This window comes from Cellulosimicrobium cellulans (assembly GCF_006539945.1).
Classification (GTDB): domain Bacteria; phylum Actinomycetota; class Actinomycetes; order Actinomycetales; family Cellulomonadaceae; genus Cellulosimicrobium; species Cellulosimicrobium cellulans.
Genome location: NZ_BJNZ01000008.1, coordinates 115,343 through 157,802, shown reverse-complemented (window position 1 = coordinate 157,802; position 42,460 = coordinate 115,343). Strand labels below are relative to the sequence as shown.

The following is a 42,460-nucleotide window of genomic DNA, read 5'->3' as shown; positions in this document are numbered from 1 at the left end:
GGCGGGCCGTGCGATGCCGACCTGGACCGTCCCGACCGCGGTGGCGCCGCGGGCGTCGAGCACGGAGTAGGTGAACGTGTCGTACCCGGTCGCGTTCTTGGACGCCGCGTACTCGATCTGGCCGTCCACGACGCGGGCGGTGCCCTTGCCCGCGGGGGTCGCGATGCCGGTGACCTGGACGGAGTCACCGTCGGGGTCGATCCCGTCGAGGGGGACAGCGATGCGCACGCTGGACCCGGACAGCACGCGGGCGTCGATCTCGCGCGGCTGCGGGGGCGCGTTGTCCTCCCCGTCGCGGATGCGGATCGTGACCTGGGCGGAGTCCTCCTGCCCGTTGACGTCGCGCACCCGGTAGATCGCGTACGCGGTCCCGGCCTCGGGACCGGCCTTGAACCGCAGCGTGTCCTCCGAGACGAACGCCTCACCCAGCGCCGGGTCCACGTCCTGCTCGAGCTCGGGCTGCAAGAACAGCTCCAGCCCGTCGGGGTGGGTGTCGTTCTTCAGCACCGGGACCGTCACCACGTCCCCGGCGTGCACCGTGACCTCGTCCGCCGCCGCCTGCGGCGGCTGCAACCGCGTCGGCGCGGGGACGGGGATCACGCGCACCTGACCGGTCGCCGTCTCGGTCCCGTTGGAGGCCGTGTACTCCACCGTCACCGGCGCGTCCAGGCGCCGGATCTCGGTCACCCGGAGCATCTGGTGGGCCAGGATCGCCACCGACACACCGGCGTCGGCCGGGACGCGCACGGACTGGACGACGAGGACGCCGCCGGCGGGGTCGGTGTCGTTGGCCAGGACGTCGACCAGCGTCGACCCGCCCGCCGGGAGCAGGGCGGTATCGGTCACCACGATCGGGGCGCCCTCGGCCTCCGACGGCGGCAGCACGTCCACCCGCACCAGACCCGTGGTCGCGTTCGGGCCGTCGGTGACCTGGTAGGTCAGGTCGTAGGAGCGTGGCTCCATCGACAGGAACGTGAACGTGCCCGCGTCGTAGTTCGGCGTGATCTCGGCCGGGGCGGACTCCGACACCGACGCCAGGCGCAGCTCGTCGTCGTTCGGGTCGGTGTCGTTGCGCAGCGGCTCGACGGTCACCGGCTGACCCGCGGGCACCACCACGTGGTCGTTCACCGCGACGGGCGGCTGCGGACCGGGCACCACGTCGACCAGCAGCTTGCCCTCGAAGGACATCTCGCCGTCGGAGACCAGCAGGGTCACGATCTTGCGGCCGGTGGAGCCGCCGCCGTCGCGGAACTCGACCGTCCCGTCCGGGCGCGAGCGCACGTCGTCACCGGCCACGGTCGCCGCGGCCGAGGCGAGGTAGAGGTCGTCGCCGTCGGGGTCCTTGAAGTACGGCAGCACCTTGATCGTGGCCCGACCGCCCTGCCCGACCCGCAGCACCGGGTCGCCCGTCTGCTCCGGCGCCGCGTTCTCCCCCCACGGCGACACCTTCAGCGTGACGCCGGCCTCGGCCACGCCCCCACGCCCGTCCGCCACCGAGTACCGGAACGTGCCGGTCCCCTCGGCGTCCTCGGGCACCACGGCCTGCAACGCGGCACCGCCCATGATCGCCTGCACCGTCGCGTTGCTCGGGGAGTCCCCCGCGAGCGACGCGGTCATCACGTCCCCGTCGGGGTCGATGTCGTTGCCCAGCACCGGCAGGATCGTCGTGCGCCCGGGGCGCACCCCGAACGAGTCGTCCTTGGGCTGCGGGGGCTTGTTCGGCTGGGTCCGGTCGGCGATGAACTGGTCCACCTGCTCGGGGTTCGTCAGCTCGGCGTCGGACTCCTCGCCCTCGGCCTCCTCCGGCATCTGGACGTCCCAGTCGTCGACCTTCTGGTACTCGTCCGCCGCCATCCACAACGTCCCCGCCGACAGGTCGTTCAGCACGATGACGTGCCGGTTCACCCGGTACTCCAGGCGGGTCTGGGGGTCCAGGCCCTCGAGGCGCTCGTCGACGTCCCGGTCCGTGCCCTCGCAGTCGCGGATCACCTGCCCCGTCGAGGCCCACGCCCCGTAGGTGCAGGTACCGAGCTGGACCGGCGCCGCCGGCACGCCCTGCGCGGCGCGGCGCTGCGCATCCCCACCCTTCAGCGGCTGCGCGACGAGGGCGTCCGTCGTGGCGACCGCGACGACGTCGGAGGACTGCGACGGCTGCTGCAGGCGGGCGTCACCACCGCCCTCGATCGCCACGCTCTTCCCGCCCGGCAGGATCAGGTGCGACGCGGACCGGTCGAGCACCACGGGCTCGTCGCCCACCGCGGTCACCTCGACCTCGGCGCCCTTGCTCACCGGCAGGGTGGTGGACGACGCCTCGCCGTCCGCCGTGCCCTTCGACGTGGTCGCCACCGTCCACAACGTCCCCGTCGAGGGGATCGCCGCGAACACCGTCCCGTCCTGCGACACGGTCAGCGCGCCCTCGCCACCGACCTCGACCACCGGGTCCAGCTTCTCCGCGTCGAACGAGGTCGCGCCGTCGAACGGGAGCACCCACAGCAGGCCCTCCTCGCCGTCGAGGATCGCCGTCGTCGCACCACCCGAGACCACCTGAGCCCCGGCCGGGAGACGGATCTGCCCGTCCAGCTTGAGGTGCGCGACGCTCACCGGGGACGCGGTGCTCGTCCCGGCGTCGTCCAGCAGCACCCGGCCGGCGTCCTGCTGCACGTCGAACGACGCGCTGCCGGCGTTCAGCGTCCCGTCCAGGGCCTGCGACTCGTAGTTGAACCGACCCAGCAGCCCGGCCGACGTCTTCGTCACCCACACGCCCGAGTCGTTCAGGTCCACGTCCGCCGTGGCCTCGCCCTCGTAGAACAGCGCCATCCCCACCAACGCCGTCGAGAACACCGACACGGTGCTCACCGACGCGACGGTACGACGATGCTCGCGGATGCTCGAGAGAAGGCCCACCGATGCTCCCTAAGTTCCTGGTCGGGGCACACGGGACCGCGTCATCCTGTCGAACCGGGATGGCGAGAGAGGAAGGAGACGCGCGTCAGTGCCCACAGAACGCCCCGTCGAGGGTAACCGAGCGGGCCCGGCCCTCGATATGGGGAGGAGTCCCCACGCGGGTGGAATCTCCGGGTGTTCAGGGCAGAAGGGACGCTCGCGACATCGCGGCGCGGTCGAGGGTGAGCTCGGTGGCCGCGTGGAGCCGGTCGGACGACGGCGCCGACGCCGTCCCGAGCGCGACGACGACCCGCTCGCCTCGTGCGTCCGCGCGCGCCGCGGCGCGACGGCGGCCCAGGTCGGTCAGCGCCGAGCCGACGACGACGAGCAGCCGGTCGGCGCCGCGCGGCTCGGCCGTGCGGGGGAGGGTGGGGGAGTACGCGCTCATGAGGGGTTCTCCTTGCCGTCGATGGTGGGGAAGACGTTGAAGTGGATCTGCACGGGCCGCGCACCCGGCGTCCGTTCCTGGCCCTGGAACCGCTGGAGCGTCGCGTCGAGCGCGTCCCAGGCGTCCGCGACCTCGTCCATCTGCTCGGCGGTGAGCCACATGCTGGCCGTCGTGAGGCGTGCCCCGTCGAGCCATCGCGACGGGAGCTCGGAGGAGCGCTCCAGGAAGGCCTGGATCTTGCGGGCGCGGGCGTTCTCGAACTCGCGGCTCACCATCGCACCGGCGAGCTTGGCCGCGGAGTCCTCGGTCTCGTCGTCGGGCATGCTCACGGCGAACCCGCCCGGCGGGCGTTCCCACCACCGCTCCCGGGCCGTGCCGCGGCCGGCGACCTCGCGGACGAGGCCGTGCCGGGCGAGCTGGCGCAGGTGGTAGCTCGTCGACCCGCTGGACTCGCCGACGAGGTCGGCGAGGCGGCTCGCCGTGAGCGCGCCGTGCGTGGAGAGCAGGTCGAGGATCTGGACCCGCAGCGGGTGCGCGAGCGCCTTGAGCTGGGCCGGGCCGAGCGCGGGGTGGCGCTCGGCGCTCAGGGGAGGGTTCTTGCCGTCGGTGCTCATGCGACGAGGCTATCGATCCAAAGACATGTTTGCAAGAGGTTCTTTGCAATTAAGTCTTTGTACCTCGAGCGCCTCCGCGGCGGGCGCGCGAGGTGGGGGACGGGGTGCGAGCATCGACGCCATGACGCACGTCGTGGAGCGGGCCCGGGGTGCGGCCGAGCGCGCGATCTTCCTCCGGGTCGCCGGCCCGGACGCGACCGCCACGAGGGCGCGCATCCATGAGACGCCGGGGCCGCGCTGGTTCGAGCGCGGATCTCCGGTCCAGCGCGTGCACGGCGACGCGTCGATGTTCGTCGGGGGCCTGCGTGCCCTGCTGCTCCAGAGCCTGCACCCCCTGGCCATGGCCGGTGTCGCCGCGCACTCGGGCTACCGGGGAGACCCGTGGGGCCGGCTCCAGCGGACGTCGACCTTCATCGCCGTGACGACCTTCGGCACGGCCGACGACGCGGAGCTTGCGGTCGCGTCGGTCCGCGCGGTCCACGAGCGTGTCCGCGGGCGCGCGCCCGACGGCCGCCCCTACCGCGCGAGCGACCCGGAGCTGCTGCGCTGGGTCCACGTCGCCGAGACCCAGAGCTTCCTCGTCGCGCACCAGTCGTTCGGCCGGGACCCGCTGGACGCGCAGGGGTGCGACGAGTACGTCGCCCAGGCCGCCGTCGTCGGGCGCGCGCTGGGGGTCGAGGACGCGCCCCGGACCCTCCGGGAGCTGGACGCCGCGGTCGACGACTCTCGGCCGGCGCTCTCGCTCACGCCGGCAGCGCTCGACGCCGCGCGGTTCCTGCTGGTCGAGCCGCCGCTCCCATGGCCCGTGCGCCCGGCGTACGCCGGGTTGGCGTCGGCGGCACGCGAGTCCCTGCCGTCGTGGGCTCGCGCCGGGATGCCGCGGGTGCGCGGCCTGCCGGCGCGGTGGGCGCACCCCGCGGGCGCCGCGGTCACGCGGCTGATCCGCTGGGCGCTGCCGTCTCCCTGAGCCGATGCCCCGGGGGCCGCGGCGTCCAGGGGCGCTAGCCGACGTCGCGACGTCGGCGGTAGGCGTCGAGGTCGTCGTTGAGTCGTCCGAGGAGCTCGGCGAGCAGCGCGCGGTCGAGGCGCGACCAGTCGCCCAGCACGTCGGCGTACAGCGCCGTCCGGGCGTCCCGGTGGGCGGCGAGCTCGTCGAGGCCCGTGCTCGTCGGCTCGACCACGACGGCACGTCCGTCGTGCGGGTCGCGCGCACGGCGCGCGTGCCCCGCGCGCTCGAGGGCGACGACCTGCCGGGTGACCGTGGAGGCGTCGAGGCCGAGATGCTCCGCGAGGGCGTTGACGTGGAGCGGGCCGTGCGTCCCGAGCGTGTGGAGCAGGAGGTAGCCGGAACGGTCGAGCGTCCCGCTGCGGCGCGACGTGCCCGCTGCCCCGGAGGCGCGCGTGCGCTCGGCGCGGCGCAGCAGCTGCGCGACCTCCAGCTCGATCGTGCCGAGCACGTCGTGAGCGGCCGCGTCAACTCGAGCGTTCGCACCGTCGGGCGTCGGTCCTGACGCCCGATCGTTTCCCTCGGCAACCTTCATGGGTGTAGTCTACAGATATATACCTGTCACATACAGGTAAATCCTGCCGCCACGGCCATGCGGCCCGGCGACCTCTCCGTCCCCCGATCAGGAAGCTCGACCCAGTGGCCTCCCCGCGCAACGAACCGCACCGCACCGCCATCTACGCGACCGCCCTCACGGCGTTCTTCGCGATCGCCGGCATCGCCGTCGTCGACCCGATCCTGCCGGTCATCGGCGAGGAGATCGGCGCCTCGACGTGGCAGATCGAGCTCCTCTTCACGGCGTACATCGCCGTCATGGCGCTCGGCATGATCCCCGCCGTCATGGCCACGGGGCGCTTCGGCTACAAGAAGATCCTCGCGACCGGCGTGAGCCTCGTCGCCGTCGCCGCGGTGCTCGCGGCGCTGAGCACGAGCATCGGCCAGCTCGCGCGCTGCGCGGCCTGTGGGGCCTCGGCAACGCGATGTTCTTCGCGACCGCGATGGTCCTGCTCGTCTCGCTCGCGAACGACCGCGAGTGGGTCGTCGAGCTCTTCGAGACGTGCGTCGGTCTCGGCTTCGCCGTCGGCCCGCTGCTCGGCGGACTGCTCGGCGGCATCTCGTGGCGCGTGCCGTTCTTCGTGTGCGGCGTGTTCATGCTCGTCGCGCTGCTCGTCTCCGTGACGCGTCTCGAGGACCCGGCCGAGAAGCCCGCGCCCCTGCGGCTCGGCCAGGTCTTCCACCTGTTCCGCAAGCCCGGCTTCCTCGCGCTCGCCGCGGTGACGGCCGCGTACAACTTCTGCTTCTTCGTCGTGCTCGGGTACACGCCCGTCTTCCTCGGGCTCGACGTCGTGCCGCTGGGCCTCGTCTTCACCGCGTGGGGCGTCGGGCTCGCGGTGGGGATCCTCGTCGTCGGGCACCGCCTCGCCCGCCGCGTGGGCGCCGTGCAGACGCTCGGCGTCGCGATCGTCGGCGTGCTGGCCGCGCTGGTCCTGCTGGCGCTCGACCTCGGGACGGCGTGGTCCGTCGTCGTGCTCGTGGGTGCCGGCGTCTTCATGGGCATCGCGAACGCGAACCTCACCGACCTGTCGCTCGCGCTCGGCGACCCGGACCGGCGTGTGACGACCGGCGCGTTCAACCTCGTGCGCTGGGGCTTCGCCGCTCCCGCTCCGGTCATCGCGGGCCTGCTGCACCCGGTCTCCGCCACGGCCCCGTTCTGGCTCGGGGCGAGCGTGCTCGTCCTCGGGGTGGCCGTCTTCCTGGCGTTCGGCCACCGCATGGCGGGCGAGCTCGGCGAGCGCGTGCTGTGGTCGCGCTGGAACCGCCGCGCGCGCACCGTCGAGGGGACGCCCGAGGAGGCGCTGGGCGAGGTCTGAGGGCGCCGGCCCCGAGACGTGAGGATCCGCCCCCGGATCTCGCGACCCGGGGGCGGATCCTCACGTCTCGGCGGAGTCGGCGCGCAGGTCGCGCGCGGCCTCGGTGAGCGCTTCGAGGCCCGTGGTCAGGGCGCGCAGGTCGTCGACGTCGAGCCGGTCGAGCAGGTCCGTGAGCGGCTCGTCCTCCTGGGCCGCGATCCGGCGCACGGCCGCCGCACCGCGCGGCGTCGCGGCGACGAGGCGCACGCGGCCGTCCTGCGGGTCCGGCCGTCGCGTCGCCATCCCCGCGGCCTCGAGCCGGTCCACGATCCCCGAGAGAGTCGCCGGCGAGATGCCGAGCACGTCGGCGAGCCGGTGCGAGCTCGTCTCGCCGTCGAGCTGGAGCACGGCGAGCGCGCGGAGCTGGGGGACCGTGAGCGTCGTGCGGAGCAGCGGCTCGAGCCGCTGGGCGAGGAGCAGGTCGGCGAGGCGGCGCTGCGCCTGCTCGAGGCGCCGCGCGAGCGCCGCGCGCTCGTCGTCGTCGGCGGGGTGGGTCACGGCGCAGACTCTATCGGTGGGAGCGGGAACCATCTCGAGATGCTTCGCGTTACGCTAACGAAATCCGCGACGCCGACGTCGTCTCCCACCCGACCTGGAACCCTTGGAGGCTCCGTGTCCCGCCTCGCCCGGCTGTCGCTGGCCAACCGCGCGCTCGTCGCCCTCGCCACGGTCGCGATCGCGATCTTCGGCGTCATCAGCATGGGGTCGCTCAAGCAGGAGCTCATCCCGAGCCTGCAGATCCCCACCGCCGCCGTCGTCGGCGTCTACCCGGGCTCTGCCCCGGCGATCGTCGAGCAGCAGGTGACCGTCCCCGTCGAGACGGCCGCGCGCGCCGTCAAGGGCGTCGAGGACGTCACGTCGACGTCGTCGACGGGCATGTCCGTGACGACCGTGCAGTTCGCGTACGGCACCGACATGGACGCCGCGGCGTCCCAGCTCCAGACGGCGATCACGCGGCTCCAGTCCCAGCTCCCCGAGGACGTCGAGCCGCAGGTCGTGACGGGCTCCGTCGACGACCTGCCCGTGATCCAGCTCGCGGTGTCCGGCGGCTCGGACGACGCGGCGCTCGCCGACACCGTCACGTCGAGCGTCGTCCCGGCGCTCGAGGACGTCGAGGGCGTGCGCAGCGTCGCGGTGAGCGGCATCGCCGACCAGCAGGTCACGGTCGACCTCGACCCGGCCGCGCTCGCCGCCGCCGGGCTCAGCCCGGCGCAGGTCTCCACGATCCTCCAGGACAACGGCGTCGTGATCCCGGCGGGGACGGTCGCCGACGGCGACCGGACCCTCAGCGTCCAGGTCGGCACGGCCGTCACGACCGTCGACGAGCTCGCCGCGCTGCCGCTCGTGTCCCCGACCGCCGCGCCCGGCACCGCGCCCGTCGCGCTCGGTGACGTCGCGACCGTGACCGCGGGACCCGAGCCCGCGACGTCGTACTCGCGCCTCGACGGCGAGAACGCGCTCGCGGTGGCGATCACCAAGACACCCGCGGGCAACACGGTCGAGGTGTCGCACGCCGTCCAGGACGCGGTCGACGACCTCTCCGGCGTGCTCGAGGCGCAGGACGTGCGCGTCGAGGTCGTGTTCGACCAGGCGCCGTTCATCGAGGAGTCGATCGAAGGCCTCGCGACCGAGGGTCTGCTCGGCCTCCTCTTCGCGGTCGTCGTGATCCTGCTGTTCCTCGCGTCGCTGCGCTCGACGCTCGTCTCGGCCGTGTCGATCCCGCTGTCGCTGTTCGTGACGTTCATCGTCATGAACGCCACGGGCTACACGCTGAACATCCTCACGCTCGGCGCCATGACGGTCGCGATCGGCCGCGTGGTCGACGACTCGATCGTCGTCATCGAGAACATCAAGCGACACCTGTCGTACGGCGAGGAGAAGGTGGGCGCCATCATCGGCGCCGTCAAGGAGGTCGCGGGCGCGATCACCGCCTCGACCGTGGCGACCGTGGCCGTCTTCCTGCCGATCGCCCTCGTGGGCGGCATGGTCGGCGAGCTGTTCCGGCCCTTCGCGCTCACCGTGGCCATCGCGATGCTCGCATCGCTGTTCGTCGCGCTGACGATCGTCCCGGTGCTCGCGTACTGGTTCATCAAGTCCCCGCCCGTCCCGGCCGACCCCGAGGCCGCGCGCCTCGCGGGGGAGCGCGCCCGTGCCACGGCGGAGGCCAAGGAGCGCCGCGGGCTGTGGCAGCGCGGGTACGTCCCGACGCTGCGGGCTGCGCTGCGCCACCCGGCCATCACGCTCGGCGTCTCCGTCGCGATCCTCGCCGGGACGCTCGCGCTCGTGCCACGGCTCGAGACCAACTTCCTCGGCGACACCGGCCAGGACACGCTCACCGTCACCGAGTCGTTCGCGCCCGGCACCTCGCTCGAGGCGCAGGACGCCGCCGCGCGCGACGTCGAGCAGGCGCTCCTCGACGTCGACGGCGTCGCGACCGTGCAGACGACGGTCGGCACCGCGGGCGGCCCGGAGGCCGCGTTCTTCGGCGGCGGGGGCTCCCCGACGGCGACGTTCGCCGTCACGCTCGACGCGGACGCCGACGCCGTCGCGGCCCAGGAGGACGTGCGCGACGCCGTCTCCGGGCTGGGCGGGGAGTCGAGCGAGGGCATCGAGGTCGCCGGGGCGGACGCCGCGTTCGGCAGCTCGACGGTCGACCTCGTCGTGCGCGCCCCCGACACCGACACCCTCGCGGCCGCGGCCGCGGACGTGCAGGAGCTCGCGGAGGACGCCGACGGCGCCGCGCAGGTCACCAACAACCTCGCCGCGGCGCAGTCCACGGTCCAGGTGACCGTCGACCGCGACGCCGCGGCCGCCGTCGGGCTCACCGAGACGCAGGTGGCCGGGACGGTCGCGGGGGCCATGTCGCCCGCGCCGATCGGGACGGTGAACCTCGGCGACGGTCCGGTCCAGGTCCGTGTCCTCGCGGGCGAGGCCCCGGCGACGGTCGCGGAGCTCGAGCAGGTCGTGCTGCCCACCGCGGCCGGGCCGGTCCCGCTCACGCAGGTCGCCGAGGTCGCCGAGGTCGAGGTCCCCACCTCGATCACGCGCGTCGACGGCGAGCGCAGCGCGACGATCTCCGTCACGCCCGCGGGGCAGGACCTCGGCGCCCTCACCACCGAGCTCACGACCGCGATCGACGGCCTCGAGCTCGAGGGCGGGGCGACGGTCGAGATCGGCGGTGTCGCGTCCGACCAGGCCGACGCGTTCGCCGACCTCGGGCTCGCGCTGCTCGTCGCGATCCTCATCGTCTACCTCGTCATGGTCGCGACGTTCCGCAGCCTCCTGCAGCCGTTCATCCTGCTCGTGTCGATCCCGTTCGCCGCGACGGGTGCGCTGCTCCTGCTGCTCGCCACCGCGACGCCCCTCGGCGTGCCGGCCCTCATCGGCCTGCTCATGCTCGTCGGCATCGTCGTGTCGAACGCGATCGTGCTCATCGACCTCATCAACCAGTACCGCGCGCGCGGCCGGTCGCTCGACGACGCCGTCATGGAAGGGTCGCGCAAGCGCCTGCGCCCCATCGTCATGACGGCCGCGGCGACGATCTTCGCGCTCACCCCGATGGCGATCGGCATCACCGGCGGCGGTGCGTTCATCTCCCAGCCGCTCGCGCTCGTCGTCATCGGCGGCCTGCTCAGCTCGACGCTGCTCACGCTCGTCGTCGTGCCGGTGCTGTACACGCTCGCCGAGCGCCGCGGCGAGAAGCGCGCGGCGAAGCGGGCGGCCAAGCAGGAGGCCGCCGCCCAGGCCGAGGCCGAGAAGGCCGAGAAGGCCGCCGCCCAGCCCGTCGCGGAGGGGTAGCCCGCCGAGGTACAGCCCTGAGTGACCGAGGTAGAGCCTTGGTCGACCGAGGAAGAGCCCTGGTCGGCCGAGGTAGAGGTGTGGTCGGTTTTCAGACCCGCGGGGTCGGGTCCGCGGTGGGGGTGGGCTAGGAGCTGCGGCGCCGTCACCCTGGACTTTCGGGCGTGGGTCTTTGGAGCGCCGCTCTGACGCCCTTGCGCATCCGAGCCCACCCCCACCGCTCGGCCATCGCCGCACCTGGCTCGGGCTCGCCCGAGCCAACGCGCCGAGGTAGAGGCGTGGTCCGCCGAGGTAGAGGCCTGGTCCGACGACGTCCGCTCGCCCAGGAGGCGCCGGTCGGCAGCCCTCGGCTGCGCCGACACCGCGGGCGGTCGCCCGAGGTGGGTCAAGACCAGGGTGAGACGACGCCGGGCGGGGTGGGTGGTGGTGCCGCGTCGTGGTCGGGCCTGGCGGGAGCCGCGAGGAACGAGCGGCGGATGGTAGACGCGGCACCACCACCCACCCCGCCACCCAGGGCGACCAGACCGCCGTCGGACACGCCGACCAGGCCTCTACTTGGGCGGACCACGCCTCTACTTGGGCGGGCGGACGACCTCAGGAAGGGCGGGCTACGCCCGTCTCGTAGGCCAGGACGACGGCCTGGACGCGGTCGCGGAGGCCGAGCTTGCCGAGCACGCGGCCGACGTGGGTCTTGACCGTCGCCTCGGACAGGACGAACCGCTCGGCGATCTCGGCGTTCGTCAGCCCTTCGCCCAGGGCCTCGAAGACCTCGAGCTCGCGCGCGGTGAGCTCGGCGAGCCGGGGGTCGTGCAGACCGGTCTGGGCGGGGGCGGGGGCGTTCGTGCCCTCCTGGGGGAGCTGGCCCGAGAACATCTCGAGCATGCGGCGCGTGATGCGCGGGGAGACGGCGGCGTCGCCGCTCGCGACGGCGCGGATGGCCCCGACGAGCTCGCCCGGCTTGGCGTCCTTGAGCAGGAACCCGCTCGCGCCGGCGCGCAGCGCGGCGAACGCGTACTCGTCGAGGTCGAACGTGGTGAGGATGATGACGCGCGACTCGGGCTGCGCGGCGACGATGCGCTCGGTCGCCTCGATCCCGTTCGTCCCGGGCATGCGGACGTCCATGAGCACGACGTCGGGCCGCAGGGCGGCGGCCTGCGCGATGCCGGTCTCGCCGTCGCCGGCCTCGCCGACGACCTCGATGTCGTCCTCGGCGGCGAGGATCATGCGGAAGCCCATGCGCAGCAGGGCCTGGTCGTCGACGAGCAGCACCCGGGTCGGTGCGCCGCTGTCCGTCATGTGCGTTCCCGTCCGTCGTCGCGTCCGCCGGTCTCCCGGCCGGGGTCGAGGTCGAGGCGCAGGCTCGCCCGCACCTCCCAGCCGGTGCCGCTCGGCCCCGCCGACACCGTACCGCCGTAGACGGCAGCCCTCTCCCGCATCCCGATGATGCCGCGGCCCGTCCCGACCGGGACGCCGGGCGGGTGCTGCTCCGCGACCGACGGCGGCAGGCCGCGCTCGTCGGCGCTCGCGCCCTCGCCGGGGCGGCGCCCGGCCTGGTTGACGACCCGTAGCTCGAGCCAGTCCGCGCCGGGCTCGGCGCGGCGCGAGACCTCGACGAGGACCATCGGGGACAGGGGTGCGTAGCGCAGCACGTTCGTCAGCGACTCCTGGACGATGCGGTGCGCGGTCTGGCGCAGCGCCGGCCCGGGCGTCGGCTGCGGGCCCGAGCGCACGAGCCGGACCGGCAGGCCGGCGGTGCGGAAGCGTTCGACGATCTCCTCGAGCTCGGGCGTCTCGTGCGCCGGGGCGAGCGGGACGGTCTGCTCGCCGCCGGGCTCGCGCAGGACACCGAGCACGCGCCGCATGTCGGCGAGCGCCGCGCGCCCGGTCGCGGTGAGCTCGTCGAGCGCGTGGCCGGCGAGCTCGGGGTTCTTGGCGCCCGACGCCTTGGCGCCGTCAGCGAGGGCGACCATGACCGTGAGGGAGTGCGCGACGACGTCGTGCATCTCGCGCGCGATGCGCGTGCGCTCGGCGGCGGCGGCGAGCTGTGCCTGCTGGTCGCGGTCGCGCGCGATGGAGTTGGCCCGCTCGACGAGGTCGGACACGTGCTGCCGGCGGGCGCGCACGTTGGTGCCGATCGCGAGGGCGATCAGGCACAGGACGGTCGTGACGAGGATGCCGACGATGCGGTCGACGGTCGCGCGACCAGGCTCGACGCTCTGGCGCAGGACCTCGCCGTCGGCGGTGGTGATGACGTCGTACCAGAGGAGGGTCGCGGCGGACAGGGCCAGGACGACGATGGCGAGGACCGGCCACGCGATGCGCGACGGGCGCGAGGCCGCGACGGCGTACACCGCGAACATGGCTGCGACCTCGAACCCGGCGGTGTCGCCGGTGACCGCGATCGCGAGGACGCCGAGTGCGGTGAGCCCGAGCGCGACGGTGACGGGTCGTCGGCGGCGCCAGTACAGGAGCGCCCCGCCGAGGACGAAGAACAGGAGCGACAGCGGCGACGAGCCGCGGGGCTGCTCGGCGAAGAGCGCGTAGAGGACCCCCGGGACGCCGAAGATCGCGACGATGACCCAGTCCATGACGACGGGGTGCCGGGCGAAGTACCGACGCACCGGGCCGAGGCGCCGGGCGTCGAGCTCGGTGAACGGCTCGGGCGCGGGCCGCATCGGCAGCGGTGCGAGCGCGCCCGGAGCGGCTTCCGGGCGCGCCACGGCCGACGCCGGACGAGCGGGCTGCTCGTCCGGCGTCGGCGGAGTGATGGGCCGGGAGGTCACGCGTCCCGGCGCTTGAGCACGACGGCCGCGGCGACGGTGAGCGCCGCGGTCCAGCCGGCGAGCACCGCGAAGCCGGGCCACGGGCCGATCGCGTCCGGGGACGACATGCCGCCGCCGAGCACGACCTGCTCGCCGGCGGACGCGGGCAGCGAGTTCATCAGGGTCTGGACCCAGTCGGCTCCCGTGACGCCCATGACGATGTTGAGCACCATCGAGAGCACGAAGAACACGGCGACGAGCGTGAAGATCGCGCCGGCCGAGCTGCGGAGCAGGACGCCGACCGCGACGGAGAACAGCGCGACCGCGGTGAGGTAGAGCACGACGCCGATCAGGGCGCGCTGGTCGTCGGCGGACGAGAAGTCGGCCGTCATGTCCTTGCCGGACAGGATCGGGTAGGTCACGAGGTAGGACAGCCCGACGGCGACGACGGTCGAGACGGCCGTGACGACGCCGACGACGATCATCTTCGCCGCGAGCGCGGGGGTGCGGCGCGGGACGGCGGAGAGCGTGGAGCGGATCATGCCGGTCGAGTACTCGCCCGTGACGGTGAGCGCGCCGAGCACGGCGACCGCGAGCTGCGCGAACGAGTAGCCCACGGTGATGACCATGACGCCGATGCCGTCGGTCGTCCCCATCCCCATGTCCTCGGGCGAGCCGCCTGCCGAGCTCACGGAGGAGACGACGGCCGCGAACATGAGGGAGAAGCCGACCATCACGGCGACGGTGATGCCGAGCGTCCACCACGTGGAGCGCAGCGAGCGGAACTTGATCCACTCCGAGCGGAGCACGTGGCCGAAGGTGAGGCGGTAGGGGGAGGTGCGGGACGCCGTCGGGCTGGTGGCGCCCGGGGCGAGGGTCGTGGCGCTCATCGCTGCGCTCCTTCGAGGGAGTCGGTGGGGACCGGCGCACCCGCGGGCGCACCCGCCGCGCCGTGGCCGATGTGGATCTGCGCGGACTCGGTCTGGTACTCGACCGAGTCGGCCGTGAGGGCCATGTAGGCGTCCTCGAGCGTCGACGTGACGGGCGTGAGCTCGTGCAGGACGAAGCCCTTCGCGGCGGCGAGCTCGCCGATCCCGGGCGCGTCGGCGCCGGTGACCACGAGCAGGCTCGGCTCGTCGCTCGTGACGGTCGCGCCGTCGCTCGTGAGGATCTCGGCGAGCTGCGTCGCGTGCGGCGTGCGGACGCGGACCGTGCGCTGCTGGGCGCCGTTGACGATGTCGCTCACCGGGGCGTCCGCGATGATGCGGCCCTTGCCGATGACGATGATGTGGTCGGCCGTGAGGGCGACCTCGCTCATGAGGTGGCTCGAGAGGAAGACCGTGCGGCCCTCGGACGCGAGGTAGCGGGCGAGGTTGCGCACCCACAGGACGCCCTCGGGGTCGAGGCCGTTGACGGGCTCGTCGAGGATGAGCGTCCTGGGGTCGCCGAGCAGCGCGGACGCGATGCCCAGGCGCTGGCCCATGCCGAGCGAGAAGCCGCCGACGCGCTTCTTCGCGACCGACTGGAGGCCGGTCATGTCGATGACCTCGTCGACGCGCTTGGTCGGGATGCCGTGCGTCGCGGCCATCGCGAGGAGGTGGTTGTAGGCGGTGCGCCCGGTGTGGACCGCCTTCGCGTCGAGCAGCGCTCCCACCTCGGTGAGGGGGGAGCGGTGCTCTGCGTACGGGCGCCCGTTGACGGTGACGGTCCCCGCGGTCGGGCGGTCCAGACCCATGATCATGCGCATGGTCGTGGACTTGCCGGCGCCGTTGGGGCCGAGGAAGCCGGTGACGGTCCCGGGACGCACGGTGAACGAGATGCCGTCCACCGCGGTCTTGGGCCCGTACCGCTTGGTCAGGCCGCGTGCTTCGATCATGACTTCGCCCCTCCGAGGGTCGTTCGTCCGGGATGGTTCTGGTGCTCGCGGGCGGGGTCGTGCCGGTCGGACCGGGGTCCTCTCCGCGAGGTACGTCTCGAGCCTAGGGACGTGCACGACGTCGGACAGCCCCCGTGCGACGTATCTTGCCCGGGGCATGGGCCGGGCGGCGTACACCGCGCGGCGTACGCGGCACGCCGTCGGGTGGTCCGCTGGTCGGGACTTCGCCCCCGCGGGCCGAAAACTCAGCGGGAACAGTGACCACGGCTCGCACGTTCCCTAGGATGAACACAGGCCAGCGACACCCGACTCGAGGCGAGACGCCGATGACGAGGCCCGCTGAGAGGTAGTGGACGCCGCGACCAGGAGGAGCTCATGAGCAACCCCGTCTTCAACAACAGCGCGGTCTTCGGTGATCCGAAGAACCAGCGCGGTGGGGCGGCCACGCAGGCCGGACCCGCCTACGGGAGCCCGCCGCCGCAGGGCCAGGGCCCCGCGTACGGCACGCCGCCCCAGCAGGGTGCGCAGTGGGGTGCCTACGGCGCCCAGACCGCCGACGCCGCGTCGCTCGACGCGATGTACAACGCGCCGTCGGCGACCACGGCGGACACCAAGCGCCTCACCTACGACGACGTCATCATGAAGACGGGCGGCCTGCTGGCCCTCCTCGTCGTCGTCGGTGCGGGCTCGTGGATGGTCGCGCCGCAGATGCCGGCGGTCTGGATCATCGGCGCGGTCGTCGGCCTCGTGCTCGGCCTGGTGAACTCGTTCAAGCGCAACCCCAGCCCGGCGCTCATCGTGCTGTACACCGTCGCGCAGGGCCTGTTCCTCGGCGGCATCAGCCGCGTCTACGAGACGGCGTGGAACGGTGTCGTGCCGTCGGCCGTCGTGGCGACGGTCGCGACGTTCGCCGCCGCGCTGTTCCTGTTCAAGTCCGGCCGCGTGCGCGTCACGCCGAAGTTCATGCGCTGGCTGCTCATCGCGATGGTCGGCTACCTGGTCTTCTCGCTGGTGAACGTCGTCCTCATCATGACCGGTGTCCTCGGCGGCTGGGGCCTCTACAGCGGCTGGGGCATCATCGCCAGCCTCCTCGGGGTCGGACTGGCCGCCGCGTCGCTCATCGTCGACTTCGACTCGATCAAGCGCGGCGTCGAGGGCGGCGTGCCCGCCAAGTTCGCGTGGTCGGCCGCGTTCGGCCTGCTCGTCACGCTGATCTGGCTCTACCTCGAGTTCCTGCGTCTCTTCGCGATCCTGCAGAGCAGCGACTGACGGTGGCGCGCAGCACCCGTGAACCGGCACCCGCGGCGGACCTTCCGCCGCGGGTGCCGGTCTTTCTTGCCGGTCTGGTCGTCGCCGCGGCCGCGATGCTCGGCGTCCAGGTCCTCTACATGGTCGTCTCCGGCGCGCCGCCCGCGTGGCTCGCGTTCGCGGCGCTCCTCATCCTGCTCAGCGTGCCGACCGCGGGCGCCGCGGTGGCGTGGCTCGGCACCCGGCTCACGCGTGGCGCGTCCGAGCGCCGGGCCGCGCTGGTGTTCGCCGCGCTGGGCCTCGTCGCGGGCGCGCTGTGGGGGTCGCTGCTCGCCGGCGGCCTGGCGCGGCAGCTCGCCGACGCCGGTGCGAGCGGTGGGGGAGCGCTGATCGCGGGCGCGGCCGCCGTCGTCGGGGTCACCGCGGCGGTCGGTGCCGGGCTCGGTCGCCTCGCCGCGCGCGAGGCCTCCGACCGCCCGCTCCTCGTCGTCGTGCTCGGCGTCGTCGTGGTCCTCGTCGCGCTCCTGGGCTTCTTCGGCTGAGCGCCCATCGTTGTGGGCATGGAATGGGCCCGGTTCTCGACCAAGAACCGGGCCCATTCCATGCCCACACGCCCAGGCTGCGTCAAGCGGGGAGGCGGCCCGTGGTCGAGGCGAAGCCGAGCCACGTGTGGCGGTTGCCCGCCCAGCACCAGCCGACCTTCGGGGCGCCGCGGCGCTCGCGACCGTCGCGGCCCGTGCCGTTGGAGATCCACAGCGCCGGGGTGCGGGCGTCGAGACGGCCGTCGGGCTTGCGCAGGCGCGACCCGATCGTCATGTAGCAGAGGTTGCGCGTGAGGACGCTCGGCGCCTGGAGCGCCCAGTGGATGCCCTCGTGCAGCAGCAGCGGCGTCCGGCCCCGGGCGGTGAGCTCGGGCAGCGCCTCGTCCGGCGACCAGCTCGCCAGGTCGTCTCCGCGGTCCGGAGCGGCGACGAGGGAGAGCGGGCCGTCGGGGACCTCGATGCCCTCGATCGGCGCGAAGCTGTCGACGTCCGTCATGTCGACGACGACGAAGCCCTCCTTCTCACCGTCCCGCGCAGGGAGCCGCAGCAGGGGAGCGAGCGTGGACGGCGGCGCGAGCCGGGGATCGACGACGAGCAGCGACCCGGCGGGTGCGGTGGCTGCGAGCACGGCCGCGGCCGCGCGGAGCGCGTCGGGCGTCAGGCCCGCGAGCTCGTGGACGCCGAGGGCGACGAGGCGCTCGGCCTGGGCGGCGACGCCGGGCAGGTCGGGGAGGGTCGTCTCGGGAGCGGTCGGATGCGGGGCGGCGGTGGTCGTCTCGGGCACGGGTCACCTCTCGGTCGGGACGGTCGGAGGGCTCAACGCTGTACACCGTACGGAAATTCCCGCCGTGGTGCCGCCGGGGGATCGCACGACGCACGCACGTCGCGCGGATCGGGGATGATCGGGGCATGAGATACGCAGAGCACGTCTCGGAGCTCGTCGGCGGTACCCCGCTCGTCCGGCTGTCCCGTGTCACCGAAGGCCTCAGTGCGACGATCCTCGCCAAGGTCGAGTACGTGAACCCCGGCGGCTCGGTGAAGGACCGCATCGCGCTGAAGATGGTCGAGGCCGCGGAGGCGTCAGGAGAGCTGGCGCCGGGCGGCACGATCGTCGAGCCCACGTCCGGCAACACCGGCGTCGGCCTCGCGCTCGTCGCGCAGCGCAAGGGGTACGACTGCGTGTTCGTGTGCCCCGACAAGGTGAGCCAGGACAAGCGGGACGTGCTGCGCGCGTACGGCGCGCGCGTCGTCGTGACCCCGACCGCCGTCGCGCCGGACCATCCGGACTCCTACTACTCCGTGTCCGACCGCCTCGTGCGCGAGATCCCCGGGGCGTGGAAGCCGAACCAGTACGCCAACCCGAACGGTCCGGCGTCGCACTACGAGTCCACGGGCCCGGAGGTCTGGGCGGACACCGACGGCCGCGTGACGCACTTCGTCGCGGGCGTCGGGACCGGCGGCACGATCACGGGCACCGGGCGCTACCTCAAGGAGGTCTCCGCGGACCGCGCCGAGCCCGACGGCGGGCGCGTGCGCGTCGTCGGCGCCGACCCGGCAGGCTCGGTGTACTCCGGGGGCGACGGGCGCCCGTACCTCGTCGAGGGCGTGGGCGAGGACTTCTGGCCGGCCGCGTACGACCCGTCGGTCCCCGACGAGGTCATCCCCGTGACGGACGCGGACTCGTTCGCGATGACGCGGCGCCTCGCGCGCGAGGAGGGCCTCCTCGTCGGCGGGTCGTGCGGCATGGCGGTCGAGGCGACGCTGCGCCTCGCGCGGCGGCTCGAGGAGGAGGACCCGGAGGCTGCGGCACGGGCCGTGATCGTCGTCCTGCTGCCCGACAGCGGGCGGGGCTACCTGTCGAAGATCTTCAACGACGCCTGGATGCGGTCGTACGGGTTCCTGCCCGACGAGGAGGGCGTGACCGCGGGGGACGTGCTGCGCGCCAAGGACGGGCGCCTGCCCGACCTCGTGCACACGCACCCGAGCGAGACCGTGCGCGACGCCATCGAGATCCTGCGCGAGTACGGCGTCTCCCAGATGCCCGTCGTCGGCGCGGAGCCGCCGGTGAAGAGCGGCGAGGTCGCGGGATCGGTCAGCGAGCGCGAGCTCCTCGACGCCGTGTTCTCCGGCCGCGCGTCCCTCGCCGACCGCGTGGACCAGCACATGGAGCCGCGCTTCCCGCTCATCGGCGCGGGCGAGGGCGTCGAGGCGGTGCGTGCCGCGCTGCACGACGCCGACGCGCTGCTCGTCGTCGAGGACGGCGACCCCGTCGGCGTCCTCACCCGCCACGACCTCCTGGGCTTCGTCGCCGCCCGCTGACGCTCTCGTGCACCCCGCCGAGCACGACATGGGGGTCGTCATCCGACGGATGACGACCCCCATGTCGTGCTCGACAGCGATCGGGGTCGTTCTCGGGAAAGGTCAAGGTCGTGGTCGGCGGAGAGCCACGACGGCGAGCAGCACGCACCCGGCACCGAGCAGGACGCCGTGCGCGACCCTCAGCCCGGGAGCGCCCCAGAACTGCGGCAGCAGCAGGACGAGGCCAAGGGCGAACGGCAGGGTGGACCACCAGCGCACGACGCGGCGGAGCGCGACGACGGTGAGCAGGCCGCCCGCAGCGAGGAGGATCAGCCCCGCGCCGAAGAGCGTGACGGCGAGAGGTCCCGTGCGCAGGTCCGTCACGACGTCGAGGAACCCGGTGGCGGCGGGGTCGCTCGTGGAGGTCGCGGCGCGCGCGACCGCCTGGATGCCGAACATCTCCGCCCCGAAGAAGAGCGCGGCGAGGAATCCGCCCGCCCAGACGAGGCCCGTCGCGGACGCGAGCAGGTCGGCGGCGCGCCGCGGGGCGACCGGGGCGAGGGCCGAGCGCAGTCCCAGGAGGGCGGGCGCGAGCAGCCCGATCGCGAGGATCCCGCACAGGTGCGCGACGACCCAGCGGTCGGACGCGAACGCGGCGGCGAGCCCGGCGGTCGGGTGCGCCTCGTCCGGCCAGGGCCGCATCACGGGGAACAGGACGAAGCCCGCACCCGCTGCGACGAGCGCGGCGGCGGTCAGGCGTCGGGCCGAGGTCGACGACGTGGTCGTGTCAGGCGCTGCGGTGGTGGTCGGGCTCATGGCGGCCTCCGAGGGTTCGCGGGGACGGGCAGGTGTCCGTCGGGTCGTTCTGCGCGGTGCAGGACCGGCGCGTGGTCAGGTGCCGTCGGTGAGCGCCGCGAGACCGGCGAGCATCGCGCGGACGTGAACCTCGAAGCTCTGGTCCAGGTCGTCCGGGAGCCGGAAGCCCCCGCCGAGCTCGAGCGCGACGAAGCCGTGGAGGCTCGCGCGCACGGACCGGATCGCGTCGATCGTGCGGTCCTCGGGGAGGTCGAAGCCGCGCAGCACCGCAGCGACGACCTGGACGCTGCGGCTCGCTGCCGCGGAGAGCGCGGCGTCGGCGGGGTCGTCGGGGTCGGGTGCCACCTGGACGGCCGCGTACCGCCCGGGGTGCGCGCGAGCGTAGCGCCGGGTCGCGTGCGCGAGGGCTGCGACGGCGTCGGGTCCGGCGAGCCCGACCGTCGCGTCGGTGAGCGCTCGCGTGTACTCCTCGACGGACACGATCGCGACCTCGCGTCGCAGGGCCGCGAGCGAGCCGACGTGCTTGTAGAGGCTCGGTGTCGCGACGCCCGCCTGCGCGGCGACCTTCGCGAGCGTGAGGTCGACGAACCCGGTCGGGCCGCCCGCGTCGACGAGGTCGACGGCGATCCGCACGACCGCCGCGTGCGAGAGCCCCGCCCTAGCCACGGGTGCCCTCCGACCCCTCGGCGCGCGCGTCTGCCGGGTGCGGGGCGTCGGGCAGGTCCGCGAGGAACGCGAGCGTCGCGGTCACGACCTCCGCGGGTGCCTGGAGCTGGGGGTAGTGGCCCACCTCGGCGAGGACGAGGGTGGTCGCGCCGAGCGACTCCTGCGCCCACGCGGCCTCGGCGGCGGGGTCGGCGTAGTCGGGGTCGAGCGCGCCGAAGACCGCGAGCGCGGGCGCCTCGACGTGCGCGACGCGCGGCTCGACGACGCGGTGGTCGAGCTGGAGGGCCAGGTCCCGGAAGGAGCGCAGGCGCCCCGGCTCGGAGAGGTTGGCGCGGATCGCGGCCTGGTGCGCGGCGAGGCGCGCGGGCGTGCGGCCCTTGTTCAGCGAACCGTAGAACGACGCCCAGAACGCGGCACCCCACGGCCGCGCGAGCGCGAGGCGGTAGAGCACGCGCATCGCACGGAGCTTCGCGGGCGACGACGGCTCGCGGAGGAACCCGTCGAGGAGGACGAGCGCGCGCACGAGGTCGGGGCGCTCGGCCGCGGCGATCACGGCGGCCGACGCCGCCATGGAGCTCCCCAGCAGGACGGCGGGGCCCGCGTCCAGGTGCTCGACGAGCGCGACGTAGTCGGACGCCGTCGCCTCGTCGCCGTGGGTCGAGAACGTGGTGTCGCTGTCGCCGTGGCCTCGCAGGTCCATGACGACCACGCGGTAGCCCGCGGCCACGAGGTGCGGGGCGACGTCGTCGTAGGTGGCGCGCAGGTCGCCCATGCCGGGCGAGGCGACGACGAGAGGGCCGGTGCCCTCGTCCGTGTAGGCGAGACGGCCCTCGGCCCGGGCGAGGTGATGCACGGTGGATCGTTGGCTCGTGTTCATAGCCAATAGGCTAACGCTATTAGCCACGGTGCGCAAGGGGCGAGCGCAGGGCACCCCGGACGCCCCGGAGCGACCCGCGTAGGGTAGGGAGACCCGCGTCCGCGCGGGCTTCCTGCACCCGACGAGAGGCAACCTCGTGACCGACCAGCCCACCCTTCCGACCGCATCCGGATCCTTCGGCGACAAGCCGACGCTCACCTTCCCGGAGACGGGCGCGCCCAGCGGCCTCCAGGTCGTCGTGCTCAGCGAGGGCGACGGCCCGGCCGTCACGTCGGGGCGCAACATCGTCGTGCACTACCTCGGCCAGGCGTGGGGCGGCCACGTGTTCGACAACTCCTACGACCGCGGCGACACCATCGCGTTCCCGATCGGCGTCGGCGCCGTGATCGGCGGCTGGGACAAGGGCCTCGTCGGCCAGAACGTCGGCTCGCGCGTGCTGCTCTCGATCCCGCCGGAGCACGGCTACGGCCAGCGCGGCGTGCCGCAGGCCGGCATCGCGGGCACGGACACGCTCGTCTTCGTGGTGGACATCGTCGACGTCCAGTGACACCTCCCCGCTGGGTGCGGGGTGTTCGTCGGCGCGGAGCCGTCCTGACGACGAACACCCCGCACTCAGCGGCGCGTGGAGCGGGTGACGGTGAAGCGCGGGCCGCGCGCGACCTGGGTCGTCGGCCCGACCGCACGCTCCAGCGCCGGCCGGTAGCGCAGGTGCGAGTTCCACACGCACCACAGCTCTCCGCCCGGCCGCAGGACGCGCCCCGCCGTCGCGAACATGCGGTGCGCCGCATCGGTGCGCAGGGCCGCGCCGTCGTGGAACGGCGGGTTGAGCAGCACGACGTCGGCGCTCGCGTCGGCCAGCGTCGCGCCCGCGTCGTCGCGCACGGTGCGCACGCGGCCGCCCACCCCGTTCTCCCGCGCCGTGAGCGCCGCGGACCGCACCGCGGCGTCGGAGCGGTCCGCCGCCACGACCCGCGCGTCCGGCCAGCGCCGGGCCGCCCACGTGGCGAGCAGCCCCGTCCCGCACCCGAGGTCGACGACGTCGCGCGGGCCCCGGTCCGCCCCGTCGGGCGCCGGCCCGCCCGGGCCTGAAGCGCTGAGCTGCTCGAGCAGGAACCGCGTGCCGAGGTCGAGGCCCGCCCCCGCGAAGGCCGCCCCGAACGCCGCGACCCGCAGCCCGACGTCGGGCAGGTCGGCCGTCACGGGATAGGTGAGACCGCCGCGCCCGGGGCGCGGCGACGACGCGACGAGCACGCGCGACTTGCCGCGCGCGAGGCTCGCGCGCACGTCCGCGAACGACTCGCCGAGGACGTCGTTCATGGCGCGGGTCATGTGCTTGACGCGTCCGCCCGCCAGCAGCACGACGCCCGGGTCGGCCTCGCGCGCGACGTGCTCCGCGACGTCGCGCAGCGCCGCGAGGCTGCGGGGCAGACGCAGCAGCACCACGCGCGCCCCCGCGAGGAGCCCGGGCCCGAGGCCGTGGCGCGCGTAGGCACCGGTCAGGCCGAGCGCCGTCGCGTTCGCGTCGAGCGCGGCCTCCGCCGTGCACGCGTCCTGGTGGACGCGCACCCTCGGGTTGCCCGACGCCGGGCCCGCCTCGGTCGACGCCACGGCGGTGAGCAGCGCGGCGCCGAGCGTGAGGGCCCCGTACCGGTCGTCGACGACCACCACGGCCTCCGGCCCGCCACCCGCGAGCCACGGCGCCGCCTCGTCGATCGGGAGGTCGGTGGGGAGGTCGGTCGGGAGGTCGAGCGGGAGGTCGAGCAGCAGGTCGAGCAGCAGCCGGTCGACGGGGTCCACGGCGACCGGGGCGTCCTCGCGGTCCGGGCCGGTGTCGTCGGTGCGCAGGCGCGTGAGCAGCGCGGCGAGGTCGGGCGGGGAGGTCGTCACCGGTCCAGTCTCCCCGACGGCACGCCGCTCCCCGCCCGGTCGCGCACGCGCCGTCGCTCCACCGAACCTCACCCGGCGTCGCCGTGCCGTGCACCGCCGCGAGCGCTACTGTGCGGTTCCCGGACAGCGAGGAGGCACCCGTGGACGTCCCGCGAACCCTGGCCGAGTCCCGCGCGGCGGGGCGCGCCCTGCGCGACCGGGTGCCGCGCCGCACCCAGGGGGCGCTGCTGCTCCCGGAGCGCGACCCGGTCGCGATCATCGAGGAGCAGAACCGCGACCGGCTCCAGGACCTCGTCCCGCTGCGGATCGGGCGGATGCTCGAGTCGCCGTTCGCGTTCTACCGCGGCACGGCGGCCACGATGGCCCACGACCTGCGCGACGGACCGCGCACGGGCGCCCACGTCGTGGCGTGCGGCGACGCGCACGTCTCCAACTTCGGCCTCTTCGCGTCGCCCGAGCGGCGGCTGGTGTTCGACCTCAACGACTTCGACGAGGCGAGCGACGCACCGTGGGAGTGGGACGTCAAGCGGCTCGCGGCGAGCATGTACGTCGGTGGCCGGGACAAGGGGATGTCGGAGGCCGAGTGCGGCGACGCCGCGCGGGAGGCGGTGCGCGGGTACCGGGAGGCGCTGGCCGACCTGTTCGCGCGCAGCGCCCTCGAGCGGTTCTCGTTCCAGGTCGAGACGGACGCGATCGAGCCCTTGCTGCGCAAAGAGGGGCGCGACGAGCTGCGGCGGACGGTGAAGAAGGCGCGCAAGCGCACCTCGGAGCAGGTGGTGCAGAAGATCACGACGCGCACCACCGACGGCCGCCCCCGGATCGTCGACCAGCCGCCCGTGACCCAGCACGTCGACCGCGTGTCGGTCGAGGAGCTGACGGAGCTCTTCCAGCAGTACCGCGAACCCCTGCGCGCCGACGTCCGGCTCCTGCTCGGCCAGTTCGAGCTCGTCGACTTCGTGCTGCGCGTCGTCGGGGTCGGCAGCGTCGGGACCCGCTGCTACATCCTGCTGTTCGAGGGGCCCGAGGGCGAGCCGCTCGTCCTGCAGGCCAAGGAGGCCGAGACGTCGGTCCTCTCGCGGTACGGCGGGATGCCCGACGCGCTGCCGTCCGGCCTCGTGCCGGCCGGGGCGCTCCCGGCGCAGGGGCGTCGTGTCGTGACGTCCCAGCGCATCCTGCAGGCCCACTCGGACCCGTTCCTGGGCTGGATCACCATCGAGGCGCCGGAACGCACGGGCCGCCCGCGCGTGGACTACTTCTTCCGGCAGTTCCGCGACATGAAGGGTTCGGTGGAGCTCGACCGGCTCGCCCCGGCGCAGTTCGTGCGGTACGGCGAGCTCTGCGGGCGCGTGCTCGCCCGCGCGCACAGCCAGTCGCCCGGTGCGCGGGTCGCCCACGGCTACCTCGGGCGCTCCGGCGTCTTCGACGAGTCGATCGCGCGCTGGTCGCGCGCGTACGCGGACGTCGTGGAGCAGGACTTCGCGGCGCTCGAGGCGGCCGTGGCGAGCGGTCGGATCCCGGCCGAGCGCGGGACATGAGCCGGGGCCGGGCCTGCGTGCCCGCTCGCTCCGGCCCGGCGCCGACCACCGACCGTAGGCTGGTCGCCATGTCGCACGACGCTGGGTCCACGGGCCCTGAGGCAGCAGCTCCCGCCGAGGTATCGACCGTCGTCCCGCGCGGGACGGCACGCGTGGCGGTGGAGTACTGCACGCAGTGCCGGTGGCTCCTGCGCGCGGCATGGGTCGCCCAGGAGCTGCTCCAGACGTTCCGCACACGGCTCGGCGAGGTCGCCCTGGTGCCGGGGACGGACGGCGTCTTCCGCGTCACGCTCGACGCCGGTGAGGGGCCCGTCCTGCTCTGGGACCGCAAGGCCGACGGCGGGTTCCCCGAGATCCCCGACCTCAAGCGGCGCGTGCGCGACGCCGTCGCCCCGGACCTGGCGCTCGGCCACACCGACCGGGCGGCCGCCCGGTCAGGGTCCGGCGGCGAGGCGCCGTCGGAGGGCTGAGGACTCAGCCCTTCTTGGCGCGGGCGGCGGCGAGCCGCTCCTCCTCGGCGCGGACCTTCTTCTGCACCTCGCGCTCCGTCGCGAGCCACGCGGGCGGGTCCTGGCGCAGCGCGTCGATCTCCTCCGTCGTCAGCGGCTCGGTGAGGCCGCCGCGCGTGAGGCCGGAGATGGAGACGCCCAGGCGTCCCGCGACCACGGGGCGCGGGTGGGGGCCGTTGCGGCGCAGGTCCGCGAGCCACTCCGGCGGGTTCTTCTCGAGCTCCTCGAGCTGGGCCCGCGTGATCGTGCCCTCCTGGAACTCCGGCGGCGTGGCGGGCAGGTACACCCCGAGCTTCTTCGCCGCGGTGGCGGGCTTCATGGTCTGCGCGGACTGCTTGGGGGTCATGGGCTCCAGGGTAGTCGGCCGGTCGGCCTCCGGCGGCGCGCCTAGGCTGGTCGGGTGGACGACGACGCGGGCACGACCCCCGAGGTGACGAACGGCGAGACCCCCGACGACGGCCGCGGGGTGCGGCGGTTCCGGCTCGCGTACGTGCCGGGCGCGACGCCGGCGAAGTGGGTGCGCACGTGGCGCGAGCGCCTCGCCGACGTGCCGCTCGACCTCGTGGCCGTCGAGGCGGGTGACGCCGAGCGCGCGCTGCGGGACGACGAGGCGGACGCCGCGATCCTCCGCCTGCCGGTCGACCGCGACGTGCTCAGCGCGATCCGGCTCTACGAGGAGGCGCCGGTCGTGCTCGTCTCGCGTGACCACCTGCTCGCCGCGCTCGAGCCCGAGGAGCCGGTCGCGCTCGCGGACCTCGCCGACGACGTGCTGCTGCGGCCGCTCGACGACGTCGTGCCCTGGGCGGGCGAGCCCGGCGCCGCGGAGGACGCCCCGGAGCCCCCGGGCCGGCCGGCCGTCGAGCGTCCGGCGACGACGGGCGACGCCGTCGTGCTCGTCGCGGCGAACGTCGGGGTGGCGGTCGTGCCGCAGTCGCTCGCGCGCCTGCACCACCGCAAGGACGTGACGTACCGGCCCCTCGACGACGCGCCGACCGCCCCGGTCGCGCTCGCGTGGGTCGCGGACCGGGACGACGAGCTGGTCGAGGAGATGGTCGGGATCGTGCGCGGGCGCACGGTCAACAGCTCGCGCGGCCGGCGTGCCGGGAGCGCGCCCGAGGAGGCCGCGACGCCCCGCGCGCAGAGCGGGCGCGGCGGCGCCGGGGGGCAGGGCGGACGCGGCGGGTCCGGGCGTGGGGGAGCGGCCGGTGGGCGCTCCGGCGGAGCGAAGCAGGGGCGTGGCGGGGTCCCGAAGGGCCGGGGCTCCCGCGGGCGCGGCGGGAAGCGGCGGTGACGGCCCGCAACGCGTCCTGGCGACCGCTGGATAGGTCTTGACTTATATAAGCCGGTATTGAAACATGGTGGTCATGGAAGCGTTCGACGTCCTCGGCGACCCGGTGCGGCGCCGGATCCTCGAGCATCTCGCGCGGGGCGAGCGACCGGCGGGGGACCTCGCCGCGCTCGTGGGCGAGGAGTTCGGGATCAGCCAGCCGGCCGTGTCCCAGCACCTCAAGGTGCTGCGGACCAGCGGCTTCGCGACCGTGCGGCCCGAGGGGACCCGGCGCCTCTACGCGCTCGACCCCGCGGCGCTCGACGAGGTCGAGGACTGGGCGGCGGGCCTGCGCCGGTTCTGGGAGCAGCGGCTCGACGCGCTCGGCACCGAGCTCGCTCGCGGTGCGCGCGAGCGGCGCCGCACCGCGGCCGTCGACGAGGGCGCCGGACGCCCGACCGACACCACCAGGAGGACAGCATGAAGGACTTCATCGCCGAGCTCGAGGCCGCGCGGCGCTCCGTCGGGACGGGGGCGCTCCCCGCGGGCGAGGCCCGCGTCCTCACGATCGAGCGGACCTACCCGGCCGACGTCGAGGACGTGTGGGACGCCGTCACCGACCCCGAGCGCATCCCGCGCTGGTTCCTGCCGGTCACGGGCGAGTTCCGGGTCGGCGGCACCTACCAGGTCGAGGGCAACGCGGGCGGCGAGATCCGCGCGTGCGACGCGCCGACCCTCCTCCGGCTCACCTGGGTCATGGGCCCGCCGACGCCGGAGGACTCGTCGGTCGTCGAGCTCCGCCTCGCGCCCGCGCCCGACGGCGGCACCACCCTCACGCTCGAGCACACCGCCGTCGTGCCGCCGGAGATGTGGGACGTGTACGGCCCGGGCGCCGTCGGCGTCGGCTGGGACGGCGCGCTGCTGGGCCTCGCGCTGCACCTCGACGGCGCCGGGCCGCTCGACCCCGAGGAGGTCCTCGCGAGCCCCGAGCTGCGCGCGTTCAACGTCGCGAGCAGCGAGGCGTGGGGAGCGGCGCTCGCGGAGGCGGACGGGCTGGGCGCGGACGAGGTCGCGGCGCGCGTCGCCGCCACGACGGCCTTCTACGTCCCGGCCGACACCCCCGACGCGCGGTAGGTCCGGCCCCGGGGGGAGGCCGGGCGGCGGACATCCCCCGTGGGGCGGATGTTCACCTGCCGTTCACCCGGCTTACCCTCGTGCGATGACTCCGCCCGATTCGTCCCGTGCCGCGACCCTGCTCGACCGCCCCGACGCCCCCGCCGCGACCCGTCCGACCGCGCGCCCACGCGTACTGCCGGAGCCGCCGGTCGACGTGTCGTCGCGGGTCGCCGGCCAGGTCCTCGTCGCGGTGTCGTGGCTGGTCGGGGCGGCCCTCGTCGTCCTGGTCGCGCGCCTGCTGCGCGGCCCGAGCGAGGCGCTCTACCTCGCCGTCACGGCGCGGACCGCCGAGCTCCCGGGGTCCGGGCTCGTCGCGGAGGGCGGGGTGCTCGTGCTCCTCGGGCTGTGCGCGGTCGTCGCGTGGCGGTCGCGGCGCGCGGGCGCGTCCGCCGTCGCGACGACGCTCGTCGCGGGGGTGGGCGCCGTGGCGGCCTACGCGGCGAGCGAGGCCGTGAAGTCCCTGGTCCGCCAGCCGCGGGGGTGCTGGGAGCTCGTCGAGGTCGCGCACTGCCCCGCCGCCGGGGACTGGTCGTTCCCCAGCAACCACACCGCCATCGCGTTCGCCCTCGCGACGGCGGTCGTCCTGGCCGGTGCGCCCGCCGTGCGCGTCCCCGGGGCGGTGCCCGCCCGGCACGCCTACCGGTCGCCGCTGCGCGATATCGCGGTGTGGGTCGTGCTGCCCGTGGTGCTCGCCGTCGCAGTCGCCACGGCGCGGGTCGCCGAGGGCGTGCACTTCCCGCACGACGTCGTCGCGGGCGCGGCCGTCGGCGTCGCCGTCGTCGTCGCGGCGGTCACGATCCTCGCCGGGCCGGCGACGGCTGCCGTCACAGCAGCGTGCCGCGTGGACGGCGTCCGCCGCGTCCTCCTGGCGCGGCCCGCCTGACGAGCCTCAGGGACGGCGTCGGGCGCGGGCGATCCCCACGATCCCCAGGATCACCGCCGCGGCGAGCAGCACGGTGCCGAACACGGCCTGCGGCAGGTCGACCGACGGCCCGACGGCGAACGTCCCGCCCGTCGTCGTGCCCTCCGACCGGCACGTGAGGGTCACGGTGCCCGCGTCTCTCGCGAACGAGGACTCCGCGCGCCAGTGCCGAGGCACGCGGAGGTCCTGCTGCGACATCGAGACGCGGAGCCCGACGTCCTCGCCGTCGGGTCCGGTGCCCTCGCACCGGACCTCGCTCCACGCGGCGCCCGTGTCGGCGTAGACGGTGTGCTCGCCCGCGGTGAGCACGACGCGCACCGTCTCGCCGAACGGCGTCGCGGCCTCGACCCGGAAGCCTGGGAGCACCCACAGCCACAGCACGCCCAGCAGGCATGCGCCCGCGATCGCGAGGGGAACGAGGCCGCGGCGGGGTCCGGTTCGTCGTCCGGTCATGCGGGCACCGCACCGGCAGAGGCCCCGGGGCACGGTCCGCGCGGCACGGTCAGCGCGGCACGGTGACGAAGACGTCGAACAGCTCCGGGTGGTGGGCGTGCACGAGCACCGCGAACACCACGACGTCGAACAGCAGGTGCACCGCGACGACGTACGTGAGCGACTTGCTCCACGAGAAGATCCAGCCCTGGACCAGGGCGAACGGGACGGTGAGGAGCGGTCCCCACTCGCGGTACCCGAGCTCCCAGAGGAACGACACGAACACCGCCGCCTGGAGCAGGTTGGCCGTCCACAGGCCGAAGTGCTCGCGGTACAGCGCGAACACGACGCACACGAAGAACAGCTCGTCCCAGATGCCCACCGCGTTGACGCCCACGAACAGCCGTGCGATCTCCTGCCCGCCCGTGATCTGGGGCCAGTTGAGGTACGCACCCGACCCGATGAAGTAGAAGGGCAGGATCAGGTACCCCGCGACGACGACCACGACGAGGTACACGACCTGTCCCCGGGTCCAGCGCCGCCCGGTGGCGACGGGGAACCGGATCACGTCCTCGCGGAGCACGAACCGCGACAGCGCCCACGGCACGAGCACCGCGAGCGACAGCACGACGGCGAAGCGCACCATCCCCGCGTCCGACAGGTCCGCCTCGAGCGAGATCGTCGAGATGATCGCCATGCCGGTCCCGACGAGCGCGAGGTCGCGCCCGAGGCGGCGGTCCACGGCGAGCCCCAGCGCCACGCCGAGCACGAGCGGCACGTACCCGAGCGGGCGCACGTGCACCGCGAACAGGAGCACCGCCGAGCCCGACACGAGCATCGCGGCGAGCAGCCGCAGCGGCGAGCCGACCGCCCAGGGCGGTCGGGCGGCGTCGGGCACCGGGGCGAGGGCGGGGGACGTCACCCGCACACGGTGCCACGACCAGCGGGAGCAAGCACGTGCCGCGCCGGTGGCTCAGAGCTCCTCGTACACCGCGGGGTCCTGGTCGTTGGTGCGCCCGTCAGGCCGGGCGAGCCCCGTGAGGGCGTTCATCTCGTGGGTCGTGAGCTCGAACGAGAAGACGTCGAGGTTCTCGCGCTGACGCTCGGGCGACGACGCCTTGGGCAGCGGTACGACGCCGAGCTGCACGTGCCAGCGCAGGATCACCTGGACGGGGGAGACCCCGTGCGCGGCAGCCACCGCCGTGACGGCGGGGTCGCGCAGGAGGTCGTTCGCACGGCCGATCGGGCTCCACGCCTCGGTGACGATCCCGCGCTCGGCGTCGGCGGCCCGCTGCGCGGCCTGCGGGAAGTACGGGTGCAGCTCGACCTGGTTCACGACCGGGGTCACGCCCGTCGCCGCGATCACCGCGTCGAGGTGCTCGGGCAGGAAGTTCGACACGCCCACGTGACGGACCAGCCCGCGCTCGCGGCACTCCACGAGCGCCTCGTACGCCTCGACGTACAGCCCGACGCGCGGGTTCGGCCAGTGGATCAGGTACAGGTCGATGCGGTCGAGACCGGTGCGGAGGAGCGACTCCTCGACGGTGCGGACGGCGTCGTCGTGGGCCTGGTGGCGACCGGGGAGCTTGGACGTGACGATCACGTCGTCGCGCGAGACGTCCGCACGCCGCACCGCTGCGCCGACCGCGCCCTCGTTCTCGTAGCTGAACGCCGAGTCGATCAACCGGTAGCCCGCGTCGATCGCGCGCGCGACCGTCTCAGCGCCCTCCTCACCGTTGAGGCGGTAGGTGCCGAACCCGATCGCGGGGATCGTCGTGCCGTCCTGGGCGCTGAGGGTGGGGATCGTCATGGACCCCATCGTGCGTCGGGCCCGGCGCGGCACGCACCCCGGCGGGCGGGGCACCGGGGCCGTCGCGCGGGCGAGAGACGAGAAGCGGCCCCCGATCCGCAGGGATCAGGGGCCGCTTCTCGCCTCTCGGCGGGTGCTACGCGGCGCTCGGGAACGGGACTCCCGTGGTCGCGTGGCAGCGGTAGCCGTTCGGGTTCTTGTCGAGGTACTGCTGGTGGTAGTCCTCGGCGTAGTAGAACGGGCCGGCCTCGGCCGCGGGGCGCATCTCGGTCGTCACCGGGTCGTAGCCCTTGGCCTCGAGCACCGCGGAGTAGCGCGCCGCGGTGTCACGGACCGCCTGCTCCTGCTCCGGCGTCGTCCAGTAGACGGCGGACCGGTACTGCGTGCCGACGTCGTTGCCCTGGCGGTAGCCCTGCGTCGGGTCGTGACGCTCCCAGAAGATCGTGAGCAGCTCCTCCTCGGAGACCTTCGTGGGGTCGTACGCGACGAGCGCCGTCTCGGTGTGGCCCGTGCGCGCGGTGCACGCCTCCTCGTAGGTGGGGTTCGGCGTCGTGCCGCCCATGTACCCGACGGCGGTGCTCACCACCCCGGGGACCTGCCAGAAGATCTCCTCGGCTCCCCAGAAACAGCCCATCGCGAGGTAGAGCACGCGCGTGCCCTCGGGCCACGGGCCGGTGATGGACGTGCCGAGCACGGTGTGGGGACGCGGGGTCTGCAGCACGGGCGACTGGCGTCCGGGCAGCGCGTCCTCGGGGGCGATCATCGTCGTCTTGCCGGACGAGCCGAAGATCGCGTCGAAGATCGAGTTCATCGCTTACCTCCTGAAGTACCCGGACGACCGGGGCGCTGGCCCACGACGCATCGTCCTGGCACGGGGTAGAACGTCGCAGGGGCGGCGGGTGTTCCGGGCCGACGCCGGTGCGCCCGCGCGCAACGGTCCGCCGCCTGCTCGGCGCAGGGCGCGCCGTAGGCTGGTCGGGTGACCACCCCGAGCGAGCACCCCGACTGGACCACCACCGGCTTCTCCACGCGTGCGATCCACGCGGGCCAGGACCCGGACGCGACGACCGGCGCCGTCGTGCCGCCCATCCACCAGGTCTCGACGTACAAGCAGGACGGCGTCGGCGGGCTGCGCGGGGGCTACGAGTACTCGCGCTCCGCGAACCCCACGCGCACCGCGCTCGAGGAGGCGCTCGCGGCCGCGGAGTCCGGCGGTCTCGGCCCGACGGCGGACGGGTCGCCCGCCGCGCGCGGGTTCGCCTTCGCGTCCGGCCTGGCCGCGGAGGACACGCTGCTGCGCGCCGTCGTGCGGCCCGGCGACCACGTGATCGTGCCCGACGACGCCTACGGCGGCACCTACCGGCTCATCGCCCGGGTGTTCGGGCCGTGGGGCGTGGAGCACACGCCCGTCGACCTCACGGACGTCGAGGCGGTCCGCGCCGCGGTGCGCCCCGAGACGCGTGTGGTCTGGGTCGAGACCCCGACCAACCCGCTGCTCGGGGTCTCCGACATCGCGGCGCTCGCGGGAGTCGCGCACGACGCCGGGGCGCTGCTCGTCGTCGACAACACCTTCGCGACCCCGTACCTCCAGCAGCCGCTCGCGCTGGGCGCGGACGTCGTCGTGCACTCGACCACCAAGTACATCGGGGGGCACAGCGACGTCGTCGGGGGAGCTCTCGTCGTGGCGTCGAGCGCGCCGCTCCCGGGCGGACTCGCCTCGCCCGCGGGCGGGACCGACGTCGCCGGCGCGGTCGGGTTCCACCAGAACGCGTCGGGCGCCGTCGCCGGGCCGTTCGACGCGTGGCTCACCCTGCGCGGCCTCAAGACGCTCGCGGTGCGCATGGACCGCCACCAGGCGAACGCCGCGGCCGTCGCCGACTTCCTCGCCGCCCACCCGGCGGTCACCGAGGTGATCTACCCCGGCCTCGCGTCGCACCCCGGGCACGAGCTCGCGGCGCGCCAGATGAGCGGGTCCGGCGGCATGGTGTCGTTCCGCGCGGGCAGCGAGGCGAAGGCGCTCGACGTGTGCGCGCGCACCCAGGTCTTCACGCTCGCGGAGTCCCTGGGCGGCGTCGAGTCGCTCATCGAGCACCCGGGCCGCATGACCCACGGCTCCGTCGCCGGGACCGCGCTCGAGGTGCCCGACGACCTCGTCCGCCTCTCCGTCGGCATCGAGGACGTCGAGGACCTCGTCGCGGACCTCACCCAGGCGCTGGGGTAGCACGGGCACGTCCCGCCGAGCGGTGGGGAGATCCTGCGCACACCGGGCGCGGCGCGGGTATTCAGCGCCGCGAGCGGAGGGTCGCTCACCTAGGGTTGCGCTGTGAGCGCGCAGACGGACCAGCACAGCACCCCCGACCCGCTTCCCCCCGGGCGCCCCGGCGCGACGGCGGTGCCCGACTCGGTGCGCTCGGCCGCCGCCTGGTCGTGGCGGCTGCTGCTCATCGGCCTGACGATCGCGGCGGGCCTGTGGCTCGTCACGCAGCTCAAGGTGATCGTCGTCCCCATCGCGGTGGCGCTCCTGCTCACGGTGCTGCTCACGCCCGTCCAGCGGTTCTTCCGGCGTCACCTGCGCATGTCGCGCGGGCTCGCGTCCGGGGCGTCGCTCATCACGCTCGTCGTCGTCGTCGCGGGGCTCGTGGCGATCGCGGGGCAGCAGATCGTCAGCGGCTTCCAGGACCTGCGCGACCAGGCCGTCGAGGGCTTCGAGCAGTTCACCGAGTGGCTCGCCGACGGTCCGCTCGGGCTCGACTCGACCACGATCTCGCACTGGCTCGACCAGGCCGGGACCGCGGTCTCGGAGAACCAGGACTCGATCGTCTCCGGTGCGCTCGGCGCGGCCACGACCATCGGCCACGTGGTCGCCGGCGCCCTCATCGCGCTGTTCTGCACGTTCTTCTTCCTGCTCGACGGGCGCACGATCTGGTCGTGGGTCGTCGGGCTGCTGCCGCTGCGTGCGCGCGACAACGTCCACCAGGCCGGCCGCCGCGGCATCGTGACGCTCGCCGCGTACACGCGCACGCAGATCCTCGTCGCGGCGGTCGACGCGGTCGGCATCGGCATCGGCGCCGCGTTCTTCGTCCCGTCGCTCGCGCTCCCGCTGGGCATCCTCGTGTTCGTCGGGTCGTTCATCCCGATCGTCGGTGCCATCGTCACCGGGTCCATCGCGGTGCTCGTCGTGCTCGTCGCGCAGGGGTGGGTGCAGGCGCTGATCATGCTCGGCATCGTGCTGCTCGTGCAGCAGATCGAGGGCCACATCCTCCAGCCGTTCCTCATGGGCCACGCGGTCTCGCTGCACCCGGTCGCCGTGCTCCTCGTCGTCGCGGCGGGGAGCTTCGCCGCGGGGATCGTCGGGGCGCTCTTCGCCGTCCCGATCGCGGCGGTCCTCAACACCGTCGTCCTCTACCTGCACGGGCACGACAAGTTCCCCGAGCTCGGGACGGACGACCGCGTCGTGGTGCGGGGGAGCCCGCAACCGCCCGTGATCGCGCGCGCGGAGGCGGACCTCGAGGACGTGGGCGCGCGCCGTCGGAACCGCGGGGGCGCCGGCGAGGACTCCGCCGTCGTCGGTCCGCAGGACGTCGGCCCGACGGAGGACGCGCCCGGGGAGTCGCGGTGACGCCGGGACCGGTACCGGTCCCGCTCGACGACGTCCGCGACGCCGCCCGACTGCTCGACGGTGTCGCGTACCGCACCCCGGTGCAGACGACGCGCGCCATCAGCGAGGCCGCGGGAGTCCGCGTGCTGCTCAAGTGCGAGAACCTCCAGCGCGCAGGGTCGTTCAAGGTGCGCGGCGCGTACGTGCGCATGGCGCGCCTGAGCGCCGACGAGAAGGCGCGCGGCGTCGTCGCGGCGAGCGCCGGCAACCACGCGCAGGGCGTCGCGTTCGCGGCCGGTCTGCTCGGCATCCGCGCCGTCGTGTACATGCCGGTCGACGCCGCGCTGCCCAAGGTCGCGGCGACGCGCCAGTACGGCGCCGAGGTCCGGCTCGTCGGCGCGGACGTGGACGAGACGCTCGCCGCGGCGCGCGCCGAGGCCGATCGTACGGGCGCCGTCTTCATCCACCCGTTCGACCACCCCGACGTCGTGGCAGGTCAGGCGACGATCGCGCTGGAGATCCTCGAGCAGGTGCCCGACGTCCGGACCGTGATCGCGCCGCTCGGTGGTGGCGGGCTCGTCGCGGGCCTCGCCGGGGCGTTCGCGCAGACGGCGCCGCACGTGCGCGTGATCGGGGTGCAGGCGGAGCGCGCCGCCGCCTACCCGGGCTCGCTCGCCGCGGGGGAGCCGACGACGGCGCGGCTCGCCGCGACGATGGCCGACGGCATCGCGGTCGGGACGCCCGGGCACGTGCCGTTCGGGATCCTGGCCCAGCACGGTGTGGAGGTCCGCACGGTGACCGAGGAGGAGATCTCCCGGTCGCTGCTCATGGTCGCCGAGCGCGCCAAGCTGCTCGTCGAGCCCGCCGGGGCCACCGGCGTCGCCGCGCTCCTCTCCGGGACGGCCGCCGTCGACGCGGGCGCGGCGGACCCGGTCGAGGGTCCCGTCGTCGTCGTCCTGTCCGGGGGGAACATCGACCCGCTCGTGCTGCTGCGGGTCGTGCGGCACGGCCTCGCGGCGGCCGGCCGGTACATCCAGCTCCAGGTGCTGCTCGACGACCGTCCCGGTGCCCTCGCGCGCATGCTCGAGGTCATCGCGACCAAGCGGGGCAACATCATGCACATCGACCACGACCGCACCGACGTGGGCCTCGCGATCGGCGAGGCGTGGGTGCGTATGCAGGTGGAGACCAAGGGCCCGGAGCACTGCGACGAGCTCGTCGCGCACCTGCGCTCCGAGGGTTACCGCGTCGAGCGCAGCGACGGCGGCTCGCCCCGCCTCTGACGAGAAGCGAGAAGAGCACGATCACCCGCCAGCCCAGGCGTTCCAGCTCCTCCTGCCGCGCGACGTCGTTCAGGCGCTGACGCGCGGAGGTCAGGTGGTGCTGCCCGTCGTACTCCAGCGCGATCCGCAGGTCCGGCCAGCACAGGTCCGGGCGTGCGAGCCAGCGCCCGTCGTCGTCGAAGACGTCGGCGCCGACGACAGGGCACGGGAATCCGGCGTCGACCAGACGCAGACGCAGTCGCGTCTCCATGGGCGAGTCCACGAAGCGCCGTGCCCGGTCGAGCGCGGACGCGAGCGGGACGGCGCCGCGCCGCCCCCGCATCCCTCGCAGTCGCTCGGCCAGCTGGTCGGGCGGGTACGGACGCACACGCCCTCGGCCGCCGAGGACCGAGTCCACGACGACGACGAGGTCGGTCTCCGTGAACCCGGGTGCGCCCGCGGCGACGAGGGTCGCGAGGTCCGCGACGGTCCTGTCGAGGCAGGTCACGTCAACTCCGTGCCGGACGACGACGTCGCGTGCCGGCAAGCCTCCGTGCGAGACGACGCCTGCGGCATCGAGGGGCCGCGAGCCGGACGGCCCTGACACGTGCAGCGGGGCGAGGCCCGTGACGTCCCGGGGCAGCGGCAGGTCCCACAACGCCGCCGCCGTCGTGTGGGAGAAGGCGGCCGTCCGCGGGAGTGCGAGCCGGACGGCCGCCGTGACGGACAGCAGGTCCTCTCGCCGGGCGGCGTCCATCCGGACGCCCCGCACCGGGCCGTGGAGCCGCGGTGAGCGCAGCTGCTTGCGGGTGACCCCGAGGCGGAGCGCGTCCGCGACGAGGAACGGCGGGTCAGGGACGGGGACGGGCATGCCGCGAGTCTGGCCGAGGACGGCGTCTGGGCGCCGCCGAGCGGCCCGGACCTGTGGACGACCCGGGCATGAGCGCCCGAGAAGCGAGAAATGGCCCCTCCGACGTGTGTCGGAAGGGCCACTTCTCACGTCTCACCGGCGGCGTGGCCACCGGTGGCGCGTCAGCCCTCGAAGGGCTTCGCGGCGACGATCTTCACGGCGATCTCGTTGCCGTTGGGCGCGGTGTAGCTCGTCTCGTCACCGACGGTCTTGCCGTCGATCGCGGCGCCGAGCGGCGACGTCGGCGAGTACACGTCGAGGTCGGTCGTGCCGGCGATCTCGCGCGAGCCGAGGAGGAACGTCATCTCGTCGCCCGCGACGAGCGCGGTGACGACCATGCCGGCCTCGACCATGCCGTCGTCCGGCGGGGTCCCGACCTGCACGTTGCGCAGCTTCTCGGTGAGCTCGCGGATGCGGGCCTCGTTCTTGGCCTGCTCCTCACGCGCGGCGTGGTAGCCGCCGTTCTCCTTGAGGTCGCCCTCGTCGCGCGCGGCGGCGATGCGCTCCGCGATCTCGGTACGGCCCTCGCCGGACAGGTGGGCGAGCTCGGCCTGCAGCCTGTCGTACGCCTCCTGGGTCAGCCAGGTGACGGTGGTGTCGGTCACGGTTCGCTCCTTCCTTTCCATGGTCGACGGCCGGGTCGGTCGCACGGCCGTGCGGGTACGGGCAGCCGGGGCGCGTGCGTTCGCGGTGCGCCTGCCTGCCCGGGTCGGTGACGCTGGCCGGGTGGCAGCGCGTAGGACTGGTCTCCCGCTGATCACCCGGGGCGCCCGGGGGACGCGTACCTGTCACCGGCACGCAGTCTCGGGCTCCACACGGTCGGGTGCGGGAATCCCTCAGGATAGCAAAGCACAGGGGGCCGACAGCGACGCCCCAGGTCAGCAGGCGCGCGGGGCCGACGCCCCGGGGCGCGTCACGGGACGAGGCGGCAGGACTGGACGATGCCCGTCGTGGCGAGCTCGGAGGTCGCCACGCTCACCGTGTACCGGGACTCCGTGACCTCGACCGGGCCGACCGTCACGTCGACCGTCCCGACCTGCGCGAAGCTCTCGGCGAGGGCGTCGAGCGTGCACGTCGCCGTCGTCCCCGGGTCCATGTAGACCTCGAACGTCACGTCGACGCGCTCCGGGCTCACGACGGTGTAGCCGAAGTCCTTGAACCGCACCGGCTCGTTCGCGTACCGCAGGCCGATGACGAGCGTGATCGCGAGCCCGACGATCGCGACGAGCACGATCCCGACGACGGCCAGTCGTCGGCGTCGCTCGGTCGGCTCGGGACCGTAGCGGCCCGCCGGCGGTCGCAGGGGGGCGCCCGGGCTCGGCGGCGGGGCGGTGGTCTCGTTCGTCATGGTGCGGTCCCGTGGTCGGTGCCGCCGCGTCCGGTCGCGCACCCGGCGTCCTGCCGGTGGTCCCGGCGGTTCGTCAGGTGTGGGCGCGGTGGGGGATCATGTCCTCGACCCATCTTCGCAGAGCCCGGGCGCTCGTCGTGCACCCACGACAGGTCCGGCCGCGCGAGGAGACGTACGACGCACCCGGGAGGACCAGTGGCCGAACCCGCGGCCGGATCGACCACCCACCGCGCGCAGCCGGAGACGCTCCGTCTCCTGGCCGTGCACGCCCACCCCGACGACGAGTCGAGCAAGGGCGCCGCGACCGCCGCTCGCTACGCGGCCGAGGGCGTCGACGTGCTCGTCGCGACGTGCACGGGCGGCGAGCGCGGCGACATCCTCAACCCGAGCTTCGGCGCGGGGCCCGACGGCATCGAGGGCATGCGCGCCCTGCGCCGTGTCGAGATGGCCTCCGCGGCGCGCGCGCTCGGGGTGCGTCAGCAGTGGCTCGGGTTCGTCGACTCGGGCCTCCCGGAGGGCGACCCGCTGCCCCCGCTGCCCGAGGGGTCCTTCGGCCTGGTCCCGCTCGAGGAGGCGGCCGCGCCGCTGGTCGAGCTCGTGCGCGAGTTCCGGCCCCACGTCGTGACGACGTACGACCCGTCGGGCGGCTACCCCCACCCCGACCACGTCATGTGCCACCGCGTCGCGTTCGAGGCGTTCCACGCCGCGGGCGACCCCGACCGCTACCGCCGCGAGGGCGGCGCGGCGCCGTGGGCACCGCTCAAGCTGTACTACAACCACGACTTCTCGATGAACCGGATCCGCACGCTGCACGAGGCGATGCAGGGCGCCGGTCTGGAGTCGCCCTTCGGCGACTGGGTCGAGTCGCGGTCCGCGCGGGAGATCCCGGAGCGCGAGGTCACGACGCGCGTCCACGTCGCGCGCTACTACGCGCAGCGCGACGCGGCGCTCATCGCGCACGCCTCGCAGATCGACCCCGACGGCTTCTTCTTCGCGATCCCGCGCGACCTCGAGGTCGACGTGTGGCCGTTCGAGGAGTTCGAGCTCGCCGAGTCGCGCGTCCCCACGCAGCTGCCCGAGGACGACCTCTTCGCGGGCGTCCGCGAGCTCGTCGCGAGCGAGGGGGCGGTCTCGTGACCACGACGACGTCCCTCGCGGACTCCCTGGCGGCGACCGGTGCGGGCGGCCCGGGCTGGGCGGCCGACGTCGTCGCCGAGACCGCGACGCCGAGCCCCTCGGACGACCCCCTGCGCGAGGACCTCGACCCGAACGACGTGTCGCCGGGCCTCGTCGGCTTCCTCGCCATCTTCGCGGTGGCCCTGGCGACCGTCGGCCTGTTCTTCGCGCTGTCCCGCCAGCTCCGGCGCATGCGGCACAACGCCGAGGTGCAGGGCATCGGCGCGGACGGACCGTTGGAGCCGGGTGACGGTGCGACCTCCGGCGGCGAGTCGCCCGACGGCGCGACGGGCGACGACGGCACACCCGGCGGCGGCGCTCCCGACGGGGCACCCGGCGGACCCGCGCGGCAGGGCTGACCGTGGCCACCGGGGCGCGGGTCACGATCGGTCAGCTCGAGGTGTCGGCCGACCACGCGGCCAACCTCGTGGCGGTCGGCGCCGCGTTCCGGGAGGCGGCGCGCGTGCGCGCGGACCTGCTCGTCCTGCCCGAGTACGCGGCGGGCTTCGACCCCCGGGGCACGGGCGTCGAGCACGCCGAGCCGCTCGACGGGCCGTTCGTGACGACCCTGCGCCGGCTCGCGCGCGAGCACGGGGTCGCCGCGATCGCGGGCACCCTCGTGCCCGGCAGCGCGGCGGGACGTGCGGTCAACGTGGTGGTCGCCGTCGACGCGTCCGGCGAGCTCGTGGGCACCTACCGCAAGGTCCACCTCTACGACGCGTTCGGGCACCGCGAGTCCGACAGGCTCGACGCCGGCGACCCGGCGGCGCCCCCGCTGGTCCTGCGACTCGGCGACCTGACCTTCGGCGTCATGACGTGCTACGACCTGCGGTTCCCCGAGAGCGCGCGGCGGCTCGTCGACGCCGGTGCGGACGTGCTGGTCGTGCCCGCGGCGTGGGCGGCGGGCGACCTCAAGGCCGACCAGTGGCGCACCCTGGCCCGGGCGCGGGCCATCGAGAACACCGCCGTCGTGCTCGCGGTCGGCCAGGCGGGCAGGGGCGTGACCGGCCGCTCGCTCCTCGTGGGCCCGGACGGCCAGGTCGGCCTCGAGCTGGGCGAGCGTGCCGAGCTCCGCAGCGCCGACCTCGACCCTGCGGCTCTGGCGGGCGTGCGCGAGCGCAACCCGTCCCTCGCCAACCGCCGCTACGCCGTCGTCCCGCGCGACTGAGCGGCGCGGTTAGCGCGCGGCGACCGCCGCGAGCATGATCGCGACGTAGTGGCACGTGAACCCGACGACGGTGAGCACGTGGAAGATCTCGTGGAAGCCGAACCAGCGGGGGCTGGGGTTCGGCTTCTTGATGCCGTAGACGACGGCGCCGAGCGTGTAGGCGAGGCCGCCGGCGGCGACGAGCCAGACGATCGCCGGCCCGTTCGTCGTGGTCCAGAACTGCGGCATGTAGCCGACGGCGACCCAGCCGAGGGCGACGTAGATCGGCACGTAGACCCACCGCGGGGCGTCGAGCCACAGGATCCGGGCGAGGAGGCCGAGCACGGCGCCGCCCCACACGATCGCGAGCAGGATCGTCGCGGTCCGCTGAGGGAGGAGGAGCACGGCGAGGGGCGTGTAGGTGCCCGCGATGATGAGGAAGATGTTCGAGTGGTCGGCGCGGCGGAGGATCCCGGCGACGCGCGGCGACCACGTGCCGCGGTGGTAGACGGCGCTCGTGCCGAAGAGGAGGCACGCGCTGAGCCCGAAGATCGCGCACGACACCTTGCCCGCGACCGGCGGAGCGACGACGACGAGGACGATGCTCGCGACGAGGACGACGGGGAACGTCCCGGCGTGGATCCACCCGCGCAGGCGGGGCTTGACCGCCTCGGCGACCTTCTCGACGGCGTCGCCCACGTTCTCGCGGACGCTCTCCAGGGCGCCGGCGTCGGGCGCGCCGGGTGTGCGGTCGCTGTCGGTCGGTCGGTCCACGGCGTCTCCTCGGGGTCGGGCCGGATCAGGCGCGGTCAGGGTCGTGCTCGGTCGTGCGGGGCCGGCGCACGGCACCGTCCCGGTCAACCTACGCCATCGTAGGTTACGGCAGCGTAGGTAGACGACCGCGGACGGCGCCGCGGTGTGAAGATCCTGGGCAGGGGCGTGAGCGGCCGCCGCTGCCCTGCCGTCCGGGCGGCGCGGGGCGGTAGCGTGTGCGGGTTCGGCCAGCGTGTTCCGACCAGGGACCAGCCCGCCGGGCGACACCCGTCCTTCCACCGTCGAGGAACCGTCGTGCGCCTGCCCCGCCCTGTCTACGGACTCTACGAGCGTCGCCTCGCCGCGACCCTCTCGCACGAGAGCGTGCCGCGCCACGTGGGCGTCATCCTCGACGGCAACCGGCGCTGGGCGCGTTCGTTCGGCGAGTCGACGGCGACCGGCCACCGCCGCGGTGCGGACAAGATCGCGGAGTTCCTGGGCTGGAGCGAGGACCAGGGCGTCGAGGTCGTCACGCTGTGGATGCTCTCGACCGACAACCTCTCGCGCTCGCAGGAGGAGCTCTCGGCGCTGCTCGACATCATCGAGGACGCGGTGCGCGACCTCGCCGACTCGGGCCGCTGGCGCCTACGGGTCATGGGTCGGCTCGACCTGCTCCCCGAGCGCCTCACGGCCGCGCTGCGCGAGGCGCAGCAGCGCACGGCCTCGGTCGACGGTCTCCAGGTGAACGTGGCCATCGGGTACGGCGGCCGGCACGAGATCGCCGACGCGGTGCGGTCCTACCTCCGCGAGCAGGCTGCCGCGGGCGCGCGCCTGCAGGATCTTGCGGAAAACCTCGACGTCGAGCACATCGAGGAGCACCTGTACACCAAGGGTCAGCCGGACCCGGAGCTCGTCATCCGCACGTCGGGCGAGCAGCGCCTCGGCGGGTTCCTGCTGTGGCAGAGCGCGCACTCCGAGTTCTAC

General features: G+C 74.2%; 43 protein-coding genes and 1 pseudogene (1 of these 44 only partly in view). 22 read left to right on the top strand and 22 right to left on the bottom strand.

Features of this window, described 5'->3' with window-relative positions; genetic code table 11:
- From CCE02nite_RS08780 to CCE02nite_RS08770, 3 genes are all read right to left on the bottom strand, one after another.
- The coding region (locus CCE02nite_RS08780) for an Ig-like domain-containing protein (protein WP_255318739.1) at nucleotides 1–2,856 on the bottom strand (2,856 nt) is incomplete at its 3' end.
- 226 nt (nucleotides 2,857–3,082) lie between these two features.
- On the bottom strand, nucleotides 3,083–3,331 hold the full coding sequence (locus tag CCE02nite_RS08775; protein WP_141389266.1) for a hypothetical protein: 249 nt from the start codon (nucleotides 3,329–3,331) through the stop codon (nucleotides 3,083–3,085).
- Nucleotides 3,328–3,945 carry an ArsR/SmtB family transcription factor gene (locus tag CCE02nite_RS08770; RefSeq protein WP_141389265.1) on the bottom strand — a complete coding sequence of 206 codons (618 nt, stop codon included), beginning with the start codon at nucleotides 3,943–3,945 and terminating at the stop codon, nucleotides 3,328–3,330. Before CCE02nite_RS08770 ends, CCE02nite_RS08775 begins: the two co-directional genes overlap by 4 nt.
- 121 nt (nucleotides 3,946–4,066) lie before the next feature.
- Between CCE02nite_RS08770 and CCE02nite_RS08765 the strand changes: the two genes are divergently transcribed.
- Entirely contained in the window at nucleotides 4,067–4,912 is an 846-nt protein-coding gene (locus CCE02nite_RS08765) for an oxygenase MpaB family protein (protein WP_141389264.1), read from the top strand.
- Between the two features lie 34 nt (nucleotides 4,913–4,946).
- On the opposite strand, the gene CCE02nite_RS08760 is transcribed toward CCE02nite_RS08765, so the two are convergent.
- Nucleotides 4,947–5,402, bottom strand: a complete 456-nt coding sequence (locus tag CCE02nite_RS08760) for a MarR family winged helix-turn-helix transcriptional regulator (RefSeq protein ID WP_255318738.1) — start codon at nucleotides 5,400–5,402, stop codon at nucleotides 4,947–4,949.
- Nucleotides 5,403–5,590: 188 nt separating this feature from the next.
- Here CCE02nite_RS08760 and CCE02nite_RS20980 point away from each other — a divergent pair.
- Nucleotides 5,591–5,836 (top strand): annotated as a pseudogene (locus tag CCE02nite_RS20980) (MFS transporter); the annotation flags it as partial.
- A gap of 95 nt (nucleotides 5,837–5,931) precedes the next feature.
- A complete protein-coding gene (locus CCE02nite_RS08755; protein WP_255318737.1) occupies nucleotides 5,932–6,822 on the top strand; it encodes an MFS transporter in 891 nt (296 codons plus the stop codon).
- A gap of 60 nt (nucleotides 6,823–6,882) precedes the next feature.
- On the opposite strand, the gene CCE02nite_RS08750 is transcribed toward CCE02nite_RS08755, so the two are convergent.
- Nucleotides 6,883–7,359, bottom strand: a complete 477-nt coding sequence (locus tag CCE02nite_RS08750; RefSeq protein WP_170227261.1) for a MarR family winged helix-turn-helix transcriptional regulator — start codon at nucleotides 7,357–7,359, stop codon at nucleotides 6,883–6,885.
- A 114-nt stretch (nucleotides 7,360–7,473) separates the two neighbouring features.
- Between CCE02nite_RS08750 and CCE02nite_RS08745 the strand changes: the two genes are divergently transcribed.
- Nucleotides 7,474–10,659, top strand: coding sequence for an efflux RND transporter permease subunit (locus CCE02nite_RS08745; protein WP_141389261.1), 3,186 nt, complete (start codon nucleotides 7,474–7,476; stop codon nucleotides 10,657–10,659).
- Nucleotides 10,660–11,253: 594 nt separating this feature from the next.
- Here CCE02nite_RS08745 and CCE02nite_RS08740 read toward each other — a convergent pair.
- The 4 genes from CCE02nite_RS08740 to CCE02nite_RS08725 are packed head-to-tail and all read right to left on the bottom strand — an operon-like array spanning nucleotide 11,254 to nucleotide 15,297.
- Nucleotides 11,254–11,955, bottom strand: a complete 702-nt coding sequence (locus tag CCE02nite_RS08740) for a response regulator (RefSeq protein ID WP_141389260.1) — start codon at nucleotides 11,953–11,955, stop codon at nucleotides 11,254–11,256.
- Complete coding sequence (locus CCE02nite_RS08735; RefSeq protein ID WP_141389259.1) at nucleotides 11,952–13,442, bottom strand: histidine kinase; 1,491 nt, start codon at nucleotides 13,440–13,442, stop codon at nucleotides 11,952–11,954. The genes CCE02nite_RS08740 and CCE02nite_RS08735 overlap by 4 nt, the downstream gene beginning before the upstream one ends.
- Nucleotides 13,439–14,311 (bottom strand): DUF2705 family protein, encoded by an 873-nt coding sequence (locus CCE02nite_RS08730; RefSeq protein ID WP_141389258.1) that lies wholly within the window; start codon nucleotides 14,309–14,311, stop codon nucleotides 13,439–13,441. Before CCE02nite_RS08730 ends, CCE02nite_RS08735 begins: the two co-directional genes overlap by 4 nt.
- Entirely contained in the window at nucleotides 14,308–15,297 is a 990-nt protein-coding gene (locus CCE02nite_RS08725; RefSeq protein WP_141389257.1) for an ABC transporter ATP-binding protein, read from the bottom strand. The genes CCE02nite_RS08730 and CCE02nite_RS08725 overlap by 4 nt, the downstream gene beginning before the upstream one ends.
- A 375-nt stretch (nucleotides 15,298–15,672) precedes the next feature.
- On the opposite strand from CCE02nite_RS08725, the gene CCE02nite_RS08720 reads away from it, so the two are divergent.
- On the top strand, nucleotides 15,673–16,566 hold the full coding sequence (locus CCE02nite_RS08720; protein WP_141389256.1) for a Bax inhibitor-1/YccA family protein: 894 nt from the start codon (nucleotides 15,673–15,675) through the stop codon (nucleotides 16,564–16,566).
- A gap of 53 nt (nucleotides 16,567–16,619) precedes the next feature.
- The gene (locus tag CCE02nite_RS08715; RefSeq protein WP_141389255.1) at nucleotides 16,620–17,087 is read left to right on the top strand and encodes a hypothetical protein; all 468 of its coding nucleotides are present in this window, start codon (nucleotides 16,620–16,622) and stop codon (nucleotides 17,085–17,087) included.
- An 82-nt stretch (nucleotides 17,088–17,169) separates the two neighbouring features.
- On the opposite strand, the gene CCE02nite_RS08710 is transcribed toward CCE02nite_RS08715, so the two are convergent.
- Nucleotides 17,170–17,871 (bottom strand): DUF5701 family protein, encoded by a 702-nt coding sequence (locus tag CCE02nite_RS08710; RefSeq protein WP_255318736.1) that lies wholly within the window; start codon nucleotides 17,869–17,871, stop codon nucleotides 17,170–17,172.
- 125 nt (nucleotides 17,872–17,996) lie between these two features.
- Between CCE02nite_RS08710 and CCE02nite_RS08705 the strand changes: the two genes are divergently transcribed.
- Entirely contained in the window at nucleotides 17,997–19,406 is a 1,410-nt protein-coding gene (locus tag CCE02nite_RS08705) for a cystathionine beta-synthase (RefSeq protein ID WP_141389254.1), read from the top strand.
- Between the two features lie 102 nt (nucleotides 19,407–19,508).
- On the opposite strand, the gene CCE02nite_RS08700 is transcribed toward CCE02nite_RS08705, so the two are convergent.
- The 3 genes from CCE02nite_RS08700 to CCE02nite_RS08690 all read right to left on the bottom strand — a co-directional run bounded on the left by CCE02nite_RS08700 (nucleotide 19,509) and on the right by CCE02nite_RS08690 (nucleotide 21,720).
- Complete coding sequence (locus CCE02nite_RS08700; RefSeq protein ID WP_141389253.1) at nucleotides 19,509–20,201, bottom strand: hypothetical protein; 693 nt, start codon at nucleotides 20,199–20,201, stop codon at nucleotides 19,509–19,511.
- A 75-nt stretch (nucleotides 20,202–20,276) separates the two neighbouring features.
- Nucleotides 20,277–20,867: a TetR/AcrR family transcriptional regulator gene (locus CCE02nite_RS08695; protein WP_141389252.1), complete on the bottom strand. Its 591-nt coding sequence runs from the start codon at nucleotides 20,865–20,867 to the stop codon at nucleotides 20,277–20,279.
- Nucleotides 20,860–21,720 (bottom strand): alpha/beta fold hydrolase, encoded by an 861-nt coding sequence (locus CCE02nite_RS08690; RefSeq protein ID WP_255318735.1) that lies wholly within the window; start codon nucleotides 21,718–21,720, stop codon nucleotides 20,860–20,862. The genes CCE02nite_RS08695 and CCE02nite_RS08690 overlap by 8 nt, the downstream gene beginning before the upstream one ends.
- 160 nt (nucleotides 21,721–21,880) lie before the next feature.
- On the opposite strand from CCE02nite_RS08690, the gene CCE02nite_RS08685 reads away from it, so the two are divergent.
- Nucleotides 21,881–22,291 carry an FKBP-type peptidyl-prolyl cis-trans isomerase gene (locus tag CCE02nite_RS08685; protein WP_141389250.1) on the top strand — a complete coding sequence of 137 codons (411 nt, stop codon included), beginning with the start codon at nucleotides 21,881–21,883 and terminating at the stop codon, nucleotides 22,289–22,291.
- A gap of 65 nt (nucleotides 22,292–22,356) precedes the next feature.
- Here CCE02nite_RS08685 and CCE02nite_RS08680 read toward each other — a convergent pair whose 3' ends face one another.
- A complete protein-coding gene (locus tag CCE02nite_RS08680; protein WP_255318734.1) occupies nucleotides 22,357–23,631 on the bottom strand; it encodes a class I SAM-dependent methyltransferase in 1,275 nt (424 codons plus the stop codon).
- 140 nt (nucleotides 23,632–23,771) lie between these two features.
- On the opposite strand from CCE02nite_RS08680, the gene CCE02nite_RS08675 reads away from it, so the two are divergent.
- Both CCE02nite_RS08675 and CCE02nite_RS08670 read left to right on the top strand, forming a co-directional pair.
- Nucleotides 23,772–25,166 carry a DUF2252 domain-containing protein gene (locus tag CCE02nite_RS08675; protein ID WP_141389249.1) on the top strand — a complete coding sequence of 465 codons (1,395 nt, stop codon included), beginning with the start codon at nucleotides 23,772–23,774 and terminating at the stop codon, nucleotides 25,164–25,166.
- A 68-nt stretch (nucleotides 25,167–25,234) separates the two neighbouring features.
- A complete protein-coding gene (locus tag CCE02nite_RS08670) occupies nucleotides 25,235–25,636 on the top strand; it encodes an Rdx family protein (RefSeq protein ID WP_141389248.1) in 402 nt (133 codons plus the stop codon).
- 4 nt (nucleotides 25,637–25,640) lie between these two features.
- Here CCE02nite_RS08670 and CCE02nite_RS08665 read toward each other — a convergent pair whose 3' ends face one another.
- Nucleotides 25,641–26,021, bottom strand: a complete 381-nt coding sequence (locus CCE02nite_RS08665; RefSeq protein ID WP_047232055.1) for a DUF5997 family protein — start codon at nucleotides 26,019–26,021, stop codon at nucleotides 25,641–25,643.
- Between the two features lie 54 nt (nucleotides 26,022–26,075).
- Between CCE02nite_RS08665 and CCE02nite_RS08660 the strand changes: the two genes are divergently transcribed.
- From CCE02nite_RS08660 to CCE02nite_RS08645, 4 genes are all read left to right on the top strand, one after another.
- Entirely contained in the window at nucleotides 26,076–26,966 is an 891-nt protein-coding gene (locus CCE02nite_RS08660) for a LysR substrate-binding domain-containing protein (RefSeq protein WP_255318733.1), read from the top strand.
- A 73-nt stretch (nucleotides 26,967–27,039) separates the two neighbouring features.
- Nucleotides 27,040–27,426 (top strand): ArsR/SmtB family transcription factor, encoded by a 387-nt coding sequence (locus CCE02nite_RS08655; protein WP_174774903.1) that lies wholly within the window; start codon nucleotides 27,040–27,042, stop codon nucleotides 27,424–27,426.
- Entirely contained in the window at nucleotides 27,423–28,076 is a 654-nt protein-coding gene (locus CCE02nite_RS08650) for an SRPBCC family protein (RefSeq protein WP_141389246.1), read from the top strand. Before CCE02nite_RS08655 ends, CCE02nite_RS08650 begins: the two co-directional genes overlap by 4 nt.
- Nucleotides 28,077–28,161: 85 nt before the next feature.
- Nucleotides 28,162–29,001, top strand: a complete 840-nt coding sequence (locus tag CCE02nite_RS08645) for a phosphatase PAP2 family protein (protein WP_141389245.1) — start codon at nucleotides 28,162–28,164, stop codon at nucleotides 28,999–29,001.
- Nucleotides 29,002–29,007: 6 nt separating this feature from the next.
- On the opposite strand, the gene CCE02nite_RS08640 is transcribed toward CCE02nite_RS08645, so the two are convergent.
- The 4 genes from CCE02nite_RS08640 to msrA form a co-directional block, all read right to left on the bottom strand.
- Nucleotides 29,008–29,493: a hypothetical protein gene (locus CCE02nite_RS08640; protein ID WP_141389244.1), complete on the bottom strand. Its 486-nt coding sequence runs from the start codon at nucleotides 29,491–29,493 to the stop codon at nucleotides 29,008–29,010.
- A gap of 49 nt (nucleotides 29,494–29,542) precedes the next feature.
- The gene (locus CCE02nite_RS08635; protein ID WP_255318741.1) at nucleotides 29,543–30,310 is read right to left on the bottom strand and encodes a CPBP family intramembrane glutamic endopeptidase; all 768 of its coding nucleotides are present in this window, start codon (nucleotides 30,308–30,310) and stop codon (nucleotides 29,543–29,545) included.
- A gap of 135 nt (nucleotides 30,311–30,445) precedes the next feature.
- Entirely contained in the window at nucleotides 30,446–31,282 is an 837-nt protein-coding gene (locus CCE02nite_RS08630; RefSeq protein ID WP_141389243.1) for an aldo/keto reductase, read from the bottom strand.
- A gap of 136 nt (nucleotides 31,283–31,418) precedes the next feature.
- On the bottom strand, nucleotides 31,419–32,093 hold the full coding sequence (msrA, locus tag CCE02nite_RS08625; protein ID WP_141389242.1) for a peptide-methionine (S)-S-oxide reductase MsrA: 675 nt from the start codon (nucleotides 32,091–32,093) through the stop codon (nucleotides 31,419–31,421).
- A gap of 168 nt (nucleotides 32,094–32,261) precedes the next feature.
- Here msrA and CCE02nite_RS08620 point away from each other — a divergent pair, with 168 nt between their 5' ends.
- From CCE02nite_RS08620 to CCE02nite_RS08605, 4 genes are all read left to right on the top strand, one after another.
- On the top strand, nucleotides 32,262–33,503 hold the full coding sequence (locus tag CCE02nite_RS08620) for a cystathionine gamma-synthase (RefSeq protein WP_141389241.1): 1,242 nt from the start codon (nucleotides 32,262–32,264) through the stop codon (nucleotides 33,501–33,503).
- A gap of 102 nt (nucleotides 33,504–33,605) precedes the next feature.
- The gene (locus CCE02nite_RS08615) at nucleotides 33,606–34,901 is read left to right on the top strand and encodes an AI-2E family transporter (RefSeq protein ID WP_141389240.1); all 1,296 of its coding nucleotides are present in this window, start codon (nucleotides 33,606–33,608) and stop codon (nucleotides 34,899–34,901) included.
- Nucleotides 34,898–36,163 (top strand): threonine ammonia-lyase, encoded by a 1,266-nt coding sequence (gene ilvA, locus CCE02nite_RS08610; protein ID WP_141389239.1) that lies wholly within the window; start codon nucleotides 34,898–34,900, stop codon nucleotides 36,161–36,163. The genes CCE02nite_RS08615 and ilvA overlap by 4 nt, the downstream gene beginning before the upstream one ends.
- 94 nt (nucleotides 36,164–36,257) lie before the next feature.
- The gene (locus CCE02nite_RS08605; protein WP_141389238.1) at nucleotides 36,258–36,746 is read left to right on the top strand and encodes a hypothetical protein; all 489 of its coding nucleotides are present in this window, start codon (nucleotides 36,258–36,260) and stop codon (nucleotides 36,744–36,746) included.
- A 428-nt stretch (nucleotides 36,747–37,174) separates the two neighbouring features.
- Here CCE02nite_RS08605 and greA read toward each other — a convergent pair whose 3' ends face one another.
- On the bottom strand, nucleotides 37,175–37,657 hold the full coding sequence (greA, locus tag CCE02nite_RS08600; RefSeq protein WP_141389237.1) for a transcription elongation factor GreA: 483 nt from the start codon (nucleotides 37,655–37,657) through the stop codon (nucleotides 37,175–37,177).
- Nucleotides 37,658–37,965: 308 nt separating this feature from the next.
- Nucleotides 37,966–38,400: a DUF4307 domain-containing protein gene (locus CCE02nite_RS08595; RefSeq protein WP_141389236.1), complete on the bottom strand. Its 435-nt coding sequence runs from the start codon at nucleotides 38,398–38,400 to the stop codon at nucleotides 37,966–37,968.
- Between the two features lie 195 nt (nucleotides 38,401–38,595).
- Between CCE02nite_RS08595 and mca the strand changes: the two genes are divergently transcribed.
- The 3 genes from mca to CCE02nite_RS08580 are packed head-to-tail and all read left to right on the top strand — an operon-like array spanning nucleotide 38,596 to nucleotide 40,744.
- A complete protein-coding gene (mca, locus tag CCE02nite_RS08590) occupies nucleotides 38,596–39,537 on the top strand; it encodes a mycothiol conjugate amidase Mca (protein WP_170227260.1) in 942 nt (313 codons plus the stop codon).
- Nucleotides 39,534–39,935: a hypothetical protein gene (locus CCE02nite_RS08585; RefSeq protein ID WP_141389235.1), complete on the top strand. Its 402-nt coding sequence runs from the start codon at nucleotides 39,534–39,536 to the stop codon at nucleotides 39,933–39,935. Before mca ends, CCE02nite_RS08585 begins: the two co-directional genes overlap by 4 nt.
- Nucleotides 39,936–39,937: 2 nt before the next feature.
- Entirely contained in the window at nucleotides 39,938–40,744 is an 807-nt protein-coding gene (locus CCE02nite_RS08580; RefSeq protein ID WP_218027068.1) for a carbon-nitrogen hydrolase family protein, read from the top strand.
- A 9-nt stretch (nucleotides 40,745–40,753) separates the two neighbouring features.
- Here the strand turns inward: CCE02nite_RS08580 and trhA are convergent, their stop codons facing one another.
- A complete protein-coding gene (gene trhA, locus CCE02nite_RS08575) occupies nucleotides 40,754–41,497 on the bottom strand; it encodes a PAQR family membrane homeostasis protein TrhA (protein ID WP_141389233.1) in 744 nt (247 codons plus the stop codon).
- A 294-nt stretch (nucleotides 41,498–41,791) separates the two neighbouring features.
- Between trhA and CCE02nite_RS08570 the strand changes: the two genes are divergently transcribed.
- On the top strand, nucleotides 41,792–42,460 hold the 5' portion of the coding sequence (locus CCE02nite_RS08570) for an isoprenyl transferase (RefSeq protein WP_047232070.1). 93 nt of this gene lie beyond the right edge of the window; the window shows 669 of its 762 coding nt (coding positions 1–669); it begins with the start codon at nucleotides 41,792–41,794; the stop codon falls past the right edge of the window.

Coding starts and splice junctions, on each gene's coding strand:
- CCE02nite_RS08775 (WP_141389266.1), bottom strand. CDS start 3,331: ATGAGCGCGTACTCCCCCACCCTCCCCCGCACGGCCGAGCCGCGCGGC.
- CCE02nite_RS08770 (WP_141389265.1), bottom strand. CDS start 3,945: ATGAGCACCGACGGCAAGAACCCTCCCCTGAGCGCCGAGCGCCACCCC.
- CCE02nite_RS08765 (WP_141389264.1), top strand. CDS start 4,067: ATGACGCACGTCGTGGAGCGGGCCCGGGGTGCGGCCGAGCGCGCGATC.
- CCE02nite_RS08755 (WP_255318737.1), top strand. CDS start 5,932: ATGTTCTTCGCGACCGCGATGGTCCTGCTCGTCTCGCTCGCGAACGAC.
- CCE02nite_RS08740 (WP_141389260.1), bottom strand. CDS start 11,955: ATGACGGACAGCGGCGCACCGACCCGGGTGCTGCTCGTCGACGACCAG.
- CCE02nite_RS08730 (WP_141389258.1), bottom strand. CDS start 14,311: ATGAGCGCCACGACCCTCGCCCCGGGCGCCACCAGCCCGACGGCGTCC.
- CCE02nite_RS08725 (WP_141389257.1), bottom strand. CDS start 15,297: ATGATCGAAGCACGCGGCCTGACCAAGCGGTACGGGCCCAAGACCGCG.
- CCE02nite_RS08720 (WP_141389256.1), top strand. CDS start 15,673: ATGAGCAACCCCGTCTTCAACAACAGCGCGGTCTTCGGTGATCCGAAG.
- CCE02nite_RS08705 (WP_141389254.1), top strand. CDS start 17,997: ATGAGATACGCAGAGCACGTCTCGGAGCTCGTCGGCGGTACCCCGCTC.
- CCE02nite_RS08700 (WP_141389253.1), bottom strand. CDS start 20,201: ATGAGCCCGACCACCACCGCAGCGCCTGACACGACCACGTCGTCGACC.
- CCE02nite_RS08670 (WP_141389248.1), top strand. CDS start 25,235: ATGTCGCACGACGCTGGGTCCACGGGCCCTGAGGCAGCAGCTCCCGCC.
- CCE02nite_RS08665 (WP_047232055.1), bottom strand. CDS start 26,021: ATGACCCCCAAGCAGTCCGCGCAGACCATGAAGCCCGCCACCGCGGCG.
- CCE02nite_RS08655 (WP_174774903.1), top strand. CDS start 27,040: ATGGAAGCGTTCGACGTCCTCGGCGACCCGGTGCGGCGCCGGATCCTC.
- CCE02nite_RS08650 (WP_141389246.1), top strand. CDS start 27,423: ATGAAGGACTTCATCGCCGAGCTCGAGGCCGCGCGGCGCTCCGTCGGG.
- CCE02nite_RS08645 (WP_141389245.1), top strand. CDS start 28,162: ATGACTCCGCCCGATTCGTCCCGTGCCGCGACCCTGCTCGACCGCCCC.
- CCE02nite_RS08640 (WP_141389244.1), bottom strand. CDS start 29,493: ATGACCGGACGACGAACCGGACCCCGCCGCGGCCTCGTTCCCCTCGCG.
- CCE02nite_RS08635 (WP_255318741.1), bottom strand. CDS start 30,310: ATGCTCGTGTCGGGCTCGGCGGTGCTCCTGTTCGCGGTGCACGTGCGC.
- CCE02nite_RS08630 (WP_141389243.1), bottom strand. CDS start 31,282: ATGACGATCCCCACCCTCAGCGCCCAGGACGGCACGACGATCCCCGCG.
- msrA (WP_141389242.1), bottom strand. CDS start 32,093: ATGAACTCGATCTTCGACGCGATCTTCGGCTCGTCCGGCAAGACGACG.
- CCE02nite_RS08595 (WP_141389236.1), bottom strand. CDS start 38,400: ATGACGAACGAGACCACCGCCCCGCCGCCGAGCCCGGGCGCCCCCCTG.